Raw genomic sequence first — 55,225 nt, forward strand, 5'->3', positions numbered from 1 at the left:
GGTGGTTGTTTAGTTTTATTAATCCTATTAATTATTGGTCTTACATCATGTACTGGAGCCTTTGTTAATGAAGTAGATAAACAAATGAATGATGGTAATTCAGAAGTTAAAGAAGATAAAAACGCTTCTAAAGAACAAACAGCAGCATTAAATTCTGCTAAAAATTATGCGGATGGAATGCATATGTCTAAAAATGCAATTTATGAACAATTAACTTCTAGTGCCGGAGACCAATTCTCAGAAGAAGATGCACAATACGCGGTTGATCACTTAAAAGCTGATTATAAGAAAAACGCATTAGAAAGTGCAAAATCTTATCAAGAAGATATGAATATGTCTAAAGATGCAATTTACGATCAATTAATTTCAAATTCTGGCGATAAATTTACAGAAGAAGAAGCGCAATATGCAGTGGATCATTTAGACGAATAATTTATGGGTAGCTTGTCTACCCTTATTATTTTTTTACTTTTTTAAGGAGTGATGTATTATGAACGTAGCTATTTACGTTCGTGTCAGGTGAGTTCCTATGAGCAAGCAACAGAAGGTTATTCTATCCATGAGCAAGAACGGAAATTAAAAGCCTTTTGCGAAGTTCAGAATTGGCACGATTTCAAAGTGTTTACTGACGCTGGTGTAAGTGGTGGCTCAATGAATAGACCAGCATTAAAGCGTATTATGGATAATCTAGAGTATTATGATCTAGTGTTGGTTTATAAGTTAGATAGATTAACACGTAACGTTAAAGACTTACTCGAAATGCTAGAAACGTTTGAGAAGTATAACGTAGCGTTCAAGAGTGCTACTGAAGTATTTGATACCACAACTGCCATTGGTAAGTTATTTATCACTATGGTAGGTGCTATGGCTGAGTGGGAACGTGCTACAATACGTGAACGTGCATTATTTGGTAGTCGTGCAGCAGTAAGAGAAGGTAACTATATTAGAGAAGCTCCCTTTTGCTATGACAATGTGGATGGAAAACTTGTACCTAATAAGCATAAGTGGGTAATTGATTATCTTGTTGAGCAATTTAAACATGGTGTATCAGGTAATGAGATTGCTAGACAGATGAATTTGAAGAAGGTCAACGTACCGAAAGTTAAGAAATGGAATAGGACTTCTATTATTAGATTGATGAAAAATCCAGTCTTACGTGGTCATACTAAGTACGGAGATATGTATATTGAGAATACGCATGAGTCAGTGTTATCAGAAAGTGATTATAAGCGCATTATAGACGTTATAGAGAACAAAACACATCGAAGTAAGGTAAAACATCATGCTATCTTTAGAGGTGTTCTAACGTGTCCTCAGTGCCATAATAAGCTACATCTATACGCTGGTAAGATAACGGATAAAAAAGGTTATTCTTACGAAGTAAGACGTTATAAATGTGATACGTGTAGTAAGGATAAAAACGTTCAAACAATATCATTCAATGAAAGCGAAGTAGAAGATAAGTTTATAGAGTTACTCAAAACATATGACATGAATAAGTTTAAGGTGGATATTGTAGAAGAAAGTACACCTAAATTAGATTACGATATAGATAAGATTATGAAACAACGTGAGAAACTCACACGATCATGGTCATTAGGTTACATTGAAGATGATGAGTATTTTAGTTTAATGGACGAAACGAAAGAGATACTTGATGAAGTTGAACGTGCTAATGTGGAAGTGGAAAGTACACAAACAGTTACGAATGAACAGTTAAATATGATTGATAACATCTTGATTAAAGGTTGGAGTAAGTTGAACGTTGAACAAAAAGAGGAGTTAATCTTGAGTACAGTTAAAGAGATTGCGTTTGACTTTGTTCCTAGAAAGTATAATGAGAATGGTAAGGTCAATACACTTAATATAAGGGAGATTACTTTTAAATTTTAATAGTAGTAGTGTTACAGGGTAGGTAGCACCGGTACCCCCCCATAGTTGCAACGAACATTTGTGTACCAGGTGTAATAATTTTATCTGCATGTTCTCCTGCTTGAATCAAATTTAAGTTTGTTTCAAGATTTGCATAAGTAATTGCAGCGATTGCTGGTTCAACAATAGATGGACCATGTATACCTACAAACCAGAAGAATGCGAAAGCACCGAAGATAAGTGTGACACCAATCCAGCCATCTGCCGCAGTAAATAATGGTTCAAAGATTTTTAATACGGCGTTCGCTACATTTGTATGAATAAATGTTCTTGATAATAAATCTAATGCATAAATAATGATAATAACCGCTGACAACGGGAAGATATCTTTAAATACCTGAGAAATATTTGGTGGCACTTCTTTAGGCATTTTTATTGTAATATTTCTTTTAATAAAGAAATTATAAACAATTACGGTAATAAAGGCTGAAATAAAGGCTGTTAATAATCCTTTTGTGCCCATAAATGCACTTGAAAATCCTCCCTCTTTAATAGGATCTGCTGCTAAGAATAAAAATCCACTCATCGCAGCCATCATTGTAGAAATAAAGTTAATTTGATTGGTTTTATCTAATTTCCTGTTGTAGGAATCGGTTAAAGACTTAGCTGTTGTTCCAGCTACAATCAAACCAACAATTCCCATGGTATAGTTATATGGTTTCATCAATATACCTTCCATCGTTTTACTCCAAGTAAAGCCAAACACGTTAGGTACATATGTGATTAAAATAAATATACTTGAGAACAAGATAATTGGAATTGCTGCAATAAATCCATCACGAATCGCTCTTAAATAAATATTACGAGATATTTTTTCAAAGAACGGCTTTCCTTTTTCTATCCATGCTATTAACTTATTCATAGGGGTCAGCTCCCTTTTTTGTATAATTCAATTAAATGCTTCATTAAATCTTTTAATAATAACGTTGTCATTAAATGGTCTTGTCCGTGAATCATTGTAATACTAAATGCAATGTCATCACCTTGCGCTTCTTGAGCTAATAAGTTTGTTTGAGCTTTATGGGCATTTGCAATACATTCATTTGCTTCCTCAGTAAGTTGTTCAGCTTTTTCAAAATCACCTTCATTAGCAGCGTTTAATGCCTCTAATAATTTTGAACGTGCATCTCCTGCATATGCGACAATTTCAAAACCAAGTAATTGTACTTCTTCTCTATTCATATGAATAACCTCCCCTAAGTTATTTTGCTTTCCAAGATGTTGCAGTTGTTTTTAGTACTTTATTTAAATCATCAATGTTTTTATATCCAGTTGTACGTAACCATTCTCTTGCAGCTTGTTCTCCTTGTTCAATATAAACTTTAACTGCACCAGACCATGTCGCACGCCCACATAACACACCATTGAAATGTGCACCTGCATCATGTGCAAATGTTAATGTTTCTTGGAATAATTCAGCTGATACACCAGCACTTAAATAAATATAAGGTAAATGTGTCGCTGCTTCTTGATCACGGAAATGTTGTGCTGCTTCTTCTTTTGTGTATACAACTTCACCCTCTGTAAATCCTTCGACAAAATTCATATTTACGGGTACTTCAACTTTAAGCACGTCAACATTGAATCGATCTTCAGAGAATAACTTCATTGCTTCATTTACTTTACGAGGTTTTACTTTTGCAAATTCAGCACTTTTATTATCTGGAATATTATCATCATAAGTTAACACTTCTAAGAAAAATGGAATGTCTTCAGCAACACATTCTGAACCAATTCGTTCAATATAAGCTTTCTTTTGAATGTTAATCTCTTCTGAATCATCTACATCATAATAAAGTAAGAATTTAACTGCATTGGCCCCCTGTTCTTTTAAACGTTTAGCAGACCATTCTACTAAGCAATCTGGTAAACGACCTTTTGCATTCACGTCATATCCAGTTTTTTCATATGCAAGTAATAAACCACACTCTTTATTACGTGCATCAGAAGCAGGTAAGCCATATTCAGGATCTAAAAGAATAGAAGATGCATATTGTGTTAACTCTTCTGATACAAGTACTTTTAATTGTTCGATTTGTTCAACTGTAGGAGGTTCTGTTTGATGTTCAGCCATCATTCTTTTTAATGCCCCACGTTGATCAAATGCTAAAGCTGAAATAATCCCATCTTGATTACTTAATTGTTCGATTGATACTAGTTTTTGTTGTGATTTTGTCATGAATTACACCTCTATAACTTCAATTTGTTTGAATAGTTCTTTAAATTTATCTACATTGATATGACCTGTTTGATGCTCCATTGCATTTAACATTCCAAATGCATTAGCTTTTTTCAGTAAATCTTCATCGGATTGTTGATGAACAAGACCTGATGCAATACCTGCCACTGTAGAATCACCAGACCCTACAGGATTAACAACTTCTATTTTGGGAATGTTTACTTTATAAAATGTTTGATGATGTTTAGCGAAAGCGCCATCGCCACCTAAAGAAACAATAATCCATTCAATACCTTTGAAAATGGGTTGAGTAACCGCTTCTTTTAAACTATCGATATCTGTAGTGACAGTAGTTTGTAATAATTGAGATAATTCATCAATATTAGGTTTTATCACTGAAGGCTTACTTTCGCTCAACAATACATCCATTAATGATTGACCAGAACTATCTACAATCGTAGGTAGACCTTGTATATTTGCTAATTTCACAATATCAGCGTAGTAATTTGTATTAAGACCTTTAGGTAAACTTCCAGACATCGCTATAACATTAGCTCTTTTAAATAGTTCTAAAAGATGTGTTTTATAGCTCTCTGCTTCTTCCTTGCCAATAGTTGGTCCTTGTTCAAGTATTTCAGTTTGTTGTCCTTCATGTAGAATAGCGATACAATTTCGTGTTTCTCCTTTTATTTTGAAGAAAGACTGTTCAATTTGAGCATCCGTTAATTGTTCTTCAATAAATTGACCCAATGCGCCACCTAAAAAGCCACTTGCTAATACATTTTCGCCAAATTCTGATAATACACGTGTTACATTTAATCCTTTTCCTCCAGCAGTTTTACTCGTTTTTTTAACTCTATTCACAGTATCTAGATGAAACTGTTCTAATGGGTAAGAAATATCAACTGAAGGATTTAAAGTTAATGTTAGAATCATTTCACATCTTTCTTAATCGTGATATTCACCTTTGTCCCATTTTTCTAAGAATTCATCAAAGAAGTGAGGATTAGCTTGATTATCGTTATGTGCTTCTAAATGATTAATTTTAGCAATTAATTTTTTATTTTCTTCAGTAGGTTTGTATTCTGCTTCGATAAATGCATCAACGATATCGAAAATAAATAATTCGCCTGCTACTTTACCGCCGAAACTAACAACATTAGCATTTAATTCTTCTTTTGAATAAAGTGCTGATGTCATATCACGTACTAATGCTGTTCTTACCCCTGGGACTTTGTTTGCTGCATTACTAATACCAACACCAGTACCGCAGATACATACGCCTAAGTCTGCTTCTCCACTAGCAACTTTTTCTCCTACTTTTTTACCGAAGATAGGATAATGTGTACGTGTAAAATCATACGTACCTACATCAATAACTTCGTGTCCTTGAGCTTTTAAATGTTGTGAAACTTCCATTTTTGTATCAGTTACAATGTGATCGCAACCTATAGCAATTTTCATTATTTATTCCTCCAATTAGCACATTTTATTTAACATATCTACACGGATTTGGTGACGTCCGCCATCATAGTGTCCATTTACAAATTCTTTAGCAATATTTTTTGCTAATGTATCGCCTACAATTTCAGAACCCATTGTAATCATGCGTGCATTGTTGTGACTACGTGTCATATATGCTGAGCGTTCATCTGATACTTCAGCAGCAATCATTCCTTTTACTTTTGTAGCGACAATAAAACTACCTGCGCCATAAGCATCCACTGCAATTCCTAAATTATCATCGTTCTTTTGTACTTCGTGTACAACTGCTAATGTTGAATCAACAAAGTCTAATTCTTTTCCTTCTGTTACATCTACTACATCATGGTTATTTTCTTTTAAAAATGTTTTTATAACATTTTTAAGACGTTGACCAGCGACATCTGAACCAATAAAAATTGTCATAATGATTCTCCTTTGAAAATAAGGTAATTAAACACATGTGTTTGAAAAAGCGCTTTCAAATCTTTACACCTAAATTATAAACATAAATAAACAAATAATCAACAATAAATGTTCGAATATTGTTTGAAATTTCATTTTTTTAAACAAAATGTTTTGTTTTTATGTTTAATTGCGTTCAATTATCTAAAAAAATACCAAGATTGTTTAAATAAACAATCTTGGTATCATTCAATTAATGTATCACTTCTGTATAAGCTTTTAATTTTTGTACATTATCTTCATCATTTTTATCTACAACAACTGCTGTTAAATCTTCTAAATGACATAATTGGGTAAAATCTTCTTTTCCAATTTTTGAAGTATCAATTAATAAGTATTTTTCAAGCGAACGATGAAGTGCAAGTTGTTGTGTATACGCTTCGTCAATTGTAGAAGTGAGCACATCTGCATCTTTTATTCCATTACAACTAAAAAACATTTTACTAAATCGTTTTGTTTTAAGGAGCGTATTCGTCATTTCACCTACAAATGATTCAGTAAGTTCTCTCATTTCTCCACCTAATAAGTAAACTTTAAAATTTAGCGAACGCTTTTCAAATAATATTTGAAATACTGGAAAACAATTCGTAATCACAGTTAATGACTCTCGTTCTATTAATTGAGCCAGTAACTCGATTGTTGTTCCAGGTCCTAAAAAAATCGTATCGTTTTCTTCAATTAAGTTAACAGCTTTCCTTGCGACAGCACGTTTTTCTTCAATATTCTCTGTGTGCTTTTCTTGATGAGACTTTTCTTTAATTTGAAAAGCTGAATTACTACGTGCACCGCCATGTATTTTAGTTAGTAATCCTTTTTCTTCTAGTTCAGCTAAATCACGACGTACTGTCATATCAGATACGTTAAGTTCCTCAACGATTTCATTCGTCCTAACCGTTCCTTTTTGATTTACGAGTTTAGTAATTTCTTCTAAACGATCGTATTTATTCATTCAAATTCTCACATCCAACTTATTTTATTAAACATGTCCATATAAAATGAACACATATATCTCATAAAGATTTTAAGCGCAATTTCATTCTATACTATTACTTGTTTTAAAACTAGAAAATAAAGGTAAAAATATGTTGTAATAATAGTATAAAATTCATTTTAAAAAAGTTATATTAGTCATTATTATAAACGAGGTGCTCCGATTGAGTAATAAAATTGAAAAATTAAAAGAAATTGTTGATAAATCAAACAAAATTGTATTCTTTACTGGCGCAGGTGTATCAGTTGCAAGTGGTATACCTGATTTCCGCTCCATGGGTGGCTTATTTGATGAAATTTCAAAAGAGGGTTATTCACCTGAATATTTATTAAGTATTGATCATTTAAATGATAATAAAGAAAGCTTTATCGACTTTTATCATAAACGACTACTAGTAGCAGATAAAAAGCCTAATATCGTCCATGAATGGATTGCAGAGTTAGAAAAAGAAGGAAAATCTTTAGGTGTGATTACCCAAAATATCGATGGGTTACATGAAGATGCTGGAAGTGAACATATTGATGAAATTCATGGTACATTGAATCGCTTTTATTGCATCAATTGTGGAAAAGAATATACGAAATCATATGTTATGGGACACAAATTAAGATATTGTGAGAACTGTGGTGATGTGATTCGCCCTGATATCGTATTATACGGTGAAATGCTCGATCAGCCTACTGTCTTTAGAGCATTAGATAAAATCCAAAAAGCAGATACTGTCATTGTGTTAGGTTCATCCTTAGTCGTACAACCTGCTGCAGGCTTTATTTCTAACTTTACAGGAGACAATCTTGTAATTATTAATAGAGACGCTACACCGTATGATAGACAAGCAAGTTTAGTTATTCATAATGACATGACAGAAGTGGTTGAAGAAGTTATGAAAAATAAATAGATGTACTTGTGGCTAGTGTTTTTTAGAACGACTAGCCTTTTTTACATAAAAAAGCACTTCTCAAAGTTGAGAAGTGCTTTAATCGTTCTAATGAAACACAAATTACTGACGCAATTTGCATACTGAACTTGTAAACAAACAAGTTTGCAACATTTCCAATATTAACGTTTTGAGAATTGTGGAGAACGACGTGCTTTTTTAAGACCTGGTTTTTTACGTTCTTTCATACGTGGGTCACGAGTTAATAAACCTGCGCGTTTTAAAGAACCTCTGTATTCTGGATCAGCTTCTAATAATGCACGAGCGATACCATGACGGATAGCTTGAGCTTGTCCAGTGAAACCACCACCGTATACGTTAACTAATACATCATAGTTACCTTTAGTTTCTGTAACATCGAATGGTTGGTTTAAGTCTAAGATTAATGATTCGAATGGTAAGTATTCGCGTACGTCACGATCGTTAACAGTGATATTACCTTCACCTGGTACTAAACGTACACGTGCTACTGAGTTTTTACGACGGCCTGTGCCTCTATATTCAACTTGTGCCAATGTAATTTCCTCCTTCTAATTAACCACGTAATTCGTAGTTTTCTGGTTGTTGTGCAGCGTGTGGATGTTCAGCGCCACTGTATACAAATAATTTTTTACCTTGTTTTTCACCTAAACGTGAACTTGGTAACATTCCTTTGATAGAAGTTTCAAGTAAACGAGCAGGGTTATTACGTTTTAATTCACCAGCAGTCACTGATTTAATACCACCTGGGTGATTTGAGTGACGGTAGTAAACTTTATCTTGTTCTTTTTTACCAGTTAATTCGATTTTTTCAGCGTTGATGATGATTACATAGTCACCAGTATCAACGTGTGGTGTATAAGTTACTTTATTTTTACCGCGTAAGATAGATGCTACTTCTGATGATAAACGACCTAATGTTTGGCCTTCAGCATCGATAACATACCATTTGCGCTCAATGTTTGATTCATTTGCCATAAATGTTTGACGCATAATAATTATCCTCCTAAAAATAAATGCTTAGTCTTAGATTACAGGTACTCATCGTAGTCGAACCTACGAACGAGGCCTGCAATCTAGGTCATTCTGTTACGATTTCAAAGCGTAATGTTCATTTATTTTATTCCTGTCTAATCTGCTTATATATCTTGTAACACAATAAGTTTCCGGGGCTTATCGTGGGATGATATAAAACAATACCGTTAACTATCTTATATTTTATAAGCCCATTTGTCAATGCATATTAATCATTTTGTAATGATTTTTTATAATGTATTTTTACATCCTCGCCAAAGTCATTTTTAAGTGTTTCTGGATCTAAATATATCTTTTCAAGATATAATCCTTCAGCGGGTGCTGTAAAAGGCACATTATCTCTATTTTTAGCTTTAAGCAGTTCAGGAACTTCGTTAGGTTGTCGCTTCCCTTTACCTACTTCTACTAAAAAAGCCACAAGTACACGCACCATATTATATAAGAAACCAGAACCCGTGACGATATAGTCAAAACCTTCGTCCGTTTTTACAACTTCACTTTGGTATAGTGTACGTTCTTTACTTTCAACTTCAGTCTTTTGTGAACAAAATCCAGTAAAATCATGGGTTCCAATAAAATGTTTAGCCGCTTCATTCATCTTATCTAAATCTAAGTCATCTTTTATAAATGTCTTAAGACCACTTTCAAATGGATTGCGATGTTCCGCTTGATACACTTTATAGCGATATCTCTTACCTACACAATCATAACGGCAATGAAATGTGTCATCTACTTGTTTTACACTATTCACATAAATATCCTCAGGTAACGCACTATTCATCGCATATTTCCATTGTTTAGGCTCAATATTCAATTCTGTGTCAAAATGAAAATACTGTTCATAAGCATGTACACCGCGATCTGTGCGACTTGATGGATGTATACGTACATGTCGACGATGCATACGTTTTAAAATTTTTTCAAATTGTTGTTGAACAGTTCTACCTTGTTGTTGAATTTGAAAACCAAGAAATCCATGTCCTTGATACGCAATATTTACTAGCATGCGCAATGTCTTACACTCCCATATATTTTAATATAAATAATATCATTCCAATAGGTATCAGACTGAATAGACTCAAAGTATCTCTCTTATGCCACGACAACTTACGATAATTTGTACGTTGTACATTAGCATCATATCCTCTCACTTCCATTGCAATTGCTAATTCATCAGCTCTTTGAAAGGCAGAAATAAATAGCGGTATCATCAATGGGATGAAAGCTTTAATTCTTGTCATTAAACTACCCGAACTAATTTCAGAACCTCTTGATTTTTGAGAAAGAATAATTTTATCTAATTCATCCATCAATGTTGGAATAAACCTTAAAGCAATTGACATAATCATACTTAATTGATGCACAGGAATTTTAAATAGTTTCAATGGGGCCATTAACTTTTCAAAAGCATCAGTCAAGTCAATTGGACTTGTTGATAATGTCATAATTGTCGCAACCATAACAATCGTTATTAATCTTAAAGAAATGAAAATACCTTCTAATACCCCTATACTATCAATTTTAATAAAATCTATTTCTAATAGCGTAGTCCCGCCGTGAGTAAAGAAGATATGCATTAAAAACGTAAAGATTAAGAAGAAAAATATCGGTGTTAATCCTTTAATTAAAAACCAAAATTGAATGTTAGCCATCTTCATAAAACATAGAATTAATAATATTACCCAAGCAAATGTAGCAAAAGAATGAGCAAAAAAGATAAAAATAATAAATACAAATACAAAAATCAACTTTGCTCTAGGATCAAGACGATGTATCACAGAGTTATTAGGTAAATAACGTCCTATAATAAGTTTATTTTTCATGTTCTTGCCACTCCTGATACAATGTTACAAACTCATCTTCATTTAAAGCAATATCACTAAACATGGTTTGATATTTTTCTTCAACATCATATTGCAGTTGTACTACATCAGGTAATGCAATATGCCAATCTTTCAGTTTTTCGTGTTGTCTGAATAATGATTTAGGAGAGCACTGTTCTATGACTTTCCCTTGCCTCATTACAATGATTTCTTCTGCATATCGCGCCACATCATTCATATCGTGCGACACTAATATGACTGTTTTATGATGATTGACTTGAATTGATTTTATTAATTCCATCACTTGCTGACGACTTTTTGGATCAAGTCCAGCAGTAGGCTCATCAAGAATAATAATATTCGGTTTCATTGCAAGGATAGAAACTAATGCAATTTTACGCATTTGGCCACCTGACATTTCAAATGGCGATTGTTTCATAATATGATGATCAAAACCTAAATCTAAGAGTAACTGATAGGCATATGACTTAACTTGTTCCACATTCATCTTAAAATTTTTAGGACCAAATGCCACTTCTCTTTCCACACTATCTTCAAACAATTGTGATTCAGGAAATTGAAAAACCAAACCTACTTGTTGTCTTAATTCTCGTAGATGCTTGTCTTTTGTTTTATGAGTAATCTCCTTATTATCAAAAGTAATACTACCTTTTGTTGGTTTTAATAGTCCATTAAAATGTTGAATGAGTGTGGATTTACCACTTCCTGTTTGACCAACAATCGCATAGTATTTACCTTGCTCAATTTTAAGATTGATATCACTTAAGGCTTGATATTCATAAGGAGTGCCTTTTTGATAAATATATGAAACATGATTAAATTGAATGGTCATAATTTATCAACCAGCCCTTCATATGTAGTGAATTCATCTTCAAAGCCTAGCTTTTGATTCATTTTCATTGCAAATGGTAAATCTAAGCCAATCTCTACTAAATACTGTGTATTTAAAAAAATAAAGTTTGGCTTGCCTTCTTTGTAAACCTTGCCTTTATTCATAATGACGACATGATCGCTTTCTAACGCTTCACTTAAATCATGAGTAATAGAAATAATCGTTAAATTTTTTTCTTGTTTAACTTGTTTGATTAATGAAAGTAAAGACTGCTTACCTTGGGGATCTAACATAGAGGTTGCTTCATCAAGAATGATGACATCTGGACTTAGTGCTAAGACGCCTGCAATAGCCACGCGTTGCTTTTGGCCCCCCGATAAAGAATGTGGTTCATATTCCATATATTCCTTCATATCTACATTATCTAAAGATTGAATGACGATTGCTTTCATTTTGTTATGTGGTACTGCGTGATTCTCGAGTCCAAAAGCTACATCATATTCCACAATTGAACCTACAAATTGATTTTCTGGATTTTGAAAGACAATACCAATATGGCGTCTAACCTCTCTTAAATAATCAGTAGTAACTAAATGATTGTTATAGAAGATTTCTCCTTTCGTTGCTTGTTCTATTCCTACTATAAGTTTTGCAATCGTAGATTTTCCTGAACCATTATGTCCTACAATAGATGTCCATTGATGTTTTGGTATATTAAATGATACATCTTCTAAAGTGAAGGCCGCATCGTTTTGATATTGAAAATGTACATGTTTAAGTTTGATGATATTGTTATTATCAGTTTTCACAGCCTTCCTCCTTTATTAATAGTTACTACAATAGTTTACATGAATAAAAACTAGATGTACATGAGTAAACGTGTTTTATATATAAAAAGAGTCATGCCTCAAAAGCACGACTCTTTTTAATCATTATAGATTCATTAAAATTAAAAAAGCGCGCACCCCATCACATTTTAGTTGAGTTCACGCTTTATATTAGTATTTAGTTGATGGGGTACTCTGAGCTAGACAATATTTGTATGTGGCAAACATTATCGTTGCACTCATTTGCTTTAAATACAAGTAGTTAGTGTATTTATATATGAAATTAATCTACTAATTCGATGATAACTGATTCAGCACCGTCACCACGACGAGGACCTACTTTAAGAATACGAGTGTATCCACCTTGACGTTCTGTATAACGTTCAGCAATTTCACCAAATAATTTTTGAAGTGCAGTTTGTGTAGTTTCATCTTCATTTAAGATTTCAACGTTACGTAATGTTTTAGCAGCATTACGACGAGATGCTAAGTCACCTTTTTTACCTAAAGTGATTAATTTCTCAACAACACTACGAACTTCTTTTGCACGAGCTTCTGTAGTTTCAATACGTTCACTTACGATAAGTGATGTAGCTAAGTCACGTAACATAGCTTTACGTTGATCAGAAGTACGACCTAATTTTCTGTAACCCATGAGTTAACCTCCTTTAACATATTAATCTTCTTTTCTTAAACCTAATCCTAAATCTTCTAATTTATATTTAACTTCTTCAAGAGATTTACGACCTAAATTACGCACTTTCATCATATCAGCTTCAGACTTGTCAGCTAATTCTTGAACAGAATTGATGCCTGCACGTTTTAAACAATTGTATGAACGTACTGATAAGTCTAATTCTTCGATAGACATTTCAAGTACTTTTTCTTTTTGATCTTCTTCTTTTTCAATCATGATTTCAGCATTTTGCGCTTCATCTGTAAGACCAACGAAAATATTTAAATGTTCAGTCATAATTTTAGCAGCTAATGAAACAGACTCTTGTGGAGTGATTGAACCATTAGTCCAAACATCTAAAGTTAATTTATCAAAATCACTACTTTGACCTACACGTGTATTTTCAACTGTATAGTTTACACGTTCAACAGGTGAATAAAGTGAATCTACAGGAATTACACCAATTGGTAAATCACTAGTATTATTTTGTTCTGCTAATGCGTAACCTCTACCCTTATTAGCAACAAGACGAATTTTTAAATGTCCACCTTTAGACACTGTTGCAATTTTAAGTTCTGGGTTTAGAACTTCAACATCGCTATCGTGAGTAATATCACTTGCTGTTACTTCGCCTTCATCTCTCACATCAATTTCTAATGTTTTATCTTCTTCAGAATAGATTTTCAATGCTAATTTTTTGATGTTCATAATAATTGTAGAAACATCTTCAACAACATTGTCTATAGCTGAAAATTCGTGTAAAACACCTTCAATTTCGATGTACTTAACCGCTGCACCTGGTAATGAAGATAGTAGGATACGACGTAAGGAGTTTCCTAGTGTAGTACCGTAGCCACGTTCAAGTGGTTCAACAACGAACTTACCGAATTTAGCATCTTCACTAATTTCAATTGTCTCAATTCTAGGTTTTTCAATTTCTATCATTTACAAAATCCTCCTTAATAACGTCGAATTAATTTTAAAATTGTTTCGCTCAGTGATTTGTAACCATAACAATCAATAAAATTATACGCGACGACGTTTTGGTGGACGACAACCGTTGTGAGGTACTGGAGTAACGTCTCTGATTGCTGTTACTTCTAAACCAGCTGATTGTAATGCACGAATAGCTGATTCACGACCTGGTCCAGGTCCTTTTACTGTTACTTCAACAGTTTTTAAACCATGTTCCATTGCTGATTTTGAAGCAGTTTCAGATGCCATTTGAGCAGCGAATGGTGTTGATTTTTTTGATCCTTTGAAACCTAATGCACCAGCTGATGACCAAGATAAAGCATTACCAAATTCATCAGTGATAGTTACGATTGTATTGTTGAATGTTGAACGGATGTGTGCTACACCATTTTCAATATTCTTTTTAACTCTACGTTTACGAGATACTTGTTTACGTGCCATTTATATTTTGCCTCCTTTACCTATTATTTTTTCTTATTAGCTACAGTTTTAACTGGGCCTTTACGAGTACGAGCATTGTTTTTAGTTTTTTGACCACGAACTGGTAAACCACGACGGTGGCGAATACCACGGTATGATGAAATTTCCATTAAACGTTTAATGTTTAAGTTTTGTTCACGGCGTAAGTCACCTTCTACTTTATAACCGTCAACTACTTCACGGATACGACCTAATTCGTCATCTGTTAAATCTTTTACACGCGTATCAGCTGATACGTTAGCTTCTTCAACAATTTTTTTAGCTGTTGAAGTACCGATACCATATACGTAAGTTAATGAAATAACTACGCGTTTTTCACGTGGAATATCTACTCCTGCAATACGTGCCATATATTTTTACACCTCTCTTTTATTAACCTTGTCTTTGTTTGTGCTTAGGATTGTCACAAATTACCATAACTTTACCTTTACGTTTAATGACTTTACATTTTTCGCAAATCGGTTTTACTGATGGTCTTACTTTCATTTTTATACCTCCCTATATTATGGAGTGACGATTATTTATAACGATACGTAATTCTACCGCGTGATAAATCATACGGAGACATTTCTACTGTTACTTTGTCGCCAGGTAGAATACGAATATAATTCATTCTAATTTTACCACTTACATGTGCTAAAATTTCATGACCATTTTCTAATTCTACTTTAAACATAGCATTTGGTAAAGTATCAAGTACTGTACCTTCTAATTCTATTACATCTTGTTTCGCCATTGATTAACTTCCCCCTTTTTACAATAGTAAGGTAATCGTCAATAGACAACTTCAACGATACGAATCTAATATAGTGAATAGTTATTATAAGTTTAACAAAATGCGGGAATTATGATCGTCATACGACACTCAAAAAATAAATTCTTGCCAGAGAAACCTAATCAAAGTTCACATAAATCTAGATCGCACATTAGTTGAACTATTTTAATTGATCTAAGATATCAATGACATCTTTGGTTACTTCGTCAATATCTTTCGCACCATCAATGTTTTTCAATACACCTTTTTCATCGTAATACTCTAAAATTGGCTTAGATTGTTTAACATTAACGCTTAAACGATTAGATACTGTTTCCGGATTATCATCTTTACGTTGATAAAGTTTTCCACCATCGATATCACAAACACCATCAACCTTTGGAGGATTAAATACAAGATGATAAGTTGTACCACATTTCTCACAGATACGACGACCTGTAAGACGATTCATTAGCTCTTCCTCAGGAACTTCAATATTGATAACAGCATCAATATTTCTGTCAAGCTCAGACATAATGTTGTTTAATGCCTCAGCTTGCTCAATTGTTCTAGGGAATCCATCTAATAAGAAACCTTTTTTTGCATCGTCTTCAGAAATTCTTTCTTTAACGATACCTACAGTAACTTCATCAGGGACTAATTCTCCACGATCCATGTATGATTTAGCTTCTTTTCCTAAATCAGTTTCATCCTTAATCGCTTTTCTGAACATGTCACCAGTAGATATATGTGGTATTGGGAATTTCTTAACAATTTCACTCGCTTGAGTACCTTTACCAGCTCCAGGTAAACCCATTAAAATGATATTCATAAATTGCCCTCCTACAAATTATCTACCACCAAAGCCTTTATATTCTTTTTGACTCACTTGTGCTTCAAGTGATTTCATAGTTTCAATTGCTACACCAATAACGATTAATAAACTTGTACCACCAATTTGAATTGATTGAGGTAAATTCATAAATTTTGTCGCTATAATTGGAAGAATAGCAATAACTGCTAAGAAAATAGAGCCTACAAAAGTTAAGCGATAAAGTACTTTAGTAATATATTTTTTTGTTTGTTCCCCAGGTCTAATTCCTGGTACATAACTACCTTGTTTTTTCAAGTTGTCAGCCATTTTTTCAGGATTAACTTGAACAAAGGCATAGAAATATGCAAATGCAATAATTAATATCACATAAACAATCATACCATAAGTGTTTGAAGGGTTAGCATATTCTGCAATATTTTGCGCCCAATCAGCTTTAGGGAAGAACAATGTTAATGTTCTTGGCAATAAGAAGAATGCCATCGCAAAGATGACTGGAATAACCCCTGCAGAGTTTACTTTTAAAGGTAGATATGTTGCTTGTGATCCTAAACGTTGTGCAGATTGTTTTTTAGCATATTGAATTGGAATTTTACGTTTCGCTTCCAATACATAAATCGCTCCAATTGTTAATAAAATTAATCCAACAATTAAACCGATGACTTTTAACCATGCTAACGTTGTATCATCATTACCAACAAATGCTTGTTGCACAAATTGGATAATTGATGATGGCAACGTCGATAAAATACCTGCAAAGATAATGATTGAAATACCATTACCTACACCAAATTGTGTGATTTGATCACCAAGCCAAATTAAAAATGCAGTTCCAGTTGTTAAAACTACAGCAATCAATAAATAACTCATGACAGATTGATGAATAATCAATTTACCGCCTAAATAGTTATTAAATTGAAATGCCATACCAATTGACTGTATAAATGCCAATATGATAGCGAAATAACGTGTTACATTGCTAAGCTTTCTTTTACCTACTTCACCTTGTTTAGCCCATTCAGTAAATTTAGGGACAATGTCCATTTGTAATAATTGCATTACGATAGAAGCAGTGATGTACGGCATTATACCCATAGCAAAGATAGAAAAGTTCTTTAAGGCTCCGCCACCAAACGTATTAAGAAGAGCAGCGACACCTTGATCAGAACCTTGCTGTTCAAAAGGCTCAGGATTAACTCCAGGAGCCGGAATATAAGTTCCTATTTTGAATATTACTAACATTGCTAATGTGAAGAAAATCTTGTTTCGAACTTCTTTAGTTTTAAAGAAGCTCATAAACGTTTGAAACATTAGATCACCTCGTGTGCTCCACCTTTAGCATCGATAGCTTCAACCGCTGAAGCTGAGAATTTGTGAGCTTTCACTGTCAATTTTTTATCAAGTGAACCATTACCTAGTACTTTAATACCAGATTTTTCATTCTTAACCACACCAGTTTCAACTAATAAAGCTGGAGTTACTTCAGTACCATCTTCAAATTGATTAAGTTGGTCTAAATTAACAATAGCATATTCTTTACGATTAATGTTAGTGAAACCTCGTTTTGGTAAACGACGGAATAAAGGTAATTGTCCACCTTCAAATCCTGGTCTTACGCTACCACCTGAACGTGCTTTTTGACCTTTTTGACCGCGAGCACTAGTTTTACCATTACCTGAACCAGCACCACGACCTACACGGTTACGTACGCGACGTGAACCTTCAGCTGATTTTAACTCATGTAATTTCATTATTTAGGCACCTCCTTAATTATTTTTCTTCAACTGTTAATAAGTGTTTAACTTTGTTGATTTGCCCACGAATTGCAGGGTTATCTTCAACAACTACTGAACTATTAGTCTTTTTAAGACCTAATGCTTCAACAGTTTTACGTTGTGTTTCAGGACGACCAATAACACTACGAGTGAGGGTAATTTGTAATTTAGCCATTATTTATTTTCCCTCCTTAATTATATAATTCTTCTACTGATTTGCCACGTAATTTCGCAACATCTTCAGCGTTTTTAAGGTTTTGTAAACCATTTAATGTCGCACGTACCATGTTGATAGGTGTATTTGAACCTAATGATTTACTTAAGATATCAGTGATACCTGCTAATTCTAATACGGCACGTACTGGACCACCAGCGATAACTCCTGTACCAGGTGCAGCTGGTTTCATAAATACACTACCAGAACCATAACGGCCAGTGATAGTGTGAGGAGTTGTTCCTTCTACACGTGGAACTACTACTAAATCTTTTTTAGCTGCTTCTACAGCTTTTTTAATAGCTTCTGGTACCTCTTGAGCTTTACCAGTACCGAAACCTACACGACCATTTTTATCTCCTACTACTACTAATGCAGTGAAACGGAAACGACGTCCACCTTTAACAACTTTGGCAACACGATTAATTGTAACAACGCGTTCTTCAAATTCTTTCGTTTCTTCTTCTCTACGAGCCATGTGTTTGTCCCTCCTTTAAATTAAAATTCTAATCCGTTTTCTCTCGCAGCTTCAGCTAACGCTTTAACGCGACCATGATATAAATAACCACCACGATCAAATACGATTTCTTTGATACCTTTATCTGAAGCTTTTTTAGCGATTACTTCACCAACTTTAGTTGATAAATCAACTTTAGAAGTAGAATCACTAGCGATATCTTTATCTTGAGATGAAGCTTGTACTAAAGTTTCACCTTTAGCATCATCAATAATTTGTGCGTAAATGTGTTTGTTTGAACGATATACATTTAAACGTGGTTTTTCAGCTGTACCTGATAATTTAGTACGCACACGAGCATGTCTTTTCAAACGCACTTTGTTTTTATCAATTTTACTGATCATTGTATTACTCCTTTCTTTAGAGAGTTATCTATTATTTACCAGTTTTACCTTCTTTACGGCGAACATATTCACCTTGGTAACGAATACCTTTTCCTTTATAAGGTTCTGGAGGTCTTACTGAACGAATATTAGAAGCGATAGCTCCAACTTGTTCTTTAGATACACCAGATACTGTAACAGTTGTATTTTTCTCTACTGCGAAAGTAATGCCATCTTCAGCTTTAATTTCAACAGGATGAGAGTAACCAACGTTTAATACTAAGTCATTACCTTGCATTTGAGCACGGTAACCTACACCAACAAGTTCAAGAGTTTTTACAAAACCTTGAGAAACACCTTGTACCATATTATTTAATAACGCACGAGTTGTACCATGAACTGTTCTATCTTCTTTAGAATCAGTAGGTCTTACAACTTCTAGAGTGTTTTCATCTTGTTTAAAAGTCATTCTTTCATCAAAAGTTCTAGTTAATTCACCTTTAGGACCTTTTACAGTAGCAGTTTGTCCGTCAAAAGTTACTGTAACGTCACTAGGAATGTCAATAATTTTCTTACCAACACGACTCATGTTATGGCACCTCCTTATTTATTATTACCAAACGTATGCGATGATTTCTCCACCAACGTTACGTTTTCTAGCTTCTTTATCAGTGATGACACCTTCAGAAGTTGAAACTAATGCGATACCTAAACCATTTAATACTTTAGGCACTTCGTTCGCTTTAGCATATACACGTAAACCTGGTTTTGAGATACGTTTTAATCCTGTGATAACACGTTCATTGTTTTGACCATATTTTAAGAATAAACGAATAACACCTTGTTTATCATCTTCAACGTATTCTACGTTTTTAATGAAACCTTCATTTTTTAAGATTTCAGCAATTTGTTTTTTAATATTTGATGCAGGTAATTCTAATTTCTCGTGACGCACCATGTTTGCGTTTCTTACACGAGTAAGCATATCTGCGATTGGATCTGTCATAGTCATTTATTGTTGCCTCCTTTCAAACTCTTTTATCTTACCAGCTAGCTTTACGTACGCCAGGAATTTGGCCTTTATAAGCTAATTCACGGAAACAAATACGGCATAATTTAAATTTACGATATACAGAATGTGGACGACCACAGCGTTCACAACGAGTATATTCACGTACTGCATATTTTTGTTTTTTCTGTTGCTTAGCAACCATAGAAGTTTTAGCCACTTAATTAGCCTCCTTTTAGAGATTATTTACGAAATGGCATACCGAAGTTTGTTAACAATTCACGAGCTTCCTCGTCAGTGTTAGCAGTTGTTACGATAACAATATCCATTCCTCTTACTTTACTTACTTTATCATAATCGATTTCTGGGAAAATTAATTGTTCTTTAATTCCTAAAGTGTAGTTACCACGACCATCGAAAGCTGTTTTAGAAACACCTTGGAAGTCACGTACACGAGGTAATGAAACTGCGATTAATTTATCTAAGAATTCATACATTCTTTCTCCGCGAAGTGTTACTTTTGCACCGATTGGCATACCTTCACGTAAACGGAATGTTGCAACTGATTTTTTAGCTTTAGTGATTAATGGTTTTTGTCCAGTGATTAATTCTAACTCTTCAACTGCATTATCTAACACTTTAGAGTTTTGAACTGCATCACCAACACCCATATTTACAACGATTTTTTCGATTTTTGGTACTTCCATTACTGAACTATAGTTGAATTTTTTAACTAAGTTTTGAGTAACTTCAGTATTGTATCTTTCTTTTAAACGGTTCAAAGTGGATCCTCCTTTCAACTAGTTATTAATTATTAGATTTGATTTCTTCGCCAGATTTTTTAGCGATACGAACTTTTTTACCATCTACAAATTTGTAACCAACACGAGTAGGTTCATTTGTTTTAGGATCTAATAATTGTACGTTAGAAACATGGATTGCTGCCTCTGTTTCTAAGATTCCACCTTCAGGATTTAATTGAGTTGGTTTTTGGTGTTTTTTAATAACGTTAACACCTTCCACAACGACACGGTCTTTTTTAGGTTCAGTAGCGATTACTTTACCTTCTTTACCTTTATCTTTACCTGCGATAACTTTAACGTTGTCACCTTTTTTGATATGCATGTGGGCACCTCCTTAAATATTATGGTTTTAAATAAATTATAGTACTTCTGGTGCTAATGATACGATTTTCATGAAGTTACCTTCACGTAATTCACGAGCAACAGGACCAAAGATACGAGTACCACGTGGGCCTTTGTCATCACGAATAATGACACATGCATTTTCATCAAATTTGATATAAGAACCATCGTTACGACGTACGCCTGATTTAGTTCTAACAACAACTGCTTTCACAACGTCGCCTTTTTTAACAACGCCACCTGGTGTTGCATTTTTAACAGTACAAACGATGATATCGCCAATGTTCGCTGTTTTGCGACCAGATCCACCTAATACTTTGATTGTAAGTACTTCACGAGCACCAGAGTTGTCTGCTACTTTTAAACGCGTTTCTTGTTGGATCATTAGTTAAACCTCCCTTATCTCTAATCTTGTATTAAATAATTACTGATTCTTCAACAATTTCTACTAAACGGAAACGTTTTGATGCTGATAAAGGACGAGTTTCTTGAATTCTAACAATATCTCCTAATTTAGCTGAATTGTTTTCATCATGAGTTTTATATTTTTTAGAGTATTTTACTCGTTTACCGTATAATTTGTGTGTTTTGTAAGTTTCAACAAGTACAGTAATTGTTTTGTCCATTTTATCAGAAACAACTTTACCTACATAAACTTTACGATCGTTTCTTTCACTCACTTTTGTAACCTCCTCTTTCTTATACTTTATTGATTAGCTTTACTTTGTTCAATTTCTCTTTCACGAGCAACAGTTTTTAGACGTGCAATTGTTTTTCTAACTGTACGAATACGTGCAGTTTCCTCTAATTGACCTGTAGCTAACTGAAAGCGTAGGTTAAAAAGCTCTTCTTTTGAAGATTTGATTTGTTCTTCGATTTCTGAAGTGGTTAAGTCTCTAATTTCCTTAGCTTTCATTTGTTTCACCACCCAATTCTTCACGTTTTACAAACTTAGTTTTTACTGGAAGTTTGTGACTTGCTAAACGTAATGCTTCACGAGCTACATCTTCAGATACACCAGCGATTTCGAATAAAATACGACCTGGTTTTACAACTGCGATCCAGCCTTCAACAGCACCTTTACCAGCACCCATACGTACTTCTAAAGGTTTTTTAGTGTAAGGCGTATGTGGGAAGATTTTAATCCAAACTTTCCCGCCACGTTTCATGTAACGTGTCATAGCGATACGAGCAGATTCGATTTGACGAGATGTGATCCAAGAAGTTGTTGTAGCTTGTAAACCATACTCACCAAATGTTACAAAGTTACCGCCTTTAGAACGACCAGTAGTTTTTGGACGATGTTGACGACGATATTTAACACGTTTTGGTAGTAACATTATTATTTTCCTCCTTCACTAGTATTCTTAGTAGGAAGAACTTCACCACGATAAATCCATACTTTAACACCTAATTTACCATAAGTAGTGTCTGCTTCAGCATGTGCATAATCAATGTCAGCACGTAAAGTATGAAGTGGAACAGTTCCTTCTGAATATTGTTCAGCACGAGCGATGTCAGCTCCGCCTAAACGACCTGATACTTGAGTTTTGATACCTTTTGCACCAAGTTTCATAGCTCTAGTTATAGCTTGTTTTTGTACACGACGGAATGAAGCACGATTTTCTAATTGACGTGCGATATTTTCTGCTACTAAACGAGCATCTATATCAACTTTTTTAATTTCCACAACGTTGATGTGTACTTTTTTATCAGTTAAGTTATTTAATTTATTACGAAGTTTTTCAATTTCTGAACCGCCTTTACCAATTACCATACCAGGTTTACCAGTGTGGATTGCGATGTTAATACGGTTAGCAGCACGTTCAATGTCAACGTGAGAAACTGACGCTTCTTTTAATTCGTTATCAATGAATTTACGGATTCTTAAATCTTCGTGTAATAAAGAAGCGAAATCTTTTTCAGCGTACCATTTAGCTTCCCAATCACGGATAACTCCAACACGAAGTCCGATAGGATTAATTTTTTGACCCACAGTATTCCCTCCTTAAATAGTTATTAAGCTTCTTTAGCTTCTTCTTTACCGTCACTTACGACGATTGTAATGTGGCTTGTACGTTTGTTGATTGCACTTGCACGACCTTGTGCACGTGGACGGAAACGTTTTAAAGTTGGTCCTTCATTTGCATATGCTTCTTTAACAACTAATTCATCTGTATTCATGTCATAGTTATGTTCAGCATTTGCTAAAGCGGACATTAATACTTTTTCAATTACTGGTGATGAAGCTTTATTAGTTAATTTTAAAATAGCAATAGCTTCTCCAGCATTTTTACCTCTAATTAAGTCAAGAACTAATCTTACTTTACGAGGTGCGATTCTGATTGTTCTAGCAACCGCTTTTGCTTCCATTAGGATATCCTCCTCTACTTATATATATTGTTATCTACTAGTTTTTTTATCGTCAGCTGCATGTCCTTTAAATGTACGAGTTGGAGCAAATTCACCTAATTTGTGACCAACCATATCTTCAGTTACATAAACAGGTACATGTTTACGACCATCATATACTGCAAAAGTATGACCGATGAAATTTGGGAAAATTGTAGAACGACGTGACCATGTTTTAATTACTTGTTTCTTTTCACTTCCGTCTTGAGCTTCTACTTTTTTCATTAAATGATCATCAACGAAAGGTCCTTTTTTAATACTACGAGCCATTTGGGCGCCTCCCTTCTTATTGTGTGCGTGCAGCTGTTAAGCCGCACACTCAAATAAGTTGTTATTATTTTCTCTTACGTCCACGAACGATAAGTTTATCAGATGATTTTTTACCGCGACGTGTTTTCTTACCAAGCGTTGGTTTACCCCATGGTGACATTGGAGATGGTCTACCGATAGGAGCACGACCTTCACCACCACCGTGTGGGTGATCGTTAGGGTTCATTACAGAACCACGAACTGTTGGACGGATACCTTTCCATCTTGAACGACCAGCTTTACCAGCGTTAACAAGTTCATGTTGTAAGTTACCAACTTGACCGATTGTAGCACGGCAAGTAGATAAAATCATACGTACCTCACCAGAACGTAATCTAATTAATACATATTTACCTTCTTTACCAAGTACTTGTGAACTTGCACCTGCTGAACGAGCAATTTGTCCGCCTTTACCAGGTTTTAATTCGATGTTATGAATTACAGTACCAACTGGAATATTTTGTAATGGTAAAGCATTACCAACTTTGATATCTGCTTCAGCACCACTTTCAACTGTTTGGCCTACTTGTAATCCTTTTGGTGCGATAATGTAACGTTTTTCACCATCAGCATATATTAATAAAGCAATGTTAGCTGAACGGTTTGGATCATATTGAATTGAATCAACTTTAGCAGTGATTCCGTCTTTATTACGTTTGAAGTCAATTACACGATATTGACGTTTATGTCCTCCACCATGGTGACGAACTGTTAATTTACCTTGATTGTTACGACCCGCTTTTTTCGGTAGCGGTTGTAATAATGACTTTTCAGGTGTAGTCTTCGTGATTTCAGCGAAGTCTAACGTAGTCATATTACGACGACCATTTGTAATTGGCTTATATTTTTTAAGAGCCATTGTCGCTTACCTCCTTAATGGTAATATTATTTTATTTTAGTTGAATAAGTCGATTGAACCTTCTTTAAGTTTTACAATCGCTTTTCTTCTTTTATTTGTATAGCCTTGATAACGGCCCATACGTTTTTTCTTTGGTTTGTAGTTAATGATATTTACACTTTCAACTTTAACGTCGAAGATTTCTTCAACTGCAATTTTAACTTGAGTTTTGTTAGCACGAGTATCTACGTCAAAAGTATATTTATCTTCAGCCATTGCTTCAGAAGATTTTTCAGTGATTACGGGGCGCTTAAGAACATCTCTAGCTTCCATTATCCGAGCACCTCCTCAACTTTTTTCGCAGCTGATTCAGTAATGATTACACTGTCAGCGCTAGTGATATCTAATACGTTTAATCCTTGAGCTGTACTTACTTGTACGCCAGGAATATTACGTGCAGATAATTCAACGTTTACATCTTCGTTTTCTGTTACTACTAACACTTTTTTAGGTTGTTCAAGTGTAGTTAAAACATTTTTGAATTTTTTTGTTTTTGGTGCATCAAAGCCAAAAGTATCAACGATTGTAAAGTTGTTTTCTTGAACTTTGAAAGATAATGCAGAACGTAATGCTAAACGACGCATTTTCTTAGGCATTTTGTATGAATAGCTTCTAGGAGTTGGTCCGAAAACGATACCACCACCACGCCATTGTGGAGCACGGATTGTACCTTGACGTGCACGTCCTGTACCTTTTTGTCTCCATGGTTTACGTCCACCACCACGAACAGCTGAACGATTTTTCACTGCGTGTGTACCTTGACGTAAAGAAGCACGTTGTAAATTGATTGCTTCGAAAAGAACACTGTTGTTTGGTTCGATTGCGAAAACTGAATCGCTTAATTCAACTGAACCAGATTTTGATCCGTCTACTTTTAATACATCATAATTAGCCATTATGCTTTTTCCTCCTTTCGCTACTTATTATTTATTACCTTTTTTAATTGAAGATTTAATTTCTACAAAACCTTTTTTAGGTCCAGGTACATTACCTTTTACTAAAATAACATTGTTATCAGTATCAACTTGAACAACTTCTAAGTTTTGAACTGTAACTGTGTTACCGCCCATACGTCCAGGCATTTTTTGACCTTTAAATACTCTTGAAGCATCTGAAGCCATACCTACTGAACCTGGAGCTCTATGGAAATGAGAACCGTGAGCCATTGGTCCACGACCTTGACCATGACGTTTAATTGCACCTTGGAAACCTTTACCTTTTGAAGTTCCTGTAACATCAATAATGTCTCCAGCTTCAAAAGTATCTACTGTGACTTCTTGACCTACTTCGTATTCATCAACATTAACGTTTCTGAATTCACGAATGAAGCGCTTAGGTGCTGCGCCAGCTTTTTTAGCGTGACCTTCAGCTGGTTTATTTGCATATTTATTTGATTTAGCATCTTTTTTATAAGCTTGTTTGTCTGCAAAACCTACTTGGATAGCATTGTAGCCATCAACTTCTTCAGTTTTCTTTTGTAATACTACGTTTTGATTTGCTTCTACTACTGTAACAGGGATTAATTCACCGTTTTCTCCGAATACTTGTGTCATCCCAATTTTTCTTCCTAAGATTCCTTTGGTCATCGAAAGTCCACCTCCTAAATTGATCTATTATAATTTAATTTCGATGTCTACACCAGATGGTAAGTTTAAGCCCATTAAAGCGTCAACTGTTTTTGGTGTTGGGTTAACAATGTCGATTAAACGTTTATGTGTACGTTGTTCGAATTGTTCACGAGAATCTTTATACTTGTGCACCGCACGAATAATTGTATAAACAGATTTTTCTGTTGGTAACGGAATTGGTCCAGATACATCTGCACCAGAACGTTTAGCAGTTTCAACAATCTTTTCTGCTGATTGATCAATTACACGGTGATCATAAGCTTTTAATCTGATTCTGATTTTTTGTTTTGCCATAATTTTCCCTCCTTGTTCGTCTACATTGAAGTGATAGACTTCTCCACGAAAACTATCTCACACAACGCCATGGCAAAGCGGCCGGGTGTGTCAGTAACCTTTCGCTTCATCGCTTTCTTCAAGTCCAACATTAAACATGTTACAAGAAAAACACTAATAAATCAAGGTTTTTCTTTAACTTTTTTTATTTACGTCTAACACATACTTAAGTATTGTACTGAAAATTTTTATGTAGTTCAACCATTTTGAGTAAATTTTTTCCCTTTTTTCTATAAACCTTTATAATAGATATAGAGAGTAATGAATTTTGAAATTGTGACTATACATTTTTAATGCTAATTATTTTAAAATTCATGAACTTTATCGGAGGTGAATATAATATATATGAAAAGAAATGTGAAACTTACTTTATCAATCATTAGTATTTTCTTAATAGCTAGCGAATTTTTCTATGGCATTCCTTTTTTAGGAGGCTCAGTTATTCTTAGCTTTGGTTGGCAACCTTTATTATTAAATGCTTTACTTTATCTTATTTTAGGAATCATTCTATTAGTAGATTCTCAAAATACAATTAAGCCAATGGCAATAATCCCATTTATTGGATTAATTGGATCATTTGTTGCTTTTCTACCTATTATTGGTATGTTTACGCATTGGGTACTCTTTTTCTTAATGATATTCTTTATATTTGTTGTGCTCAACGCACCAACTTACATTCCAAATAAAGATTCTAAAGTTATTTATACACAATATAAAGATGATAAAAATAATTAATAATTTCAATATTAAAAAGACACATTTAATTCAAAAATTAAATGTGTCTTTTTATGTCTAACCGTGTACAAACACGAAGTATAAAATAAATAATACCATTAATACATACATGATAGGATGAACTTCTTTATGTTTTTTAGTAATTAACATTGTTATTGGATAGAAGATAAACCCACATGCAATACCTGTAGCAATTGAATATGATAAAGGCATCATAATAATTGTAATAAATGCTGGTACTGCTACTTCAAATTTTTTCCAATTAATTTCAGCAAAGTTTGCCGCCATTAAAATACCAACCACAACTAACGCTGGTGTTGTTACTGCACTTGTAACGACTTCGATTAGCGGACTAAAGAATAATGCTAATAAAAAACAAAAACCAGTTATGATACTTGCAAAACCTGTACGTGCTCCTACTGCAACACCAGAAGTAGATTCAATATAAGAGGTTGTTGTGGTTGTACCAAAAATAGCCCCAACAATTGTAGCAAGTGAGTCTGCAAATAATGCTCTTCCAGCTCTTGGTAATTTATTGTCTTTCATTATACCTGCTTGGGTTGCTACTGCTACTAAAGTACCTGCAGTATCAAAGAAATCAATAAAGAAGAACGTTAAAATAACAATAAGAAACTGAATTGTAAATAATTGGCCTGGATCTTTAAATGCTTCAAAAGCTGCTCCAAATGTAGGTGTAATGCTTGGAATTTTACCTACAATACCTGATGGCGTATGAATTTGACCCGTAATCATCCCTACAATTGCAGTTATAATCATACCAATAAAAATTGAACCTGGAACTTTTCTAGCATATAAAATGATTGTTATAGCAATCCCAAATATGGCTAAAAGTACTGATGGTTTAGTTAAATGACCTAATGTTACAAGCGTTGAATCATTTTTTACAATAATGCCTGCACTTTGTAAACCTACAAAAGTAATAAATAGCCCTATACCTGCCGAAACTGCCATTTTCATTTCATAGGGTATTGCATTAATAATTATTTCTCTCAATCCAGTTGCTGTTAATATCGCAAAGAATATACCTGAAAACAGCACACCTGTTAAACCAATTTGCCATGGAATCCCCATTGTTAAAACAACTGTAAATGCAAAGAACGCATTTAACCCCATTCCTGGGGCAAGCGCAATCGGATATCTTGCAATCAGTCCCATGAATAAAGATCCTACAAAGGCTGCTAATGCTGTCGCTACAAAAATGGCACCTTGATCCATTTTCATATCACTAGATATGCCATTAACTCCTGCTAAACTTAAGACTTGAGGATTCACGGCTAATATATAAGCCATTGATAAGAAAGTTGTGATACCACCGATGATTTCTCTTTTGTAGTTAGTACCATACTCGTCGAATTGGAAGTATTTTTTCACAGCTTTAAACTCCTTTTTTTGAAATACTTTAATAGTTTAATATTACTTACTTAAAAAAACAATACTAAAAACGAACTTTTATCAGTTTATTTTATTATAAGTTCGATTTTAGTTAAAATTTTAAGTTCTTTAATGCATCTTTAAAAGGATTATTATCCAATTCATCATGATTATTCATATATTTTTTCATTTCTTTTTTAGAAATTTTACCATTATTTTTATTTTTCAATCGTTGATCCATGTGTGCTTGTGTTTCAGTATGACCACATACACATCGGTAGACCGCTTCTTTTCCTCTTCCAAACAATGTCATTTTCTTTTTACAGTTAGGACAACGTGCATTTGTTTTACGTTGAATATTCTTTTTAGTATGGCAGGTAGGATCTTGACACACTAGCATTTGTCCGTTTTTAGTTTTTACTTTTATCATAAATTTACCGCAATTAGGACATTCAGTAGAAGTTAAATTATCATGTTTATATTTTTGATCACTATGTTTGATTTCCTCAACAATTTCTTTAGTAAAATCTTTCATCTCATTAATAAATTGTTTAGCATTATATTTACCTTTTTCAATAGAAAGTAATTTTTCTTCCCACTTTGCAGTCATTAAAGGAGAAGTTAGCGCTTTAGGAGAAAGCTCTAATATTTGCTTTCCTTTAGATGTCACTTTTAATTTCCCATCTTTTGATTCTATTGCATTAAGCTTGAATAGTTTTTCAATAATATCTGCACGCGTCGCTACTGTTCCAATTCCTCCCGTCTTATGAAGGGTATTAGCATACTTTTTGTCATTCAATTGAATATAATTTTGTGGATTTTCCATCGCCTTAAGTAAGCTACCTTCATTGAAATATTCTGGTGGTGTTGTTTCATGTTCGCTTACTTTGACTTGTTTTATATGATAGGTCTCATTCTTGCTAAAAGTGATAGTCTTATTAGAAGTAGAATCATTGTTACTAAGTGCTTTAAAGCCTAATTTACGTGTGACATTTTCGGCATGTTTAAATTGATATTCTCCCACTTTTAAAATAACCTGTGTCGCTTCATACTGATAAGGATCCATTAATGTTTCTAAAAATCGTTGTACAACCATTAAATATATTTTTGTTTCTCTGTTAGTTAATGTATCAAAGTTGGGTCTAATTTCAGTTGGGATAATCGCATGATGGTCTGACACTTTTTGATTATTAAAAATATGCATCTTCGTTGTAAATGACTTAGTCATTAACTGACGAATTTGTGATTTATAATCAGTCGCTAATAAGGCTTGGAGACGTTCTTGTATTGTATCTGTCATATCATTAGACAAGTAGTTAGAATCTGTTCTTGGATATGTTAATAGCTTATGACGTTCATAAAGATTCTGTAAGATATTTAAAGTTTCTTTGGGCCCCATTTTAAATCGTTGGTAAGATGCTTGTTGTAAATCAGTTAAATTATATAAAGGTTTTGCGTAAGATTTTTTTTGCTTAATTGAAACATCTTCAATCTGACCTATTTGTCCTTCTAGTTTTTTAGATAATTTTTGTATTTCTTCTTTATTAGAAAATCTTTTATTAGTTTGAATATCAAACATAGCGTCATTTACATTTAAAGAAAGTGTGTAATACTTTTGAGGTTTAAAGTGATTAATTTCTTGTTGTCGATGATAAACCAGTTGAATCGTTGGTGTTTGTACCCTTCCTAATGAAAGTTGAGCATCATATTTAGTTGTCAATGCTCTAGTAGCATTAATACCCACTATCCAGTCCGCTTCACTTCGTGCAAGAGCTGCTTGATACAAGTGATTATATTCACGTCCATCTTTTAAATGTTTAAAGCCTTGTTGTATTGCTTTTTTAGTCACCGAACTAATCCATAAACGTTTAATTGGCTTTTTATTTTTCACTTTATCTAAGATGAGACGTGCTACTAGCTCTCCTTCACGCCCAGCATCTGTAGCAATAATAATGTCTTTCACATCTTTATTTAATATTAAAGATTTTACAATTTTAAATTGTTTACTTGTCTTACCTATAATTACAGTATGCATTTTCTTAGGTAATATAGGTAAATCTTCTAGTTTCCATTCTTTATATGTTTTGTCATAATGTTCTGGTTGAGCATTTGTTACTAGATGACCTAAAGCCCATGTCACTATATAGCGCTGATTTGCAATATATCCATTACGTTTTTCTTTAATATTTAGTGCTTCTGCAATATCTCTCGCTACTGAGGGTTTTTCCGCTAGAATTAATGATTTCATTCAAATTTCCTTTCACATTCTTACATTTTATTTTCATACGTTTAATATTGTAACATGTATAGCAATAGTGTTACTTTCCATCTCATCTTATTAATTTAAAGTAAACCCCTATATTTAAATTAAGCTTACTAAAATACTTTGGCTATACATTTTTATCATATTAGTCTTTTATATTTTATGAAAAAATGAGCAATTGCATTTTATATCATTCACAAATAATATAAAATATTCATCAAGTGTTATGGAAAGGAAAGCACTTATTTTTGAAAAGGAGAGTGAGTAATAAATGCAGATTATTAACATATTAATCGCCTTATTACCTGCATTATTTTGGGGGAGTCTCGTATTAATCAATGTATTTGTAGGAGGAGGTCCATACAATCAAATTAGAGGTACAACGTTAGGTACATTGGTTATTGGTCTAATCTTACTTCTTACAGGTCATGCACAATTTGATAACCCTACTGTCATTATTGTAGGGTTAATTTCTGGTGCAATGTGGGCATTCGGTCAAGGAACTCAATTACAATCTGTTAACCTTGTCGGCGTATCTAAAACAATGCCTATTTCTACTGGTTTACAATTAGTAGGTACAACTTTATTTAGCGCTATCTTTTTAGGTGAATGGAGTACTGGATTACAAGTTACTTTAGGACTTATCGCAATGGTTTTATTAGTAACAGGGATTACACTGACATCACTAAAAGGAAAAAATGAACGTTCTACAAAAGATCCTAATTTTAGTAAAGCAATGGTTATTCTAGTTGTAGGTACATTAGGTTATGTAGGTTATGTAGTAATCGGCAATATATTTGGCGTAAATGGTACTGATGCCTTATTCTTCCAATCAGTTGGTATGGCTATTGGTGGATTTTTACTTTCAATGAGACATGAAACAAATATTAAATCTACCACACTTAATATTATTCCAGGGATTGTTTGGGGAATAGGTAACTTATTTATGTTCTATTCTCAACCTAAAGTTGGTGTAGCAACAAGTTTCTCATTATCACAATTACTAGTTATAGTTTCTACTCTTGGTGGTATATTCTTATTAGGTGAGAAAAAAGATCGACGCCAAATGATTGGGATTTGGTCTGGTATTGCGTTGATTATCATCGCAGCAATTATATTAGGAAACTTAAAATAAGTATATTGAGGAGGTCATACAATGTTTTCTGAATTAGAAAATAAAGTTGTTGTTATTACTGGCTCTGGCAGTGGCATAGGAAAAGCAATGGCGGAAGTTTTTGGTAAAGAAAAAGCGAAAGTAGTCTTAAATTATAGATCAGAACGTCATATGGAAGAACTTGGTGCCCTTCAAGAAACAATCAAAAAATCTGGCGGTGACTCAATTACGGTGCAAGCCGATGTTTCAGTCGAAGAAGATGTGAAACGATTAGTAGAAACTGCTGTTAAAGAATTTGGAACAATTGATATCATGATTAATAATGCTGGTTTTGAAAAAGCCACTCCAAGTCATGAAATGTCTGTGGCTGAATGGCAAAAAGTCCTTGATATTAACTTAACAGGTGCATTTATTGGTTCACGTGAAGCGGTAAAACAATTTTTAAAAGAAGATAAAAAAGGTATTATTATTAATACTTCAAGCGTGCATGATACAATTCCTTGGCCAAATTACGTTAACTATGCTGCAAGTAAAGGCGGTCTTAAGTTAATGATGGAAACAATGTCAATGGAATATGCCCAATATGGCATTCGTATTAATAATATCTCTCCAGGTGCCGTTGTGACTGAGCATACAAAAGAAAAATTCTCCGATCCAAAAACACGTGCCGAAACATTAGAAATGATTCCAGCTAGAGAAATCGGTGATGCAAAAGATGTAGCAAACGGTGCATTGTTCTTAGCTTCTAATTTAGCTAGTTATGTTCATGGAACAACATTATATGTTGATGGTGGTATGATGAACTATCCTGCATTTATGGGTGGAAACGGGTAATCTTACTATAAAGTAAAAAAGCAAGCGATGATTAAAAATCGCTTGCTTTTTTCATATATATATGTAGTTTTTATACAAAGATAGCTTGATAAATATATATAATAATAATACTTATCACAATAGAAATATTAGTAACCATTCCCACTAACGGCAATGTTTTATATTTAAATTGAATTGAATATGGAATAATTGCCACACCCACAGGAAGTAACCATGTAATTAATAACGTTGTTTTAATCATATCATCCGATGTTGGTAAGAAAAAGTGGACTAATAAACCAGCAATACATCCAAGTCCGTAATGAACAATTAAATATTTCACTGCAATTGGTAAAAATTGTTTTTCGATTCTGAAGCTCAACATAATTCCAAGTAAAATCATTGATAAAGGCATGTTCGCTTTAGAAATAATTGTAAAAAAATCAATTGAAGCTTTTGGTAAATGAATATTAGTCATATTAAGTATAAACATTACAATATAAGTAACGAGTGGTACTGAAGAAATTAACTTTTTCCCTAAAAATTTGAAATTAAATTGATCACTACCTTCACTGTAATAACTACCTACAAAGTAAGTGACTCCAAACATAATAATTGCCCCACCGATATCGGCCATACCAAAATAAATCATACCATTTTTAGGCCAAATTGTTTCTACAAGTGGATAAGCAAATAAACCAATGTTTAATGACGCTGCCATCATACCTACTGAACCCTTGACATGATTATCATATTTTCTAAATAATGCAACCATAATTACTTTAGCCAATATGCCATAGATGAGCATCATAATTGGTAAAATAGAAAATGATAAATCAAGATTTGCACTATTTAAATTGACAATAACTAAAGAAGGTAATGTGACATTCAATACAAGTGTAGACAATACTTGACTATCTGCGGATTTAATAAAATTAATACGTTTAAGCAAGTAACCTAATGCAATTAACAAAATAATGATTATAAATTGCTCAGTCACAATTCATCCCTTCTTCCCTAATATTCCATTACAACTCATTACTCTAACACAATTAACAGTATTTTTAGAAGTTACTTGTTTCATGCTATAATCATTACTAATCATATTAATAAATAAGGAGTTCGACTAGACATGGATTTAGAATCACAATTAGCTGAGCTTAAATACGATTATATTCGTTTACAAAATGATTTAGAGAAAAAAGAATCACTAAATCAACAGATTGATCCTTTAGTAAAACAATTAGAAGAAATTGAAAAAGAAATTTCAGACATACGTTCAAAATTACGTCAGAAATAATTATTCAATATATCTAGGCATTAAAGCTCATGAATGCTATGATATTAGTCGTAATAGAAAGGATGTCATCAAGTGAAAATATACTTAATTTTATTACCCATACTGTATCTTATTGTAAGTTATATCAGTATTTTTAAAATGAAATCAATGTTCGTACATATTTTACGTATTATTATGGGAATATTATTATTATTTGTAGTAGCTATCACTACGATCCAATTTCCTAGTGAAAATTGGTGGGTATTTGTTGTATTGCTTCTTCTTGTAGGAAATGTAGAAGTTACTGCTTTTAAAGCACTTAAAAACGATCATAAAGGTGTTTCAATTTTAAATATTATATCTATCATTATTTTTGTAATATATATTATTTTAACTTTTACTATGTATTAATAAAAAAGCAATTGAACGTATGTGTATACGTCTCAATTGCTTTTTTTGACTTATCCTAAATTTATCTTTATTTACGTATAAGTTTGTTTTTTAAAGTAAAGAGTATTTCATAGATAACAGGCACTACGATTAAGGTTAGTAGTGTTGATGATACTAATCCACCTATAACTGTAGCAGCCATTCCTTTAGAAATTAGAATTGAACTATTTTGCCCAAATAATAATGGTAATAATGCGCCGATTGTTGCAACTGCAGTCATCAAAATAGGTCTAATTCGAGTTCCTCCCGCTTCAATTAAAGCTTCTTTCATTGACATACCTTGATGTTCATTTGAAATCACTCTGTCAATTAATACAATTGCATTTGTAACAACAATACCAATTAACATCAACATACCAATTAAACTTGGTACTGAAATGGTTTCCCCGGTAATCAATAATGCAAATACTATACCAATAGCTGTAAATGGTAATGAGAATAAAATTGTAAATGGTGCTAAACCGCCTTTGAATGTGATAACCAACACAAGATACACAATAACAATAGCAATAAGCATTGCAAAAGCGAGTTGGCTCATAGCTGTATTAATATCATCTGTTGCACCACCAACATTAAACTTAACGTTATTAGGTTTATCAATTGTATTGATTTCACGCATCACTTTACTAGAAGTTCCACCAACATCAGAAGCAGTAATCTTACCTGAAATTGTTGTAGCATAATCACCATCTTCTTGAACAAGTTTACTTGGTGTTGTTGTTTTGTTTAAACGTGCAATATCTTTTAATTTAACAGTTTCTCCACTTGGTGCGTGTAAGTCGATGTTTTCTAGTTTATTTTGAGACCAATTTGTTTGTTTATTCTGTTTTACTTTTACATCTATATTATTACCATTTTCTTTAACAGTTGTAATTGTTTTTTCTGGTAAGTTCTCATTTAAATTCAATGCTAATTGTGCAGCTGAAATACCTTTATCTGTTGCTTTATTTTGTTCTACTTTGATTTCATATTGTTCATAGGTCTGTGATAAATCTGAATTGACATCTGCTACACCTTTAATGGATTTCATTTTATTTTCAACTTTAGTTACTGTACTTCTAATTGCATCAGTAGAAGGTCCTTTAACAGTTACGTCCACTGAATTGTTTCCAGCTCCTGTACCTAAGTCTTGATTTTTCCATTCACCTGGGTCTTTCATTTTAGAAAGATGTGTAACCACTTTATCTGGTTCTTCCTCAAAGTGAGGTGTATTCGAATCATATTCCACCATAATAGCCATGCTATTCGTGGTTCCTGTTGGATCTGCTGGAGAAGGTCCACCTACAGAAAATTGAACTGTTTTAACTTTATCTTTACTTTGAAGATATTTTTGAGCTTTTTCAGCATGTTTAAGTACTGCTTCTTCAGTTTCTCCTGGTTTAGGTGTATAAGTTAACGCTAAGAACTTATCTTCTCCAGTAGAAATATAACTTGTTCCTAACTTAGTTGCACCAATTCCTATACTCGCAATTAATATAACAATACTAATAATAAGAACAAGCCATTTATGATTAAGTGACCAACCCAGTACTCGTTTATATTCCTTACTAATTCTCCCTAATTTATTTTCTTCATTAACATTGCCATTTATTTTTATTCCATTTTTAAAGAACGTTGAGGCAAGAGCTGGTACAACAGTAATAGAAACAAGAAGCGAAGCCAGTAAACTAAATGTGATAGCTAACGCAAATGGTCGAAACATTTCACCTACTGAGCCTGAAACAAAAGCTAGTGGTAAGAAAACTATAATTGTAACAATCGTAGAAGATAAAATAGGTTTAAATACCTCTCTCGTTGCACTAATAACTAAATTGTTCCCTTTTAATTGTTCACCTGGATCTGATAATCGGCGATAAATATTTTCTACTACAACAATAGAATCATCTATGACCCGACCAATCGCAATAGTCAATGCACCTAAAGTTAAAATATTAAGTGATACATTACTTAATTTCAGTGCAATAAGTGCAATCAAAATAGATAACGGAATTGAAACGATAGATATCGCTGTTGTTTTAATATTTCTTAAGAATAATAAAATAACAATAATTGCGACGATGGTACCTAAGGCCGCTTTTTCAATCATAGTATATAATGAATCTTCAATTGGTTTAGCTGTGTCCATTGTTTTTGTGGCTTTGATATCACTGTTATTCTTAACAAACTCGTCTATTTTCTTTTGCGTTGCTCTAGCCACTTGAACTGTATTTGCATCTTGTGCTTTCATTACTTGTACGTTAACTGCATCTTTACCATTTGTTTTTGAAATAGAATCTCGTTCATCGCCCACAGTGATTTTAGCTAAATCTTTAAGTGGCACGCTTGGCATTTGACCATTTGTTTCTTTTAAAGAGCTATTCGCTTGCGATTGACTTGAACTAGATGATTGACTGCCCTCTTGGCCAGTATTGCTAATACTATTATCGTTAGAATCGCTTGATTGTCCTTGACCTGCTATAGAAAGAGGGATCTTTAAATCTTTTAATGCACTGACTGATTTAAATTGACCATCCACAACGAGAGATTTTTCATTATTTCCAAATTGAAATAAACCGAGTGGTGTTTCTCTAGTCGCTGTCTTAATGTAATTTTCAACATCATCCGCAGATAACCCTACTTTATCTAATTCTTTTTGTTTAAATTTCAAAGTAACTTGACGTGTCGTTTGTCCATTCAGTTGTGCACTTTGAACACCGTCAACAGTTTGAAGTTTAGGTATTAATTGTTCATTAATTTCTTTTGTAGTCGTTCTTAAGTCATTACTTTTATTTGTAAATGAGTAAGCTACGATAGGAAAGGCGTCGATGGAATTACGTATTAATTCTGGTTCACTTACTCCATCCTTAAAATCGATTTTATCTATTTCTTTTTTCAGTACTTCTTCAGCTTTATCCATGTCAGTTCCGTTGTTATATTCAACTTTCACAATTGAAGCATTAGATATCGATTGTGTTTCTACACTTTTTACATAAGCGAGTGATCTGACTTGTTTATCAATTTTCGAGCTAATTTCACCTTGTGTCGTTTGAGGTGTAGCTCCTGACATCGTCGTTTGGACAGAAATAATTGGATTTTCAACATCAGGTAATAATTCTAATTTAAGTTTAGCACTTGAATATATGCCACCTATAATGACTAAAAGAACCATTAAAAAAATAGCAAACTTATTACCTAATGAAAATTGAAGCATCTTTTTAATCATTTTGTTACTTCTCCTATAATAAGTGATTAATATTGGTAAAAAAATCTGAACGTTTCTTCATAGAATCGTTCAGATTAAATACTGTAAATTAATTATTTACGTTTTAATTTGCGAGAGAGTTTAATTTTGGCTTTTGTAAGTCTTGGTTTAACTTGTTCGATTAATTGATATAACGGTTGATTTAAGACATAATCAAACTCACCAATTTTTTCACTTAAATAAGTGCCCCATACACGTTTAAAAGCCCATAATCCATAGTGTTCAGAATCTTTTGATGGATTATTATCTGTGCCACCAAAGTCATACGTTGTTGCACCATGATCTCTTGCGTATTTCATCATTTCATATTGCATATGATGATTTGGTAAGAAATCACGATAATCATTTGAAGAAGCTCCATATAAGTAATATGATTTTTTACCTGCAAACATAAGTAATGCGCCTGATAAATATACGCCTTCTGGATGTTCTTGATTTAATCTTTCTAAATCTTCTTTTAATTCAGTTGTCTTAGAAATCTTATTTTTTATATCATTTAATTTGTTAGCTGTCTTTTTGTCATTTGGACGTGCTTCTGACTTCGCTTCTAATTTAGCTTTTTCTGCTTCTTGAGCTTCTAGATCTTTATTCGTTTCATCAAGCACTTGTTGTGGCTCTAATTTCACTAAGAATAATTCTGCATCCCCATCTTCATGTAATGAGTCATAAATATTCTCAAAATAGCTAATATCACGTGTTAAGAAACCATCACGTTCACCCGTAATTTGCATTAACTTCGCAAATGTTTTAAGTCCTTCACGATTTGAGCGTTCAACTTTAGTACCTCGTTTAAGCGCTAATCTAACTTTAGAACGGTTACGGCGTTCAAAGTTTTGAATAATTTCATCATCAGTTTTATCAATAGGTGTAATCATTGTCATACGAGGTTGAATATAGTCTTTTGACAATCCTTCTTTAAACCCTTTATGTTTAAATCCAAGCATTCTTAAATTTTTAAGTGCTTCTGTGCCATGTTCTACTTCAACATCTGGATCAATCTTAATCGCATACGCTTTTTCTTCTTTAGCGATTTTTTTTGTTTCATTTAAAAGTGCTCTTAGTACATCTCTATCATTATAATCGGCTACGAATCCACGTGATACATAGCATAATGTAAATGGTAACTTCGGTACCTTTTTAAATAATAACTGTCCTACACCTTTAATTTTACCATTTTCACCTACTGCCACACGTTTTGAATACCATCCAGTTAAGCGCTTTGTCTCTGCCCATTTTGTCAGTTGCAATAAATCACCATTCGGATGAGTTTTTACAAATTCGTCATGTTCCTGATTTGTGATATTCATCTTTTCCATGCTATATAAAACTCCTTTATCTTTGCATTACTTATCATTATACATTGTAGATTTGAGAGTGTCGACAAACTCATAATAGAAGTTGAATTTTCTTCAAAAAGCTATTCTTTTTGTTATACTTAGTGAATGAAAAACACTACTATTTTTTATTAAAGAGGTTTTTAAAATTGAGAAATATTATTTTACTTATATTTATTGTATGCAATGCTATTGCAATAATTTATACAATGGCTCATCCTTTAACTATAAATTTTTTTAGTCTGAGAGTGATGTTTGTCGCTTTATCACTTGTACTTACCATTTTATTTATACTATTAAAAACAAATCGTTTTTCTTTAATACTAAGCTTAATCTCTTTAGTACTAGTTTTTATTCATATTGCTTTTATCGCACATAGTACTTATACATATCTATTTAATTAGTTCCTTCATTAGGTTCGAAGCGATATTTGGCTCCTTTAATAATGATTGAATAAGGAGTCGTAGTTTCATTATCTTTAAAAATAATGGTATTGTATCCAGATTGAGCCGCATCTTGAATCCGATAAACGATAGTATCCCCCTCTAATTTTAAATCAGTGTAGTTCTCATTTTCTTCTATAATATCCATATTAAACCAGGTTTGCCACTTAGTTAATGTTTTAGAACGTTTAGAACTATCTATTATAATTTTATCAATTTTAAATTGTTTTTGAAAAAATGAATCTAAATCTTGCATATAATCTACGTTATTTTTATTCCACTCAATAAAAAAAGGAGGCCTTACCATATAGTCGGGATCAGCGATATAGAGTAACTTCCATCTTATCTTTTCTCCCTTTTTATCTTCTCTGTCCATATTTATAGGACCAATCGTATCAATATGATGTTCGTTTAAAGATTGTTTTAGTTTCTCTATATCTTCCGTTCTAAATGCCATTGTTTTAAATCCTTGCTTAAAATCATCTTGAACAATTTTCGTTGCAAAAGCGACTCTACCCTTCTCAGTTTTAGCTTCTTTCTTTAACTTTTCGACATTTTCAACATCTAAAAGTTCGATGTAATTTCCATTTATATAAGTTAAACGATTGAAAGTGCCATATTGATGATGCTTGCCTCCAGAATGAATTTTTAATAACTCACCTGGATATTTAAATCCTTTTAATTGATCGACGTAATGAATCATATGATCAAATTTCAATTTCATGTATCAATATCCCCTTTACTAATTTAAACTTAATTGTATTTTAACAAATTTCACTATACTTTACTCTATAACTTATATTTAGTGTTGAAAAACGAATGAAATCGGCGTATAATAATTTTCGGTATTAATTAGTTAGCCTTGCTAACCAATTTTAAGGGAGACAATTTAAAATGCTCACAAATGAATTTTTTAATAGTTTTATTGGTATTTATCGTCCTTATATTAAACGTACTCAACCTATATTAGATCAATTTGGTCTACATACAGGTCAGTGGTTAGTGCTTAAAGATATTGCTACATATGATCAAACGACTTTAGTTCAAATATCTAAACGTCGTTTTATTGAAAAACCGACTGCGCGTAAAATTATTAAAGTCCTATTTGAAAAAGATTTACTTTTGGTTACTCCAGGTACTGACAAACGTGAAAAGCTATTAAGTTTATCTGAAAAAGGACAGCAATTATTTGAGGACATGAATGCTTGTATTACACCTATTCAAGAAGATTTAATCCATCAATCTAATATATCTAATGATGACTTGGATCACGTCATAGCAATTATGAAAAAATTACATACCACATTATCGAAGGGGGATACTCATGAATCAGACTAGTACTATTAAACAACCTATTTTTACTAGAAGTTTTACAATCAATTTTATCATTAACTTCTTTGTTTATTTATGTATGTACTTATTATTAGTTATCATCGCTGATTATTCTAAAACATCCTATCATGTGTCAGACAGTATATCTGGACTTGTTGTAGGACTATTTATTATTGGATCATTAATAGGACGTTTTGGAACAGGAAAGTATGTCAATCGTTTTGGTCCTAAAAAAATTTTAATTGTTGGTTTAATTTTTCTAATCATTACTCAGTTACTTTATTTTATCTCTGGGTCGATAACCATCTTGATGTTTGTACGACTCCTAAATGGAATTGCTACAGCTATCGCAACGACAGCTACAGGTACAATTGCTGCACATGTTACCCCTGTAGAACGTAAAAGTGAGGGTATTAGCTTATTTTCACTGAGCCTTGTTCTTGGATCAGCTATTGGGCCTTTTTTTGGAATTTTATTATTGAAATCATTCTCAATTAATTTACTATTTCTTATCTGTCTCATACTAGGAATCGCAAGTTTAATTGTTTCACTCTTTATTAAAATTGATTTTAATCCTACTAAAAATGCAGTTGATAGAAAAGTAGCTCAAGCTTCTGGTTTCAATATTCATAATTTTATTGCTAAAGAAGCTGTACCAGTAGCAATTGTTATGATGATCATCGGGTTAAATTATGCGTCAATCCTAACATTCTTAAAACCTTTTGCTGAGCAACGTCATTTGTTAGAAGCATCTAGTTATTTCTTTATTTTCTATGCGGTCGCTTCATTAATCACTCGACCTATTGCTGGTAGAATGATTGATGCAAAAAATGAAAACGTTGTGGTTTATCCAGCTTTTCTTGCCTTAATTATCACATTTGTTTTATTAGTATTTAGCTATAATGGTTGGGTATTATTACTTGCTGGCGTGTTCTTAGGTATTGGTTATGGAAACCTCTCTTCTTCAATGCAAGCCATTGCAATTAAAGTCTCCCCTTCAAGTAAATATGGAATTGCAACTTCAACTTACTTTATAGGATTAGATATTGGTATTGGCTTTGGTCCCTCGTTGCTTGGATTATTTACAGATTCAATCACGTATACTCAAGTTTATCTCATTATGGCTATTGTAGCTGCTTTATGTACAGTACTTTATTTAATTGTTCATGGTAGAAAAGTACATGGTAATACGTATTAATCTTTCATTTAATATATAAAAAGGAGCACCCCTATTATTCGTTATAGAATATGAGAGGTGCTCTTTTTATTTAATTAATTTGCAATACTAATAGCTTCAATTTCATTTTTCATTTTATCTAATACTTTTTGTTGAGACGCATTAAAGAAATAAAATACTTGTCGTTCATCTGTTTCAGAACGTAATTTAGAAATTAATTCTTTCTTGTAAATTTTGCGAATGATTACGTCAATTTTGCTTGTATCCCATAACATTTCAAAATGTAATGTATCGCGTAACTCTTTTCCGCTAATTTTTTTACCTTCATACACTTTAAATAAAACGACAAATTCCTCAATAGAAATTTTATACGTCATTTTTAACCAATGTTTTAGTTGACTAAGTTCTTTTTCCGCTTCAATAAAGCGATTCACTTTATTATTCATAGTACATGCCTCCAAAGTTGATTCTAAGTTGTATAAATACATAATATAATAAAATTGCTTAATTTAATTATATAACATATGTACAATTTAATCTATTACAAATATTAATTTATATCTGTTTAGTGATTAATATAAATTACTTTGAAATTATTAAAATTAATTAAAGCTACTATCAAATTAAAATACAGAAGTAAGTGATATCACATATGATTATCACTTACTTCTGTATAGATTAACCACCAATATAATTCATATTAATTTTCTTTCGTTGTCGATTTTTTACTGTTTGTTCTGTACGTTCATCTGAATAACGATCATCACGTGCTTGCCATAATGAAATGAACGTGTCTTTTAATTTTTGATGTGTAGCACCACTACGCAATAATGATTTAATATCAAAACCATCAATCACACTAAATAAACATCCATAAAATTTTCCATCAGATGATAGTCTTGCTCTTGTACAAGTAGAACAAAATGAAGCTGAAACACTGGTGATTAGACCAAACTGTGCACCATTATCTTTATGTCTATAATATGTGGCAACTTCACCAAAGTATCTAGGTGGAAGTGGTTCTATATCAAACTTTTTTTCAATAGTAGATAGCATTTCTTCTTTCGTAACAACTTTATTAAAATCCCAACCATTATCATTACCTACATCCATAAATTCAATGAATCTTATTTGAATGTGTTTATCTTTAAAATATTCGATCATAGGTAGGATTTGCTCATCATTAATTCCTTTTTGTATAACTACATTTACTTTTACATGAAATCCAATAGATACCGCATAATCAATTTGTTGCAAGATGGTAGAAGCTTTAATGTTACGGTTATTGATTGCTTGAAATACCTCATCATCAATTGCATCTAAACTTACATTAATTCTACGTAATCCTGCATCATACAACTTTTGACCATGTTTTTTTAAAAGTAAACCATTAGTAGTCATACCAATATCTTCAATACCCTCAATACGATTGAGTTTTTCAATTAATTTATATAAATCACGTCGTAACAAGGGTTCTCCACCAGTGATTCTTAATTTTTTCACGCCTAATTCAGCATAAACTTTGGCAATTGTTGTAATTTCATCAAATGTCAGTAATTCCTCTTTAGGTAAAAAAACAAAATCATCACCAAATATTTCTTTTGGCATACAATAATCACATCTGAAATTACAACGATCTGTTACAGAAATTCGTAAATCTCTTATAGGACGTCCTAATTTGTCTTTAATTTGGATCGTCATTAACGCGTCCCCCTTTAATCATTAATCTGATGAAGTAAAGTATTCAAATCATCTTGATAATTAATATTTTTAGACCAATTTTTTAAAGGCTGAACCTCTTTAGTATCTAGAAAACATGTTATCACATTTTTATATACATGCCGTAAACTATAATCATTAGAATTGAGTACTTTTTCAATATTCGAAATGACTCCTCGACTATAAAAAGCAATGGTCGGTATAGGTTTATCATTGTCTGAATAAGCTATAATATCTGCTTGATGTTCCATACGCTGTGAAATTGTAAATTGATATAGTTGACTTATTGCTTCTTTAGTAATCATAGGAGTATCTACAGAAACCACAAAAAATAATTCTTCATTATTATAATGTTTCATAACTGTGTAGATTCCTGATAACGGACCTTTATCTGCATGTGTTTCTTCATCTACCATAATATGTTTATACTCAAATTCATTCTTAAGTTGTTTGTTTGTACTGATAATAATATCGTCAAATAAATTCGTTTCTGTTAATGTGTTAATAATTCGTTTATAGAACATTTGCCCGTGAATACAAGCAAATGCTTTAGGACTACCAAAACGTTTAGAGTGTCCCCCAGCTAGAATAATTGCTTTCATATTTAACCACCACTAACTGGAGGTATTAACGCAACAATATCATCTTGCTTTATAATATCATTAAGTTGAACAAATTCTTCATTCACAGCTACTTGAAATTTTTTATCACGAATGGATGGGTGACGTTCAAATAATAATTCTTTAAATGTTTCTACTGTAATATCTTCTATTAAATCAATGTCCTCTGAATTCATTTCTAATATTTCTTTTATTTCTGCAAAATATAATACTCTCATTTAAGCCCCTCCCTTAGTTGCTTGACTGTGGTCTCCTCTTTGATGTCCTTGCCATTCTGCACCGTCTTCCCAAATTTCTTTTTTCCAAATCGGCACAATTTCTTTAATTCTTTCAATCGCATATTCATTTGCACGATAGGCGTCTTTACGATGTGGCGAAGAGACAGCAATCAATACTGCAATATCGGAAATGTGCAGAGGACCAATACGATGTACAATCGTTGTTATCGTTCCTGGCCAACGCTGTGTAATTTCTTCTCCAATTTGTTCTAGTTTTTTTTGAGCCATTGGAACATAAGCTTCATACTCAAGATATTCTGTTTTCACCCCTTTAGTCCATTCGCGAACATGACCTGTAAAGACAACAACAGCTCCTTGATGTTCATTTAAAGTAAATGTTCTATATTGTTCGGGCTCAATTGGATTCTTCACGATTTCAAATTGTTTCATTTTTTATTCATCCTTTTGTTTCATCCATTTTAGTAACCATTGCTCATAGTTGTTTAAAGCATTCTCATTATTATAATTATAAAAATATTGAACATGTGTAAGAAGTCTCAGTTTTTCTAATTCTTCTTGGGTCTGATATACCACTATTTTGTCATAATTCTCATGTTTAAACCCTTCAACTAAAATAACGTCATAACTAATAGTTACACTTTCTTTTATCAGCTCTTCAAGCGACGGCTGATTTCTACGTGTTACCGTTTGTTGATAAGCAGATCCTTGAACAATACTCTGATCTGCACCAGCTTCAAAATGTTTCATATGATCCACATTAGAAGATTGAAGCGTAATATCATCTTTATCATGTCCATGATGTTTAATCGTTACAATATGATAGCCTTGAGATTTTAAAAATGTAATAGATTGTTGTAACAACGTTGTTTTACCCGAATCTTTAAAACCGACTATTTGTAAAATCATAATGATAGTTCCTCTTCGAAAACATTCGATTCAGTTAAAATAACATCTACAGTATGTCCGGCTTTAAATCCTCTTGTCCCCCCTGGCAACATAATCATTGCATTACTATGTGCTATTGCTACCACAGCACCCGATTTATTAAATCCGGATGGAACCACAGTCGCACAATTATGAGTAAAAGATGCAGTTGCTCGAATAAATCTTGTAAATGGATTGGCTTTCGCAAAATCTTCCATTAATGTTGCTTTCACAACTTGAGGGTAAACTGCTTTGGCTTGCATCATATGTTTCACTGCTGGTTTAACAAATAATTCAAAACCAGTAAAACAAGCCGATGGGTTCCCTGATAAACCAAATAAATACTTATTATTTGCAACTGCCACAGTTGTCACACTTCCAGGACGCATCGCAATTTTATTAAATAACACTTCTGCTTGAATTGCTTTGTATATCTTTGGTAAAAAGTCATAATCCCCTACCGAAACACCTCCAGTAGTAATGACAATATCATGATCTTTCATTGCTTTAGTGATGACTTGAATACTACTTTCTAAGTCATCTTGTTGTATACTATAAGGCTCTATCGTTAATCCCATTTTATCAGCTAATGCTTGTATCATCGGACCATTAGAATTTCTAATTTTTCCTGGTTGTAATTCTTCGTCTACATTCAATAATTCGCTTCCAGTAGCAATGACTGCAATACTTGGTTTTAAAAACACAGGCACTTCTGTATAACCATAGGTCGCTAGTACTGCAATAGCTCCAGGATTAATGACTTGTCCTTTTTTTAAAACAATATCTCCTGTTTTCGTTTCTTCTCCTTTTAGCGACACATTTTCATTCTCTTCAAAAGGTTTTCTAATAGTAAATGTATCTCCGTTTTCCACAGTTTGTTCAAACATCACTACTGCATCTGCGCCCTCAGGAATTTGAGCGCCTGTCATAATACGAACTGCTTCATTTTCTCCGACTATTTTATGAGATACTGTGCCTGCACCAATATGATCTATCACTTTAAATGTTTTACGGTTTTTTGAAAAGGCACCAGCCGAATCTTCACTTCTTATAGCAAAACCATCATACGGCGATTTATTGAAACGTGGTATATCATAAGTTGCTACAATGTCTTCTGCTAAGACATATCCTAAACTGTCCTCTAATGATATATTACTTTGTGGAGTATATATATCTTGTTTTACAATACGTTCAATTGCTTCTTTAATAGGTATTGGTTTTCTTTTTTCAACTACCATTTTATCAACTCCAATTATACGATAAATTCATGCTATACTATTTTATAAACTCAGTAAAATAATGATGTACTCATTAAAAATAAATGATTATAACTTTATTTATATGTTATGATTTTTTAGATATTTCTATAGGAGGCTATTTATGTCAAATTTCACACATATCAATCATCAAGGTAATGCAAAAATGGTTGATGTTTCGAATAAAAGTATTACAAAACGTATTGCTAAAGCACATTCAAGCATCACAGTGAATGAAGCGATTTACCATCAAATTATTGACAATACAAATAAAAAGGGTAATGTACTTAATACTGCTCAAATTGCAGGTATAATGGCTGCTAAAAATACATCGACTATTATTCCGATGTGTCATCCATTGCCCTTAACTGGAATAGATATTGAATTCTCTTGGAATCAAGCAGACACACCACGCCACTATCAATTAAGCATTACTGCTACGGTTTCTACTACAGGTAAGACTGGTGTTGAAATGGAAGCTTTAACAGCTGCTTCAGTTACAGCTCTCACAGTATACGATATGACAAAAGCAGCAGATAAAGGAATGATCATTGGTAACACATACCTTGAATCAAAATCTGGAGGTAAATCTGGAGATTATCACCGTCAATTAGATTAATGTATATGATTTTCTTCTATTATGATAGTCATAAGCAGCATTTTCAATTAGGGAAACCTATGATTTACAATGCTTTTTATGACTATTTTATTTATGGAGTTCATAAACCATATGATGTAATTCCGGAATAATGAGTTTAGTCATTGCTAACTTTACTGCCCCAGTTGATCCCGGTAATGTAAAGATTAATTTATTCATAACTGTTCCCGCTAATGCTCTTGAGAGAAGTGCTTTTGTTCCTACATCTTCCGTATAACTTAAATATCTAAAAAGTTCACCGAATCCTTCAATTTCTTTATCTAAAAGTGGTTTTACAGCTTCTATAGTTATATCACGTTGTGCTATACCAGTACCGCCAGTCGTTATAATGACATCAATATCTGATGCTAACCATTCATCAATTTGAGATTGAATGTCTGCCTTGTCATCTTTAATGATATTATAGTGTTCTTCTGTCACTTCTATATTCAGTTCTTTCAAACACTTTTGAACTAATTGACCGCCTTTATCTGTTTCTTTATTTCGTGTATCAGAAATTGTTAACACTGCACATTGAATTGTTTTTTTTACTTCTTTATTATCATGCTGATGCATCATCATTCTCTCCTTATCCAAATAATTGATTGATTAAATGTATTGCTTCAGATTTCTTAGTTGTACCATGAATTAACATTCGCCCACCCTCAAAATATACAATTCTATGTTTTTTAAATTCAAATACTAACATATATTGGTTTTCATGATAACGAATATCGAGTGCTGTAAGAAAATCAACTAATACTTTTTTTGTAATGTCTTTATTTTCATATTGAACTGTATCTCTACCACACAAAGTTGCATATGACATCGAATGAGTATGTAAATACGGAAAGCTAGGATTCTTACCACAAGTTGGGCAATCATTACGCCGCATTTTACTATAACCAAAAGAAAAATGTGTATTCTCCCAAATATCTCCATATGTCAGCTTTGTAGGAATCTTTTTACCAATCAATATCTTTAAAGCATCTCGTAATTGAAAACTAGTGGTCATAGTTACAGCTGGCTGAATTACACCGACAGTATCACATGTCAGATTTATAACTGGTAACTGAGGCATTAAACAATTAAAGCAAGGTGTTTGACCTGGAATAAATGCAGTTTCCACATAGGTACTTTGAACTACTCCACCATAAATCCAAGGAATGCAATATCTGTAGGAAAAATCATTGATTAATTGTCTTGTTTCAAAATTATCCGTTGCATCAATAATCAAATCCACTATCGTTGCATATTGCTCTAAAAATTGAGCATCCACATGTTCAATATAAATATTCATTTTTATATCAGAGCGAATCTGTTTTAAGTGATTTTGTGCAGCAATCACTTTGGGCAACATACGATCTGCATCACTTTCTGTAAACAATGTCTGTCTTTGTAAATTACTATATTCAATATAGTCTCTATCCACAATCGTCAACTCACGAATACCAGCACGAACAAGTCCTTCAGCTACATGGGTACCTAAAGCTCCCATTCCAACAATCAATACATGTTTTTGATTAAGAGTTTGTTGTCCATGTTCTCCAATATCTTTAAATAAAATCTGTCTTGAATAACGTTCTTGAGTCATTATTTGAAACCTCTCTCAATATTCTCTCTTCTCTTTATTATAACGAAATAGGAGTAGGACAGAAATCTAAAACATTTTAGACTTCGATATCCTACTCCTATTTATTTAATTTGAATCATTTCATCTGCTAATACTTCTGCTTCATAATTAGAGTGCGTTACAAAAATAATAGGTATACACCATTCCTCATGAATTTGCTTAACTAGATGGATGCCTTCATCTCTAGACATATCATCTAAACTTGAGAAAGGTTCATCAAGTAAAATTAAATTGGGTTTCGTGCTTAAAGTTCGAGCGAGTGCTACACGTTGAGCTTCTCCACCAGACAATGTCATCGGAAATTGATTGATTAAATGGCTAATATTTAAACGTTGAATAAGCTCATCAATATGTTGAGACTGTTTAGACATAAATGTAATATTCTGGAGAACCGTCATGTTAGGAAAAAGTTGATAATCTTGAAATAAATAGCCAATTTGTCGTTGTTGAATCTTTACATTAATATGGTTTTCAGTATCTACTAATAACTGATTATTAACATTGATATAAGCCTCATCTGGTTGTTTTAATCCTGCAATGATATTTAATATTGTCGTTTTTCCAATGCCAGAGGGACCTTGTATTGCATATATTTTAGCTTTTGTATCTTCAATGTTAATGTGAATCAATGTTTGTTTTAACTGATGTTGTAATTTAACTTGTAACATCTAGTCTACCTCCTGAGCTTTATCACGATTCGCAAAATTCAACATACTAATGATTGTAATAGAAAATGCAACGAGGACAAGTACCCATAACCATGCCTGATTCTCTTTTCCTTGCTCTACTAAAAAATAAATTTCAAGTGGCAAGGTATTGGTTTTATTTGGAATATATCCTGCAACCATCAATGTTGCACCAAATTCTCCAATAGCTCTCGCAAAACTCATCATAATACCCGCAATAATTGAACGTTTAGATAATGGTAAAATTAAACGATAAAAAATTTTACGTTCACTTGCTCCCATTGTTCGTGCAGTATTTAACATTTTAGGATTAATACTTCGAAATCCTTGAATAGTATGTTGATACATCAGTGGAAAACTAACAATGACAGATGCAATTACTGCACCTGTCATTGTAAATACTACGGGTAAATGAAGTATATTTTGAAAGAATTGTCCCACAAATGTTCTAGGTGAAAAAATAATAATAAGTATAAACCCTAGCACTGTCGGTGGTAAAACCATAGGTAATAATATTAAGCTTTCAAGGAATTGAGTTGCATGCCCTTTTCTTTTATATAACGTTCTACAAATAAAAATCCCTAATATAGAAACAATTATCGTACTAATAAGTGCTACTTTAATGGAAATCCATAGAGGTGTTAAATCAGGCATATGTCATCCCCCTATACTTTAAAGTGATATTCTTTTAAAATATCTTTCGCTTTTTTAGATTTTAAGAATTCCATCCATTCTTTAGCAAATTTGCTATCTGATGTTACTCCCGCTTCATAAGTGATAGGTTTTTTCAAATCTGCTTTTTTAATCTCATTTACTTTATCGGTTCTTTCATTATTCGTATATAAATCGGTCTCATATACAAATCCCATTTGTGCATTACCTTTTTCAACGTAATTTAATACTTGTTTAACGTCTTTAGCATATACCATTTTATCTTTTACATCATTATATAAATGTTGATCATCTAAATATTGTTTCGCATATTTACCTGCTGGTACAGTTTTCACTTCACCAACAGCTAATTTTTCGTTGTCTTTTAAATCTTTTACTGAAGCTTGATCACTGTTTTTATCACCAATCAATACCAACTGATTATGTGCATATTTATATGTATCATGAGCTTGATTATGTTCTTTCAACATCTCTACATCTTTCGTATTTGCAGACATAAAGACATCAGTTGGTGCACCTTTTTCAATTTGTTGTCTTAAGGCGCCTGATCCACCATAATTAAATGTTACATTTACATTTTTATGTGTTTTTTCAAACTCTTTCTTTAATGCTTTACTTACATCACTTAAACTTGCTGCTGCTGAAACTTTCAATTCAGTTTTAGGATTATCATTATTATTTGACTTTGAAGATTGCTTGCTATTCTCATTATCTTTTGAATTTGAGCAACCTGCTATAATGATAATGAAAGTCCCTAACACCGCTAATAATCGTTTTACAGTCATTTATTTTTATGCCCCCTATTCAATCAAATATTATACGCTTTTTATATCTTTTGAAAAGTTTTATCACATTTTATGTTTATTTCTAAATTTTAAAATATAAAGTTTTATATAATCATTCAATATTGAAATACTTTTTATAAATATAATGATACAGTATAAAGTAGTTATAACTAAAGGGGAGACATTCATGGATAAAGATGCCGTTCAAAATCAACCGATTATTAGATATGAAAATGAGCAACTCATCGAAACTGAAGACAGCTATGTAACCGAATTTCCATTAACGATTATGGTGAATGGAAAAGAATTTGCTACAGTAATTTGCAGTCCGACACATTTAGAAGAGTTAGTCGTAGGATTTTTAGCATCTGAAGGAGCCATTTATAAAAAAGAAGAAATTAAACATTTACAAATTGATGATAGTAAAGGGTTCGCTCATGTAGAATTAACTAAGTCATTAAGTGATCGTTTTGAGTACTCTACAAAGCGCATGGTTGCTTCATGTTGTGGAAAAAGTCGAGAATTTTATTTTCAAAATGATGCGGCAATTGCTAAAACATCGATGTCTAATATCATTCTCACTCCAAGACAAATTTTAAATATGATGACAGGTTTACAAAGTGCAAGTACTTTATTTAAGCAAACAGGTGGCTTGCATAATGCAGCGATTAGTGATGGTGAGGCATTTTTTGAACATCGTCAAGATATAGGTAGACATAATGCCTTAGATAAACTTTACGGTTTTTGTCTTACTCATCAAATTCCTGTTAGAAATAAAGTACTTATTTTTAGTGGACGCATATCATCTGAAATTTTACTAAAAGCAGCTAAAATCGGTGTCGGTGTTATATTATCAAAATCTGCACCTACCACATTAGCAGTAACACTGGCACATGACTTAAATATTACTGCTATTGGTTTTATTAGAGGTGATTCTTTTAATATTTATAGTCATCCAGAACGTGTAAAAGGAGTGAAATAGAATTTATTATAAATTCATTTTTCACTCCCTACTTTTATTTATATTGCATCTTCTTTGACTATTTGATATTGAAAGCTTTGAAAAATATAGCCTTGTTTTATATACATGTCTTTTGCTGTATCATCGCCATCTGCCACTAATATAACGGGTCGAGAACCAGCTAAATGACCTACATAGGACTGCATCGTAGTACCTATTCCCTTATAACGATAGTCTTCTAAAACGCCGAACCCATCAATTTCAATGGTTTCATCTGTAACTATAACATCCAAAATACCCACAGGTTTATGAAGATAATATGCAACTATACGAGTGACATCATCTATTTGATTTAATATTGCCTCTCTCGTTCGTTCTTCACTTTCTTTAACAAACGCTTCGCCATACGGTTTTGAAAATTCATTGTAAACACTTAAATAATCTTCCATATTAAATGAAGTTACAGGTTCAATATCTACCTGAATATTGCTCTCAAACTCTTTTAATGTAACACTATCTATCACGTACAATTCAAGTAGTCCTAATTGAAATCCTTCATTGCGTATCGCTTCTAACCATGTAGAATGCAGTAATTGGTTTTCTGGAAATGTAAAAGATAAATGAGAAGAATGTTGTTTTTTATGCAAAATTCGTTGTTTCTCCATATCTGAATACCACTGATTAATTGAAGGTAACGTTTTGTACTGCCACTTATTCATGTGATATGTCATTGGATCAGAAGGTGTTAAATATATAATATTCAACTCATCTTCTAAGTATATTTTTCCATTTTCTTTAATCTGCTTCATTGTTATGTATGTCATAGCAACCATCACCCAACTATGTATATTTTGTACTATTATATCAAATTCTTAAAACGTGAATGGTTAAGTAATGTTGTGCCGATTAAACTCGCAATAATCGCTTTAATGATATCTCCTGGAATAAATGTAAATGATAATAAGAATGCTTTACTTATAGGCATATGTATAATGAATCCCATAATGATTGTTCCTACAATATCTAATAATAAAACACCAAATACAAGCATACCAATAAATAATGTCAAGAAATTAATATGATTTTTAAAACGATCTCTTACTAAACCTATAAGATATGCCACTACTGGATATAAGAATAAAAATCCTGCTGAAGGACCTGCAAACACACCTATTCCACCACGTCCACCTGATAATAATGGCAAACCTGTGGCTGCTAATAATAAGAAGATAATAACACTGAGTGGTCCGTATTTACGTCCTAATATAACTCCTGCTAAAAAGATACCTATATTTTGTAATACAATGGGTACAGGCATAAATGGTAACGGTATTCCAGGTACTAGACCTAAAATACAAATAACCGCTGTCATTAACGCTGTATATACTAAATTTTTTGTACTCATTTGATTTCCTCCTTTTATGAAGAAAATTATACCACTTATGTAAACTATTTTATATAAAAAGTTTACATTTAAAGTTAATGAACTACTTTTTTAGCTAAAGTCGTGATATAGTTGAAGAATTCATCATGATTGACATGATTAACGACACGCACTATACGTCCATCATCACTCTTATATGTACGTCCTTGGCTTGGTCCTTTTGTATATACATCTACTTTAAGTTCTATAGAATCTGTTAAGTTTTCTTTGCCAATTTGAGCAGTCGTCAATACATCCCATAAAAAGTAAGTAGAGTTTGTGACAAAATGAGTAAGAGGAGGTACAGCTGCATAACTGATTCCTAAAAAATCAACTCCTATAAACTGACGTTGATTTGCCCACATTTGACGAATAGCTGGTGTCAATGGTACTTGATTAGTGCTTTCTAACGCTACCATTTCTATCTTGATAGACGTATCAAATATTGTTTTAACAGCTTCAGGATCCCAAAAAGCATTCCATTCAGCTGTGCCATCATGTTCGGGTTCTTCTACATTTCCCTTTTCTAAAAATGTCCCTCCCATCCAAACTAACTTTTCAATATTGTTTACTATTGCTTTATCATGTTTGATCGCCTTGGCTAAATCGGTTAACGGACCAGTAAACAATAAAGTCACCTTTTCTTTACTATTATTTAATACATTAATAATATCCTCATAAGCTTCAAATGTACTCGTTATAGAACGTTTATCAATCCATTCCTCATTTAAAATAGGAAGTGCATCCATAAAAAAGGCATGCATTCTCCAGTCTTTCGGAAAAGGGTTAACTCCTCTTTCATATGAAGGAGCTACATCAATAGATAAATTTGAAAAACGATTGATAATTTTACATGAAGCACTTAGAGAAGGTTCTAAATAACAATCTGCACCGATTGTACTTACACCTACTAATTCAACATTATCCATTTGTAGTAATAAGAATAGTGATATTAAATCATCAACACCGCCATCATGATTAAAATATATTTTAGTCATTAAATCCCTCCAAAAAATATGTAAAAAAAGCTATGACTACATTATACGTAATCATAGCTTTCTTTAAACATATTATAAATAAAAAATTCATTCTACATTAAATCAAGTATAGATTTTGCAATATTCGTATATGCTGCATCTTCCATAGGAGGATTATGTAGGCCAGCACGCATATTACGATAATAGCGTTGTAATGGCCGATCCATTTCTAAACTTTTTGCCCCTACGATTCGCATAGCAAGATCCACTACTTCTAACCCTTGATTCATGACTAAAATTTTACTTGCAGATGTTTCATTCCAAATATTAAGTGTTT

Annotated in this window: 75 protein-coding genes and 1 pseudogene (1 of these 76 running past the window's edge); 12 read left to right on the forward strand and 64 right to left on the reverse strand. The window is 32.8% G+C overall.

Going from position 1 to position 55,225, the window contains the following annotated elements:
- Together HMPREF3046_RS02105 and HMPREF3046_RS02110 are read left to right on the forward strand one after the other, a co-directional pair.
- Positions 1 to 432, forward strand: a 432-nt coding sequence (locus HMPREF3046_RS02105; RefSeq protein ID WP_256278209.1) for an Ltp family lipoprotein, incomplete at its 5' end; no start/stop codon positions are given.
- Positions 433 to 483: 51 nt separating this feature from the next.
- On the forward strand, positions 484 to 1,893 hold the full coding sequence (locus HMPREF3046_RS02110; protein WP_070716055.1) for a recombinase family protein: 1,410 nt from the start codon (positions 484 to 486) through the stop codon (positions 1,891 to 1,893).
- Here HMPREF3046_RS02110 and HMPREF3046_RS02115 read toward each other — a convergent pair.
- The 7 genes and pseudogenes from HMPREF3046_RS02115 to HMPREF3046_RS02145 form a co-directional block, all read right to left on the reverse strand.
- Positions 1,891 to 2,794: pseudogene (locus HMPREF3046_RS02115) on the reverse strand (PTS transporter subunit EIIC); the annotation flags it as partial. The gene HMPREF3046_RS02110 and the pseudogene HMPREF3046_RS02115 sit on opposite strands and share 3 nt — an antisense overlap.
- A 5-nt stretch (positions 2,795 to 2,799) precedes the next feature.
- The gene (locus HMPREF3046_RS02120; protein WP_017174827.1) at positions 2,800 to 3,114 is read right to left on the reverse strand and encodes a PTS lactose/cellobiose transporter subunit IIA; all 315 of its coding nucleotides are present in this window, start codon (positions 3,112 to 3,114) and stop codon (positions 2,800 to 2,802) included.
- 19 nt (positions 3,115 to 3,133) lie between these two features.
- The gene (gene lacD / locus HMPREF3046_RS02125; RefSeq protein ID WP_070716058.1) at positions 3,134 to 4,111 is read right to left on the reverse strand and encodes a tagatose-bisphosphate aldolase; all 978 of its coding nucleotides are present in this window, start codon (positions 4,109 to 4,111) and stop codon (positions 3,134 to 3,136) included.
- A gap of 3 nt (positions 4,112 to 4,114) precedes the next feature.
- Complete coding sequence (locus HMPREF3046_RS02130) at positions 4,115 to 5,047, reverse strand: tagatose-6-phosphate kinase (RefSeq protein WP_070716059.1); 933 nt, start codon at positions 5,045 to 5,047, stop codon at positions 4,115 to 4,117.
- A gap of 12 nt (positions 5,048 to 5,059) precedes the next feature.
- The gene (gene lacB, locus HMPREF3046_RS02135; protein WP_002455018.1) at positions 5,060 to 5,575 is read right to left on the reverse strand and encodes a galactose-6-phosphate isomerase subunit LacB; all 516 of its coding nucleotides are present in this window, start codon (positions 5,573 to 5,575) and stop codon (positions 5,060 to 5,062) included.
- 15 nt (positions 5,576 to 5,590) lie between these two features.
- Positions 5,591 to 6,019, reverse strand: coding sequence for a galactose-6-phosphate isomerase subunit LacA (gene lacA / locus HMPREF3046_RS02140; protein WP_070716060.1), 429 nt, complete (start codon positions 6,017 to 6,019; stop codon positions 5,591 to 5,593).
- Between the two features lie 232 nt (positions 6,020 to 6,251).
- Positions 6,252 to 7,007: a DeoR/GlpR family DNA-binding transcription regulator gene (locus HMPREF3046_RS02145; protein WP_002455016.1), complete on the reverse strand. Its 756-nt coding sequence runs from the start codon at positions 7,005 to 7,007 to the stop codon at positions 6,252 to 6,254.
- A 205-nt stretch (positions 7,008 to 7,212) separates the two neighbouring features.
- On the opposite strand from HMPREF3046_RS02145, the gene HMPREF3046_RS02150 reads away from it, so the two are divergent.
- Positions 7,213 to 7,947 (forward strand): NAD-dependent protein deacylase, encoded by a 735-nt coding sequence (locus tag HMPREF3046_RS02150; protein WP_070716063.1) that lies wholly within the window; start codon positions 7,213 to 7,215, stop codon positions 7,945 to 7,947.
- A 161-nt stretch (positions 7,948 to 8,108) separates the two neighbouring features.
- On the opposite strand, the gene rpsI is transcribed toward HMPREF3046_RS02150, so the two are convergent.
- From rpsI to rpsJ, 35 genes are all read right to left on the reverse strand, one after another.
- Positions 8,109 to 8,501 (reverse strand): 30S ribosomal protein S9, encoded by a 393-nt coding sequence (rpsI, locus tag HMPREF3046_RS02155; RefSeq protein WP_002448344.1) that lies wholly within the window; start codon positions 8,499 to 8,501, stop codon positions 8,109 to 8,111.
- 19 nt (positions 8,502 to 8,520) lie between these two features.
- Entirely contained in the window at positions 8,521 to 8,958 is a 438-nt protein-coding gene (gene rplM / locus HMPREF3046_RS02160) for a 50S ribosomal protein L13 (protein ID WP_002448612.1), read from the reverse strand.
- Positions 8,959 to 9,208: 250 nt separating this feature from the next.
- Positions 9,209 to 10,012: a tRNA pseudouridine(38-40) synthase TruA gene (truA, locus tag HMPREF3046_RS02165; RefSeq protein ID WP_070716064.1), complete on the reverse strand. Its 804-nt coding sequence runs from the start codon at positions 10,010 to 10,012 to the stop codon at positions 9,209 to 9,211.
- 4 nt (positions 10,013 to 10,016) lie between these two features.
- Positions 10,017 to 10,823 carry an energy-coupling factor transporter transmembrane component T family protein gene (locus HMPREF3046_RS02170; protein ID WP_070716068.1) on the reverse strand — a complete coding sequence of 269 codons (807 nt, stop codon included), beginning with the start codon at positions 10,821 to 10,823 and terminating at the stop codon, positions 10,017 to 10,019.
- Complete coding sequence (locus HMPREF3046_RS02175; protein WP_070716070.1) at positions 10,813 to 11,676, reverse strand: energy-coupling factor transporter ATPase; 864 nt, start codon at positions 11,674 to 11,676, stop codon at positions 10,813 to 10,815. The genes HMPREF3046_RS02170 and HMPREF3046_RS02175 overlap by 11 nt, the downstream gene beginning before the upstream one ends.
- A complete protein-coding gene (locus tag HMPREF3046_RS02180) occupies positions 11,673 to 12,485 on the reverse strand; it encodes an energy-coupling factor transporter ATPase (protein WP_070716072.1) in 813 nt (270 codons plus the stop codon). Before HMPREF3046_RS02180 ends, HMPREF3046_RS02175 begins: the two co-directional genes overlap by 4 nt.
- Before the next feature lie 301 nt (positions 12,486 to 12,786).
- Positions 12,787 to 13,158 carry a 50S ribosomal protein L17 gene (rplQ, locus tag HMPREF3046_RS02185; protein ID WP_011275144.1) on the reverse strand — a complete coding sequence of 124 codons (372 nt, stop codon included), beginning with the start codon at positions 13,156 to 13,158 and terminating at the stop codon, positions 12,787 to 12,789.
- Between the two features lie 21 nt (positions 13,159 to 13,179).
- Positions 13,180 to 14,124 carry a DNA-directed RNA polymerase subunit alpha gene (locus HMPREF3046_RS02190; protein WP_002448356.1) on the reverse strand — a complete coding sequence of 315 codons (945 nt, stop codon included), beginning with the start codon at positions 14,122 to 14,124 and terminating at the stop codon, positions 13,180 to 13,182.
- A gap of 81 nt (positions 14,125 to 14,205) precedes the next feature.
- Positions 14,206 to 14,595 (reverse strand): 30S ribosomal protein S11, encoded by a 390-nt coding sequence (gene rpsK / locus HMPREF3046_RS02195; RefSeq protein WP_000101625.1) that lies wholly within the window; start codon positions 14,593 to 14,595, stop codon positions 14,206 to 14,208.
- A 23-nt stretch (positions 14,596 to 14,618) separates the two neighbouring features.
- The gene (gene rpsM, locus HMPREF3046_RS02200) at positions 14,619 to 14,984 is read right to left on the reverse strand and encodes a 30S ribosomal protein S13 (RefSeq protein ID WP_002448629.1); all 366 of its coding nucleotides are present in this window, start codon (positions 14,982 to 14,984) and stop codon (positions 14,619 to 14,621) included.
- A 22-nt stretch (positions 14,985 to 15,006) separates the two neighbouring features.
- Entirely contained in the window at positions 15,007 to 15,120 is a 114-nt protein-coding gene (gene rpmJ, locus HMPREF3046_RS02205) for a 50S ribosomal protein L36 (RefSeq protein WP_001829709.1), read from the reverse strand.
- A 31-nt stretch (positions 15,121 to 15,151) separates the two neighbouring features.
- Positions 15,152 to 15,370 (reverse strand): translation initiation factor IF-1, encoded by a 219-nt coding sequence (gene infA, locus HMPREF3046_RS02210; RefSeq protein ID WP_001829792.1) that lies wholly within the window; start codon positions 15,368 to 15,370, stop codon positions 15,152 to 15,154.
- 199 nt (positions 15,371 to 15,569) lie between these two features.
- Positions 15,570 to 16,220 carry an adenylate kinase gene (locus HMPREF3046_RS02215; protein ID WP_002448556.1) on the reverse strand — a complete coding sequence of 217 codons (651 nt, stop codon included), beginning with the start codon at positions 16,218 to 16,220 and terminating at the stop codon, positions 15,570 to 15,572.
- Positions 16,221 to 16,238: 18 nt separating this feature from the next.
- Positions 16,239 to 17,531: a preprotein translocase subunit SecY gene (gene secY, locus HMPREF3046_RS02220; RefSeq protein ID WP_002448596.1), complete on the reverse strand. Its 1,293-nt coding sequence runs from the start codon at positions 17,529 to 17,531 to the stop codon at positions 16,239 to 16,241.
- Positions 17,531 to 17,971, reverse strand: a complete 441-nt coding sequence (gene rplO / locus HMPREF3046_RS02225; RefSeq protein ID WP_002448533.1) for a 50S ribosomal protein L15 — start codon at positions 17,969 to 17,971, stop codon at positions 17,531 to 17,533. Before rplO ends, secY begins: the two co-directional genes overlap by 1 nt.
- Before the next feature lie 19 nt (positions 17,972 to 17,990).
- Positions 17,991 to 18,170, reverse strand: coding sequence for a 50S ribosomal protein L30 (rpmD, locus tag HMPREF3046_RS02230; RefSeq protein ID WP_001096576.1), 180 nt, complete (start codon positions 18,168 to 18,170; stop codon positions 17,991 to 17,993).
- 16 nt (positions 18,171 to 18,186) lie between these two features.
- Positions 18,187 to 18,687, reverse strand: coding sequence for a 30S ribosomal protein S5 (rpsE, locus tag HMPREF3046_RS02235; protein ID WP_002448405.1), 501 nt, complete (start codon positions 18,685 to 18,687; stop codon positions 18,187 to 18,189).
- A 20-nt stretch (positions 18,688 to 18,707) separates the two neighbouring features.
- Positions 18,708 to 19,070 (reverse strand): 50S ribosomal protein L18, encoded by a 363-nt coding sequence (gene rplR, locus HMPREF3046_RS02240; protein WP_002448369.1) that lies wholly within the window; start codon positions 19,068 to 19,070, stop codon positions 18,708 to 18,710.
- 31 nt (positions 19,071 to 19,101) lie between these two features.
- Positions 19,102 to 19,638 (reverse strand): 50S ribosomal protein L6, encoded by a 537-nt coding sequence (rplF, locus tag HMPREF3046_RS02245; protein WP_002448579.1) that lies wholly within the window; start codon positions 19,636 to 19,638, stop codon positions 19,102 to 19,104.
- A gap of 24 nt (positions 19,639 to 19,662) precedes the next feature.
- Positions 19,663 to 20,061: a 30S ribosomal protein S8 gene (rpsH, locus tag HMPREF3046_RS02250; RefSeq protein WP_002448514.1), complete on the reverse strand. Its 399-nt coding sequence runs from the start codon at positions 20,059 to 20,061 to the stop codon at positions 19,663 to 19,665.
- 31 nt (positions 20,062 to 20,092) lie between these two features.
- Positions 20,093 to 20,278, reverse strand: a complete 186-nt coding sequence (locus HMPREF3046_RS02255; protein ID WP_001140799.1) for a type Z 30S ribosomal protein S14 — start codon at positions 20,276 to 20,278, stop codon at positions 20,093 to 20,095.
- A 22-nt stretch (positions 20,279 to 20,300) separates the two neighbouring features.
- A complete protein-coding gene (rplE, locus tag HMPREF3046_RS02260; protein WP_002448593.1) occupies positions 20,301 to 20,840 on the reverse strand; it encodes a 50S ribosomal protein L5 in 540 nt (179 codons plus the stop codon).
- A gap of 25 nt (positions 20,841 to 20,865) precedes the next feature.
- Positions 20,866 to 21,183 (reverse strand): 50S ribosomal protein L24, encoded by a 318-nt coding sequence (gene rplX / locus HMPREF3046_RS02265; RefSeq protein WP_002448459.1) that lies wholly within the window; start codon positions 21,181 to 21,183, stop codon positions 20,866 to 20,868.
- Positions 21,184 to 21,219: 36 nt separating this feature from the next.
- Entirely contained in the window at positions 21,220 to 21,588 is a 369-nt protein-coding gene (rplN, locus tag HMPREF3046_RS02270) for a 50S ribosomal protein L14 (protein WP_002432661.1), read from the reverse strand.
- Between the two features lie 31 nt (positions 21,589 to 21,619).
- On the reverse strand, positions 21,620 to 21,883 hold the full coding sequence (gene rpsQ / locus HMPREF3046_RS02275; RefSeq protein ID WP_002448443.1) for a 30S ribosomal protein S17: 264 nt from the start codon (positions 21,881 to 21,883) through the stop codon (positions 21,620 to 21,622).
- Positions 21,884 to 21,909: 26 nt separating this feature from the next.
- A complete protein-coding gene (rpmC, locus tag HMPREF3046_RS02280) occupies positions 21,910 to 22,119 on the reverse strand; it encodes a 50S ribosomal protein L29 (protein ID WP_000644737.1) in 210 nt (69 codons plus the stop codon).
- Entirely contained in the window at positions 22,109 to 22,543 is a 435-nt protein-coding gene (rplP, locus tag HMPREF3046_RS02285; RefSeq protein ID WP_002448374.1) for a 50S ribosomal protein L16, read from the reverse strand. Before rplP ends, rpmC begins: the two co-directional genes overlap by 11 nt.
- Before the next feature lie 2 nt (positions 22,544 to 22,545).
- Positions 22,546 to 23,199, reverse strand: a complete 654-nt coding sequence (gene rpsC, locus HMPREF3046_RS02290) for a 30S ribosomal protein S3 (RefSeq protein WP_002448525.1) — start codon at positions 23,197 to 23,199, stop codon at positions 22,546 to 22,548.
- Between the two features lie 23 nt (positions 23,200 to 23,222).
- Positions 23,223 to 23,576, reverse strand: a complete 354-nt coding sequence (gene rplV, locus HMPREF3046_RS02295; RefSeq protein WP_001829734.1) for a 50S ribosomal protein L22 — start codon at positions 23,574 to 23,576, stop codon at positions 23,223 to 23,225.
- A gap of 30 nt (positions 23,577 to 23,606) precedes the next feature.
- On the reverse strand, positions 23,607 to 23,885 hold the full coding sequence (gene rpsS / locus HMPREF3046_RS02300) for a 30S ribosomal protein S19 (RefSeq protein ID WP_002448348.1): 279 nt from the start codon (positions 23,883 to 23,885) through the stop codon (positions 23,607 to 23,609).
- A gap of 64 nt (positions 23,886 to 23,949) precedes the next feature.
- Entirely contained in the window at positions 23,950 to 24,783 is an 834-nt protein-coding gene (rplB, locus tag HMPREF3046_RS02305) for a 50S ribosomal protein L2 (protein WP_049416125.1), read from the reverse strand.
- A gap of 36 nt (positions 24,784 to 24,819) precedes the next feature.
- Positions 24,820 to 25,095 (reverse strand): 50S ribosomal protein L23, encoded by a 276-nt coding sequence (gene rplW / locus HMPREF3046_RS02310; RefSeq protein ID WP_002448403.1) that lies wholly within the window; start codon positions 25,093 to 25,095, stop codon positions 24,820 to 24,822.
- Complete coding sequence (rplD, locus tag HMPREF3046_RS02315; protein WP_070716074.1) at positions 25,095 to 25,718, reverse strand: 50S ribosomal protein L4; 624 nt, start codon at positions 25,716 to 25,718, stop codon at positions 25,095 to 25,097. Before rplD ends, rplW begins: the two co-directional genes overlap by 1 nt.
- Positions 25,719 to 25,745: 27 nt before the next feature.
- A complete protein-coding gene (rplC, locus tag HMPREF3046_RS02320; protein WP_002448523.1) occupies positions 25,746 to 26,408 on the reverse strand; it encodes a 50S ribosomal protein L3 in 663 nt (220 codons plus the stop codon).
- Positions 26,409 to 26,435: 27 nt separating this feature from the next.
- Positions 26,436 to 26,744 (reverse strand): 30S ribosomal protein S10, encoded by a 309-nt coding sequence (rpsJ, locus tag HMPREF3046_RS02325; RefSeq protein WP_001118667.1) that lies wholly within the window; start codon positions 26,742 to 26,744, stop codon positions 26,436 to 26,438.
- Positions 26,745 to 27,128: 384 nt separating this feature from the next.
- On the opposite strand from rpsJ, the gene HMPREF3046_RS02330 reads away from it, so the two are divergent.
- The gene (locus HMPREF3046_RS02330; RefSeq protein WP_070716076.1) at positions 27,129 to 27,518 is read left to right on the forward strand and encodes a hypothetical protein; all 390 of its coding nucleotides are present in this window, start codon (positions 27,129 to 27,131) and stop codon (positions 27,516 to 27,518) included.
- 57 nt (positions 27,519 to 27,575) lie between these two features.
- On the opposite strand, the gene HMPREF3046_RS02335 is transcribed toward HMPREF3046_RS02330, so the two are convergent.
- The gene (locus tag HMPREF3046_RS02335; protein WP_070716078.1) at positions 27,576 to 28,910 is read right to left on the reverse strand and encodes an NCS2 family permease; all 1,335 of its coding nucleotides are present in this window, start codon (positions 28,908 to 28,910) and stop codon (positions 27,576 to 27,578) included.
- Between the two features lie 112 nt (positions 28,911 to 29,022).
- On the reverse strand, positions 29,023 to 31,158 hold the full coding sequence (locus HMPREF3046_RS02340; protein WP_070716080.1) for a DNA topoisomerase III: 2,136 nt from the start codon (positions 31,156 to 31,158) through the stop codon (positions 29,023 to 29,025).
- A gap of 286 nt (positions 31,159 to 31,444) precedes the next feature.
- Between HMPREF3046_RS02340 and HMPREF3046_RS02345 the strand changes: the two genes are divergently transcribed.
- A complete protein-coding gene (locus tag HMPREF3046_RS02345; RefSeq protein ID WP_070716082.1) occupies positions 31,445 to 32,308 on the forward strand; it encodes a GRP family sugar transporter in 864 nt (287 codons plus the stop codon).
- Positions 32,309 to 32,329: 21 nt separating this feature from the next.
- Positions 32,330 to 33,121, forward strand: a complete 792-nt coding sequence (locus tag HMPREF3046_RS02350; RefSeq protein ID WP_070716083.1) for a glucose 1-dehydrogenase — start codon at positions 32,330 to 32,332, stop codon at positions 33,119 to 33,121.
- 70 nt (positions 33,122 to 33,191) lie between these two features.
- Here HMPREF3046_RS02350 and HMPREF3046_RS02355 read toward each other — a convergent pair whose 3' ends face one another.
- A complete protein-coding gene (locus HMPREF3046_RS02355; protein WP_070716084.1) occupies positions 33,192 to 34,100 on the reverse strand; it encodes an AEC family transporter in 909 nt (302 codons plus the stop codon).
- Between the two features lie 132 nt (positions 34,101 to 34,232).
- Between HMPREF3046_RS02355 and HMPREF3046_RS11190 the strand changes: the two genes are divergently transcribed.
- Together HMPREF3046_RS11190 and mspA are read left to right on the forward strand one after the other, a co-directional pair.
- A complete protein-coding gene (locus HMPREF3046_RS11190) occupies positions 34,233 to 34,400 on the forward strand; it encodes an SE1832 family protein (protein WP_017174852.1) in 168 nt (55 codons plus the stop codon).
- A 72-nt stretch (positions 34,401 to 34,472) separates the two neighbouring features.
- Positions 34,473 to 34,790 (forward strand): membrane stabilizing protein MspA, encoded by a 318-nt coding sequence (gene mspA / locus HMPREF3046_RS02360; RefSeq protein WP_002448383.1) that lies wholly within the window; start codon positions 34,473 to 34,475, stop codon positions 34,788 to 34,790.
- A gap of 67 nt (positions 34,791 to 34,857) precedes the next feature.
- Here the strand turns inward: mspA and HMPREF3046_RS02365 are convergent, their stop codons facing one another.
- From HMPREF3046_RS02365 to HMPREF3046_RS02380, 3 genes are all read right to left on the reverse strand, one after another.
- Complete coding sequence (locus HMPREF3046_RS02365; RefSeq protein ID WP_070716085.1) at positions 34,858 to 38,031, reverse strand: efflux RND transporter permease subunit; 3,174 nt, start codon at positions 38,029 to 38,031, stop codon at positions 34,858 to 34,860.
- Between the two features lie 92 nt (positions 38,032 to 38,123).
- Positions 38,124 to 39,386, reverse strand: a complete 1,263-nt coding sequence (locus HMPREF3046_RS02370; RefSeq protein ID WP_070716087.1) for a lipid II:glycine glycyltransferase FemX — start codon at positions 39,384 to 39,386, stop codon at positions 38,124 to 38,126.
- 414 nt (positions 39,387 to 39,800) lie between these two features.
- Positions 39,801 to 40,571 (reverse strand): VOC family protein, encoded by a 771-nt coding sequence (locus tag HMPREF3046_RS02380; protein ID WP_070716089.1) that lies wholly within the window; start codon positions 40,569 to 40,571, stop codon positions 39,801 to 39,803.
- A 170-nt stretch (positions 40,572 to 40,741) separates the two neighbouring features.
- On the opposite strand from HMPREF3046_RS02380, the gene HMPREF3046_RS02385 reads away from it, so the two are divergent.
- Both HMPREF3046_RS02385 and HMPREF3046_RS02390 read left to right on the forward strand, forming a co-directional pair.
- A complete protein-coding gene (locus HMPREF3046_RS02385) occupies positions 40,742 to 41,185 on the forward strand; it encodes a MarR family winged helix-turn-helix transcriptional regulator (protein WP_002455002.1) in 444 nt (147 codons plus the stop codon).
- Complete coding sequence (locus tag HMPREF3046_RS02390) at positions 41,172 to 42,377, forward strand: MFS transporter (RefSeq protein ID WP_002448515.1); 1,206 nt, start codon at positions 41,172 to 41,174, stop codon at positions 42,375 to 42,377. Before HMPREF3046_RS02385 ends, HMPREF3046_RS02390 begins: the two co-directional genes overlap by 14 nt.
- A gap of 74 nt (positions 42,378 to 42,451) precedes the next feature.
- Here HMPREF3046_RS02390 and HMPREF3046_RS02395 read toward each other — a convergent pair whose 3' ends face one another.
- The 7 genes from HMPREF3046_RS02395 to glp all read right to left on the reverse strand — a co-directional run bounded on the left by HMPREF3046_RS02395 (position 42,452) and on the right by glp (position 47,096).
- Complete coding sequence (locus HMPREF3046_RS02395) at positions 42,452 to 42,802, reverse strand: SarA family transcriptional regulator (RefSeq protein ID WP_002448468.1); 351 nt, start codon at positions 42,800 to 42,802, stop codon at positions 42,452 to 42,454.
- A gap of 232 nt (positions 42,803 to 43,034) precedes the next feature.
- Positions 43,035 to 44,057 (reverse strand): GTP 3',8-cyclase MoaA, encoded by a 1,023-nt coding sequence (gene moaA, locus HMPREF3046_RS02400; protein ID WP_070716091.1) that lies wholly within the window; start codon positions 44,055 to 44,057, stop codon positions 43,035 to 43,037.
- A 14-nt stretch (positions 44,058 to 44,071) separates the two neighbouring features.
- A complete protein-coding gene (mobA, locus tag HMPREF3046_RS02405) occupies positions 44,072 to 44,677 on the reverse strand; it encodes a molybdenum cofactor guanylyltransferase MobA (RefSeq protein ID WP_070716094.1) in 606 nt (201 codons plus the stop codon).
- A 2-nt stretch (positions 44,678 to 44,679) separates the two neighbouring features.
- Positions 44,680 to 44,913 (reverse strand): molybdopterin converting factor subunit 1, encoded by a 234-nt coding sequence (gene moaD / locus HMPREF3046_RS02410; protein WP_070716097.1) that lies wholly within the window; start codon positions 44,911 to 44,913, stop codon positions 44,680 to 44,682.
- A complete protein-coding gene (locus HMPREF3046_RS02415) occupies positions 44,914 to 45,363 on the reverse strand; it encodes a molybdenum cofactor biosynthesis protein MoaE (RefSeq protein WP_070716100.1) in 450 nt (149 codons plus the stop codon). It lies immediately after the preceding gene.
- A 3-nt stretch (positions 45,364 to 45,366) separates the two neighbouring features.
- Complete coding sequence (gene mobB, locus HMPREF3046_RS02420; protein ID WP_070716102.1) at positions 45,367 to 45,840, reverse strand: molybdopterin-guanine dinucleotide biosynthesis protein B; 474 nt, start codon at positions 45,838 to 45,840, stop codon at positions 45,367 to 45,369.
- Positions 45,837 to 47,096, reverse strand: a complete 1,260-nt coding sequence (glp, locus tag HMPREF3046_RS02425) for a molybdopterin molybdotransferase MoeA (RefSeq protein WP_070716104.1) — start codon at positions 47,094 to 47,096, stop codon at positions 45,837 to 45,839. The genes mobB and glp overlap by 4 nt, the downstream gene beginning before the upstream one ends.
- A gap of 142 nt (positions 47,097 to 47,238) precedes the next feature.
- Between glp and moaC the strand changes: the two genes are divergently transcribed.
- Entirely contained in the window at positions 47,239 to 47,733 is a 495-nt protein-coding gene (moaC, locus tag HMPREF3046_RS02430) for a cyclic pyranopterin monophosphate synthase MoaC (protein ID WP_070716107.1), read from the forward strand.
- An 87-nt stretch (positions 47,734 to 47,820) separates the two neighbouring features.
- Here the strand turns inward: moaC and HMPREF3046_RS02435 are convergent, their stop codons facing one another.
- The 5 genes from HMPREF3046_RS02435 to modA form a co-directional block, all read right to left on the reverse strand.
- Complete coding sequence (locus HMPREF3046_RS02435) at positions 47,821 to 48,327, reverse strand: MogA/MoaB family molybdenum cofactor biosynthesis protein (RefSeq protein WP_070716109.1); 507 nt, start codon at positions 48,325 to 48,327, stop codon at positions 47,821 to 47,823.
- A 13-nt stretch (positions 48,328 to 48,340) separates the two neighbouring features.
- Positions 48,341 to 49,345, reverse strand: a complete 1,005-nt coding sequence (locus HMPREF3046_RS02440; RefSeq protein WP_070716111.1) for a ThiF family adenylyltransferase — start codon at positions 49,343 to 49,345, stop codon at positions 48,341 to 48,343.
- Between the two features lie 101 nt (positions 49,346 to 49,446).
- Positions 49,447 to 50,052 carry an ATP-binding cassette domain-containing protein gene (locus tag HMPREF3046_RS02445; protein WP_070716113.1) on the reverse strand — a complete coding sequence of 202 codons (606 nt, stop codon included), beginning with the start codon at positions 50,050 to 50,052 and terminating at the stop codon, positions 49,447 to 49,449.
- The gene (gene modB, locus HMPREF3046_RS02450) at positions 50,053 to 50,724 is read right to left on the reverse strand and encodes a molybdate ABC transporter permease subunit (protein WP_070716115.1); all 672 of its coding nucleotides are present in this window, start codon (positions 50,722 to 50,724) and stop codon (positions 50,053 to 50,055) included.
- A gap of 11 nt (positions 50,725 to 50,735) precedes the next feature.
- Positions 50,736 to 51,527 (reverse strand): molybdate ABC transporter substrate-binding protein, encoded by a 792-nt coding sequence (gene modA / locus HMPREF3046_RS02455; RefSeq protein ID WP_070716116.1) that lies wholly within the window; start codon positions 51,525 to 51,527, stop codon positions 50,736 to 50,738.
- 187 nt (positions 51,528 to 51,714) lie between these two features.
- Here modA and fdhD point away from each other — a divergent pair, with 187 nt between their 5' ends.
- A complete protein-coding gene (gene fdhD, locus HMPREF3046_RS02460; RefSeq protein ID WP_070716119.1) occupies positions 51,715 to 52,509 on the forward strand; it encodes a formate dehydrogenase accessory sulfurtransferase FdhD in 795 nt (264 codons plus the stop codon).
- A gap of 38 nt (positions 52,510 to 52,547) precedes the next feature.
- Here the strand turns inward: fdhD and HMPREF3046_RS02465 are convergent, their stop codons facing one another.
- The 4 genes from HMPREF3046_RS02465 to HMPREF3046_RS02480 form a co-directional block, all read right to left on the reverse strand.
- Positions 52,548 to 53,312, reverse strand: coding sequence for a GNAT family N-acetyltransferase (locus tag HMPREF3046_RS02465; RefSeq protein ID WP_070716120.1), 765 nt, complete (start codon positions 53,310 to 53,312; stop codon positions 52,548 to 52,550).
- A 35-nt stretch (positions 53,313 to 53,347) separates the two neighbouring features.
- Positions 53,348 to 53,893: a biotin transporter BioY gene (locus HMPREF3046_RS02470; RefSeq protein WP_070716122.1), complete on the reverse strand. Its 546-nt coding sequence runs from the start codon at positions 53,891 to 53,893 to the stop codon at positions 53,348 to 53,350.
- Positions 53,894 to 53,967: 74 nt separating this feature from the next.
- Positions 53,968 to 54,909 carry a nucleoside hydrolase gene (locus HMPREF3046_RS02475; RefSeq protein WP_070716125.1) on the reverse strand — a complete coding sequence of 314 codons (942 nt, stop codon included), beginning with the start codon at positions 54,907 to 54,909 and terminating at the stop codon, positions 53,968 to 53,970.
- A gap of 92 nt (positions 54,910 to 55,001) precedes the next feature.
- A protein-coding gene (locus tag HMPREF3046_RS02480) for an acyl-CoA dehydrogenase family protein (RefSeq protein ID WP_070716127.1) crosses the window boundary here: on the reverse strand, positions 55,002 to 55,225 show its final stretch. It continues 922 nt past the right edge of the window; the window shows 224 of its 1,146 coding nt (coding positions 923–1,146); the start codon falls outside the window, past its right edge; the stop codon is at positions 55,002 to 55,004.

The sequence above is a fragment of the Staphylococcus sp. HMSC070D05 genome (assembly GCF_001815595.1).
In the GTDB taxonomy this organism is placed as follows: Bacteria; Bacillota; Bacilli; order Staphylococcales; family Staphylococcaceae; genus Staphylococcus; species Staphylococcus hominis.

Excerpts from the sequence above, each read along its gene's own strand:
- glp (WP_070716104.1), bottom strand. The coding sequence starts at position 47,096 with ATGGTAGTTGAAAAAAGAAAACCAATACCTATTAAAGAAGCAATTGAA.
- rplB (WP_049416125.1), bottom strand. The coding sequence starts at position 24,783 with ATGGCTCTTAAAAAATATAAGCCAATTACAAATGGTCGTCGTAATATG.
- mobA (WP_070716094.1), bottom strand. The coding sequence starts at position 44,677 with ATGAAAGCAATTATTCTAGCTGGGGGACACTCTAAACGTTTTGGTAGT.
- rplP (WP_002448374.1), bottom strand. The coding sequence starts at position 22,543 with ATGTTACTACCAAAACGTGTTAAATATCGTCGTCAACATCGTCCAAAA.
- HMPREF3046_RS02330 (WP_070716076.1), top strand. The coding sequence starts at position 27,129 with ATGAAAAGAAATGTGAAACTTACTTTATCAATCATTAGTATTTTCTTA.
- moaD (WP_070716097.1), bottom strand. The coding sequence starts at position 44,913 with ATGAGAGTATTATATTTTGCAGAAATAAAAGAAATATTAGAAATGAAT.
- HMPREF3046_RS02395 (WP_002448468.1), bottom strand. The coding sequence starts at position 42,802 with ATGAATAATAAAGTGAATCGCTTTATTGAAGCGGAAAAAGAACTTAGT.
- HMPREF3046_RS02345 (WP_070716082.1), top strand. The coding sequence starts at position 31,445 with ATGCAGATTATTAACATATTAATCGCCTTATTACCTGCATTATTTTGG.
- HMPREF3046_RS02385 (WP_002455002.1), top strand. The coding sequence starts at position 40,742 with ATGCTCACAAATGAATTTTTTAATAGTTTTATTGGTATTTATCGTCCT.
- HMPREF3046_RS02475 (WP_070716125.1), bottom strand. The coding sequence starts at position 54,909 with ATGACTAAAATATATTTTAATCATGATGGCGGTGTTGATGATTTAATA.
- HMPREF3046_RS02175 (WP_070716070.1), bottom strand. The coding sequence starts at position 11,676 with ATGACCATTCAATTTAATCATGTTTCATATATTTATCAAAAAGGCACT.
- HMPREF3046_RS02370 (WP_070716087.1), bottom strand. The coding sequence starts at position 39,386 with ATGGAAAAGATGAATATCACAAATCAGGAACATGACGAATTTGTAAAA.
- mobB (WP_070716102.1), bottom strand. The coding sequence starts at position 45,840 with ATGATTTTACAAATAGTCGGTTTTAAAGATTCGGGTAAAACAACGTTG.
- fdhD (WP_070716119.1), top strand. The coding sequence starts at position 51,715 with ATGGATAAAGATGCCGTTCAAAATCAACCGATTATTAGATATGAAAAT.
- HMPREF3046_RS02435 (WP_070716109.1), bottom strand. The coding sequence starts at position 48,327 with ATGCATCAGCATGATAATAAAGAAGTAAAAAAAACAATTCAATGTGCA.
- rpmC (WP_000644737.1), bottom strand. The coding sequence starts at position 22,119 with ATGAAAGCTAAGGAAATTAGAGACTTAACCACTTCAGAAATCGAAGAA.
- rpsK (WP_000101625.1), bottom strand. The coding sequence starts at position 14,595 with ATGGCACGTAAACAAGTATCTCGTAAACGTAGAGTTAAAAAGAATATT.
- rplX (WP_002448459.1), bottom strand. The coding sequence starts at position 21,183 with ATGCATATCAAAAAAGGTGACAACGTTAAAGTTATCGCAGGTAAAGAT.
- HMPREF3046_RS02470 (WP_070716122.1), bottom strand. The coding sequence starts at position 53,893 with ATGAGTACAAAAAATTTAGTATATACAGCGTTAATGACAGCGGTTATT.
- secY (WP_002448596.1), bottom strand. The coding sequence starts at position 17,531 with ATGTTTCAAACGTTTATGAGCTTCTTTAAAACTAAAGAAGTTCGAAAC.
- HMPREF3046_RS02415 (WP_070716100.1), bottom strand. The coding sequence starts at position 45,363 with ATGAAACAATTTGAAATCGTGAAGAATCCAATTGAGCCCGAACAATAT.
- rplW (WP_002448403.1), bottom strand. The coding sequence starts at position 25,095 with ATGGAAGCTAGAGATGTTCTTAAGCGCCCCGTAATCACTGAAAAATCT.
- rplR (WP_002448369.1), bottom strand. The coding sequence starts at position 19,070 with ATGATCAGTAAAATTGATAAAAACAAAGTGCGTTTGAAAAGACATGCT.
- HMPREF3046_RS02380 (WP_070716089.1), bottom strand. The coding sequence starts at position 40,571 with ATGAAATTGAAATTTGATCATATGATTCATTACGTCGATCAATTAAAA.
- HMPREF3046_RS02130 (WP_070716059.1), bottom strand. The coding sequence starts at position 5,047 with ATGATTCTAACATTAACTTTAAATCCTTCAGTTGATATTTCTTACCCA.
- HMPREF3046_RS02445 (WP_070716113.1), bottom strand. The coding sequence starts at position 50,052 with ATGTTACAAGTTAAATTACAACATCAGTTAAAACAAACATTGATTCAC.
- HMPREF3046_RS02215 (WP_002448556.1), bottom strand. The coding sequence starts at position 16,220 with ATGAATATCATTTTAATGGGTTTACCTGGAGCTGGTAAAGGTACTCAA.
- lacA (WP_070716060.1), bottom strand. The coding sequence starts at position 6,019 with ATGACAATTTTTATTGGTTCAGATGTCGCTGGTCAACGTCTTAAAAAT.
- lacD (WP_070716058.1), bottom strand. The coding sequence starts at position 4,111 with ATGACAAAATCACAACAAAAACTAGTATCAATCGAACAATTAAGTAAT.
- rpsJ (WP_001118667.1), bottom strand. The coding sequence starts at position 26,744 with ATGGCAAAACAAAAAATCAGAATCAGATTAAAAGCTTATGATCACCGT.
- HMPREF3046_RS02190 (WP_002448356.1), bottom strand. The coding sequence starts at position 14,124 with ATGATAGAAATTGAAAAACCTAGAATTGAGACAATTGAAATTAGTGAA.
- rplO (WP_002448533.1), bottom strand. The coding sequence starts at position 17,971 with ATGAAATTACATGAGTTAAAATCAGCTGAAGGTTCACGTCGCGTACGT.
- moaC (WP_070716107.1), top strand. The coding sequence starts at position 47,239 with ATGTCAAATTTCACACATATCAATCATCAAGGTAATGCAAAAATGGTT.
- rpmD (WP_001096576.1), bottom strand. The coding sequence starts at position 18,170 with ATGGCTAAATTACAAATTACCCTCACTCGTAGTGTTATTGGTCGTCCT.
- rplD (WP_070716074.1), bottom strand. The coding sequence starts at position 25,718 with ATGGCTAATTATGATGTATTAAAAGTAGACGGATCAAAATCTGGTTCA.
- rpsH (WP_002448514.1), bottom strand. The coding sequence starts at position 20,061 with ATGACTATGACAGATCCAATCGCAGATATGCTTACTCGTGTAAGAAAC.
- lacB (WP_002455018.1), bottom strand. The coding sequence starts at position 5,575 with ATGAAAATTGCTATAGGTTGCGATCACATTGTAACTGATACAAAAATG.
- rplC (WP_002448523.1), bottom strand. The coding sequence starts at position 26,408 with ATGACCAAAGGAATCTTAGGAAGAAAAATTGGGATGACACAAGTATTC.
- HMPREF3046_RS02145 (WP_002455016.1), bottom strand. The coding sequence starts at position 7,007 with ATGAATAAATACGATCGTTTAGAAGAAATTACTAAACTCGTAAATCAA.
- rplF (WP_002448579.1), bottom strand. The coding sequence starts at position 19,638 with ATGAGTCGTGTTGGTAAGAAAATTATTGACATTCCTAGTGACGTTACA.
- HMPREF3046_RS02350 (WP_070716083.1), top strand. The coding sequence starts at position 32,330 with ATGTTTTCTGAATTAGAAAATAAAGTTGTTGTTATTACTGGCTCTGGC.
- rpsE (WP_002448405.1), bottom strand. The coding sequence starts at position 18,687 with ATGGCTCGTAGAGAAGAAGAAACGAAAGAATTTGAAGAACGCGTTGTT.
- HMPREF3046_RS02390 (WP_002448515.1), top strand. The coding sequence starts at position 41,172 with ATGAATCAGACTAGTACTATTAAACAACCTATTTTTACTAGAAGTTTT.
- rplV (WP_001829734.1), bottom strand. The coding sequence starts at position 23,576 with ATGGAAGCAAAAGCGGTTGCTAGAACAATCAGAATCGCACCTCGTAAA.
- rplN (WP_002432661.1), bottom strand. The coding sequence starts at position 21,588 with ATGATCCAACAAGAAACGCGTTTAAAAGTAGCAGACAACTCTGGTGCT.
- moaA (WP_070716091.1), bottom strand. The coding sequence starts at position 44,057 with ATGACGATCCAAATTAAAGACAAATTAGGACGTCCTATAAGAGATTTA.
- HMPREF3046_RS11190 (WP_017174852.1), top strand. The coding sequence starts at position 34,233 with ATGGATTTAGAATCACAATTAGCTGAGCTTAAATACGATTATATTCGT.
- HMPREF3046_RS02465 (WP_070716120.1), bottom strand. The coding sequence starts at position 53,312 with ATGACATACATAACAATGAAGCAGATTAAAGAAAATGGAAAAATATAC.
- HMPREF3046_RS02340 (WP_070716080.1), bottom strand. The coding sequence starts at position 31,158 with ATGAAATCATTAATTCTAGCGGAAAAACCCTCAGTAGCGAGAGATATT.
- rpsM (WP_002448629.1), bottom strand. The coding sequence starts at position 14,984 with ATGGCACGTATTGCAGGAGTAGATATTCCACGTGAAAAACGCGTAGTT.
- HMPREF3046_RS02120 (WP_017174827.1), bottom strand. The coding sequence starts at position 3,114 with ATGAATAGAGAAGAAGTACAATTACTTGGTTTTGAAATTGTCGCATAT.
- modB (WP_070716115.1), bottom strand. The coding sequence starts at position 50,724 with ATGCCTGATTTAACACCTCTATGGATTTCCATTAAAGTAGCACTTATT.
- rplQ (WP_011275144.1), bottom strand. The coding sequence starts at position 13,158 with ATGGGTTACAGAAAATTAGGTCGTACTTCTGATCAACGTAAAGCTATG.
- infA (WP_001829792.1), bottom strand. The coding sequence starts at position 15,370 with ATGGCGAAACAAGATGTAATAGAATTAGAAGGTACAGTACTTGATACT.
- rpsS (WP_002448348.1), bottom strand. The coding sequence starts at position 23,885 with ATGGCTCGTAGTATTAAAAAAGGACCTTTCGTTGATGATCATTTAATG.
- HMPREF3046_RS02365 (WP_070716085.1), bottom strand. The coding sequence starts at position 38,031 with ATGATTAAAAAGATGCTTCAATTTTCATTAGGTAATAAGTTTGCTATT.
- rplM (WP_002448612.1), bottom strand. The coding sequence starts at position 8,958 with ATGCGTCAAACATTTATGGCAAATGAATCAAACATTGAGCGCAAATGG.
- HMPREF3046_RS02110 (WP_070716055.1), top strand. The coding sequence starts at position 484 with ATGTATTATGAACGTAGCTATTTACGTTCGTGTCAGGTGAGTTCCTAT.
- rpmJ (WP_001829709.1), bottom strand. The coding sequence starts at position 15,120 with ATGAAAGTAAGACCATCAGTAAAACCGATTTGCGAAAAATGTAAAGTC.
- HMPREF3046_RS02170 (WP_070716068.1), bottom strand. The coding sequence starts at position 10,823 with ATGAAAAATAAACTTATTATAGGACGTTATTTACCTAATAACTCTGTG.
- modA (WP_070716116.1), bottom strand. The coding sequence starts at position 51,527 with ATGACTGTAAAACGATTATTAGCGGTGTTAGGGACTTTCATTATCATT.
- HMPREF3046_RS02440 (WP_070716111.1), bottom strand. The coding sequence starts at position 49,345 with ATGACTCAAGAACGTTATTCAAGACAGATTTTATTTAAAGATATTGGA.